41 protein-coding genes and 1 pseudogene (1 of these 42 running past the window's edge) are annotated in these 57,671 nt (G+C 60.3%); 23 read left to right on the top strand and 19 right to left on the bottom strand.

The genetic code is table 11. The features are described 5' to 3' along the window. The 7 genes from recB to AC09SL_RS27990 all read left to right on the top strand — a co-directional run. Positions 1–3,595, top strand: the 3' portion of a protein-coding gene (recB, locus tag AC09SL_RS28020; protein ID WP_058542091.1) for an exodeoxyribonuclease V subunit beta. The gene continues 95 nt to the left of window position 1, outside the view; the window shows 3,595 of its 3,690 coding nt (coding positions 96–3,690); its start codon lies off the left edge, out of view; its stop codon occupies positions 3,593–3,595. Next, complete coding sequence (gene recD, locus AC09SL_RS28015) at positions 3,592–5,688, top strand: exodeoxyribonuclease V subunit alpha (RefSeq protein WP_058542090.1); 2,097 nt, start codon at positions 3,592–3,594, stop codon at positions 5,686–5,688. Before recB ends, recD begins: the two co-directional genes overlap by 4 nt. 138 nt (positions 5,689–5,826) lie before the next feature. Next, entirely contained in the window at positions 5,827–6,402 is a 576-nt protein-coding gene (gene yfiR, locus AC09SL_RS28010) for a regulatory sequestration protein YfiR (protein WP_058542089.1), read from the top strand. Next, on the top strand, positions 6,399–7,667 hold the full coding sequence (gene dgcN, locus AC09SL_RS28005) for a diguanylate cyclase DgcN/YfiN (protein WP_058542088.1): 1,269 nt from the start codon (positions 6,399–6,401) through the stop codon (positions 7,665–7,667). The genes yfiR and dgcN overlap by 4 nt, the downstream gene beginning before the upstream one ends. A gap of 3 nt (positions 7,668–7,670) precedes the next feature. Beyond that, positions 7,671–8,174, top strand: coding sequence for an outer membrane lipoprotein YfiB (gene yfiB, locus AC09SL_RS28000; RefSeq protein WP_058542087.1), 504 nt, complete (start codon positions 7,671–7,673; stop codon positions 8,172–8,174). Positions 8,175–8,515: 341 nt separating this feature from the next. Further along, the gene (locus tag AC09SL_RS27995; RefSeq protein WP_081015331.1) at positions 8,516–8,671 is read left to right on the top strand and encodes a YegP family protein; all 156 of its coding nucleotides are present in this window, start codon (positions 8,516–8,518) and stop codon (positions 8,669–8,671) included. A gap of 754 nt (positions 8,672–9,425) precedes the next feature. Further along, a complete protein-coding gene (locus tag AC09SL_RS27990) occupies positions 9,426–10,361 on the top strand; it encodes an STM4504/CBY_0614 family protein (protein ID WP_058542085.1) in 936 nt (311 codons plus the stop codon). Between the two features lie 18 nt (positions 10,362–10,379). Here AC09SL_RS27990 and AC09SL_RS27985 read toward each other — a convergent pair whose 3' ends face one another. Both AC09SL_RS27985 and AC09SL_RS27980 read right to left on the bottom strand, forming a co-directional pair. Further along, positions 10,380–10,907, bottom strand: coding sequence for a hypothetical protein (locus AC09SL_RS27985; protein WP_231139262.1), 528 nt, complete (start codon positions 10,905–10,907; stop codon positions 10,380–10,382). Between the two features lie 350 nt (positions 10,908–11,257). After that, complete coding sequence (locus AC09SL_RS27980) at positions 11,258–12,205, bottom strand: LysR family transcriptional regulator (RefSeq protein WP_058542084.1); 948 nt, start codon at positions 12,203–12,205, stop codon at positions 11,258–11,260. A gap of 140 nt (positions 12,206–12,345) precedes the next feature. Here AC09SL_RS27980 and AC09SL_RS27975 point away from each other — a divergent pair, with 140 nt between their 5' ends. Both AC09SL_RS27975 and mmsB read left to right on the top strand, forming a co-directional pair. Beyond that, on the top strand, positions 12,346–13,872 hold the full coding sequence (locus AC09SL_RS27975; protein ID WP_058542083.1) for a CoA-acylating methylmalonate-semialdehyde dehydrogenase: 1,527 nt from the start codon (positions 12,346–12,348) through the stop codon (positions 13,870–13,872). Positions 13,873–13,882: 10 nt separating this feature from the next. Next, on the top strand, positions 13,883–14,770 hold the full coding sequence (gene mmsB / locus AC09SL_RS27970) for a 3-hydroxyisobutyrate dehydrogenase (RefSeq protein ID WP_058542082.1): 888 nt from the start codon (positions 13,883–13,885) through the stop codon (positions 14,768–14,770). A gap of 195 nt (positions 14,771–14,965) precedes the next feature. On the opposite strand, the gene AC09SL_RS27965 is transcribed toward mmsB, so the two are convergent. Both AC09SL_RS27965 and AC09SL_RS27960 read right to left on the bottom strand, forming a co-directional pair. Further along, the gene (locus tag AC09SL_RS27965; protein WP_003197542.1) at positions 14,966–15,310 is read right to left on the bottom strand and encodes a cupin domain-containing protein; all 345 of its coding nucleotides are present in this window, start codon (positions 15,308–15,310) and stop codon (positions 14,966–14,968) included. A gap of 97 nt (positions 15,311–15,407) precedes the next feature. After that, a complete protein-coding gene (locus AC09SL_RS27960) occupies positions 15,408–16,289 on the bottom strand; it encodes a LysR substrate-binding domain-containing protein (protein ID WP_058542081.1) in 882 nt (293 codons plus the stop codon). 144 nt (positions 16,290–16,433) lie between these two features. Between AC09SL_RS27960 and AC09SL_RS27955 the strand changes: the two genes are divergently transcribed. Continuing rightward, positions 16,434–17,198, top strand: a complete 765-nt coding sequence (locus AC09SL_RS27955) for a sulfite exporter TauE/SafE family protein (RefSeq protein ID WP_058542080.1) — start codon at positions 16,434–16,436, stop codon at positions 17,196–17,198. Here the strand turns inward: AC09SL_RS27955 and AC09SL_RS27950 are convergent. Continuing rightward, positions 17,188–17,502: a putative quinol monooxygenase gene (locus AC09SL_RS27950; protein WP_058542079.1), complete on the bottom strand. Its 315-nt coding sequence runs from the start codon at positions 17,500–17,502 to the stop codon at positions 17,188–17,190. The two genes, AC09SL_RS27955 and AC09SL_RS27950, sit on opposite strands and share 11 nt — an antisense overlap. A gap of 200 nt (positions 17,503–17,702) precedes the next feature. On the opposite strand from AC09SL_RS27950, the gene mdaB reads away from it, so the two are divergent. The 3 genes from mdaB to AC09SL_RS27935 all read left to right on the top strand — a co-directional run bounded on the left by mdaB (position 17,703) and on the right by AC09SL_RS27935 (position 20,314). Continuing rightward, positions 17,703–18,293, top strand: a complete 591-nt coding sequence (gene mdaB / locus AC09SL_RS27945) for an NADPH:quinone oxidoreductase MdaB (RefSeq protein ID WP_058542078.1) — start codon at positions 17,703–17,705, stop codon at positions 18,291–18,293. Positions 18,294–18,405: 112 nt separating this feature from the next. After that, a complete protein-coding gene (locus AC09SL_RS27940) occupies positions 18,406–19,317 on the top strand; it encodes a LysR family transcriptional regulator (RefSeq protein WP_058542077.1) in 912 nt (303 codons plus the stop codon). 103 nt (positions 19,318–19,420) lie between these two features. Continuing rightward, positions 19,421–20,314, top strand: a complete 894-nt coding sequence (locus AC09SL_RS27935) for an NAD-dependent epimerase/dehydratase family protein (protein WP_058542076.1) — start codon at positions 19,421–19,423, stop codon at positions 20,312–20,314. An 84-nt stretch (positions 20,315–20,398) separates the two neighbouring features. Here AC09SL_RS27935 and AC09SL_RS27930 read toward each other — a convergent pair whose 3' ends face one another. Continuing rightward, the gene (locus AC09SL_RS27930) at positions 20,399–21,844 is read right to left on the bottom strand and encodes a SulP family inorganic anion transporter (protein ID WP_058542075.1); all 1,446 of its coding nucleotides are present in this window, start codon (positions 21,842–21,844) and stop codon (positions 20,399–20,401) included. 301 nt (positions 21,845–22,145) lie between these two features. Between AC09SL_RS27930 and AC09SL_RS27925 the strand changes: the two genes are divergently transcribed. From AC09SL_RS27925 to AC09SL_RS27910, 4 genes are all read left to right on the top strand, one after another. Further along, positions 22,146–23,495, top strand: coding sequence for a GntT/GntP/DsdX family permease (locus AC09SL_RS27925; protein ID WP_058542074.1), 1,350 nt, complete (start codon positions 22,146–22,148; stop codon positions 23,493–23,495). A gap of 27 nt (positions 23,496–23,522) precedes the next feature. Further along, entirely contained in the window at positions 23,523–24,383 is an 861-nt protein-coding gene (locus AC09SL_RS27920) for a MurR/RpiR family transcriptional regulator (protein WP_018613046.1), read from the top strand. A 1-nt stretch (position 24,384) separates the two neighbouring features. Beyond that, positions 24,385–25,857, top strand: coding sequence for a D-aminoacylase (locus tag AC09SL_RS27915; RefSeq protein WP_058542073.1), 1,473 nt, complete (start codon positions 24,385–24,387; stop codon positions 25,855–25,857). Between the two features lie 134 nt (positions 25,858–25,991). Continuing rightward, entirely contained in the window at positions 25,992–26,360 is a 369-nt protein-coding gene (locus tag AC09SL_RS27910; protein WP_058542072.1) for a glyoxalase superfamily protein, read from the top strand. Here AC09SL_RS27910 and AC09SL_RS27905 read toward each other — a convergent pair. The 6 genes and pseudogenes from AC09SL_RS27905 to AC09SL_RS27880 form a co-directional block, all read right to left on the bottom strand. Continuing rightward, a complete protein-coding gene (locus AC09SL_RS27905; protein WP_058542071.1) occupies positions 26,338–29,148 on the bottom strand; it encodes an RHS repeat-associated core domain-containing protein in 2,811 nt (936 codons plus the stop codon). The genes AC09SL_RS27910 and AC09SL_RS27905 overlap by 23 nt on opposite strands. After that, positions 29,145–33,620: a SpvB/TcaC N-terminal domain-containing protein gene (locus AC09SL_RS27900; RefSeq protein ID WP_058542070.1), complete on the bottom strand. Its 4,476-nt coding sequence runs from the start codon at positions 33,618–33,620 to the stop codon at positions 29,145–29,147. The genes AC09SL_RS27905 and AC09SL_RS27900 overlap by 4 nt, the downstream gene beginning before the upstream one ends. Next, positions 33,617–38,161, bottom strand: a complete 4,545-nt coding sequence (locus AC09SL_RS27895; protein WP_058542069.1) for a Tc toxin subunit A-related protein — start codon at positions 38,159–38,161, stop codon at positions 33,617–33,619. Before AC09SL_RS27895 ends, AC09SL_RS27900 begins: the two co-directional genes overlap by 4 nt. A gap of 30 nt (positions 38,162–38,191) precedes the next feature. Next, on the bottom strand, positions 38,192–40,723 hold the full coding sequence (locus AC09SL_RS27890; RefSeq protein ID WP_064107067.1) for a Tc toxin subunit A: 2,532 nt from the start codon (positions 40,721–40,723) through the stop codon (positions 38,192–38,194). Between the two features lie 159 nt (positions 40,724–40,882). Continuing rightward, positions 40,883–41,587: a methyl-accepting chemotaxis protein gene (locus AC09SL_RS27885; RefSeq protein ID WP_419555163.1), complete on the bottom strand. Its 705-nt coding sequence runs from the start codon at positions 41,585–41,587 to the stop codon at positions 40,883–40,885. A 201-nt stretch (positions 41,588–41,788) separates the two neighbouring features. Beyond that, positions 41,789–42,667, bottom strand: a pseudogene (locus tag AC09SL_RS27880) (methyl-accepting chemotaxis protein); the annotation flags it as partial. Between the two features lie 455 nt (positions 42,668–43,122). On the opposite strand from AC09SL_RS27880, the gene pmrG reads away from it, so the two are divergent. Further along, entirely contained in the window at positions 43,123–43,794 is a 672-nt protein-coding gene (gene pmrG / locus AC09SL_RS27875; protein WP_058544348.1) for a lipopolysaccharide core heptose(II)-phosphate phosphatase PmrG, read from the top strand. A gap of 24 nt (positions 43,795–43,818) precedes the next feature. Next, on the top strand, positions 43,819–44,664 hold the full coding sequence (locus tag AC09SL_RS27870; protein ID WP_058544347.1) for a phosphatase PAP2 family protein: 846 nt from the start codon (positions 43,819–43,821) through the stop codon (positions 44,662–44,664). Between the two features lie 152 nt (positions 44,665–44,816). On the opposite strand, the gene katG is transcribed toward AC09SL_RS27870, so the two are convergent. Next, positions 44,817–47,081, bottom strand: a complete 2,265-nt coding sequence (katG, locus tag AC09SL_RS27865; RefSeq protein ID WP_064107065.1) for a catalase/peroxidase HPI — start codon at positions 47,079–47,081, stop codon at positions 44,817–44,819. Between the two features lie 370 nt (positions 47,082–47,451). On the opposite strand from katG, the gene AC09SL_RS27860 reads away from it, so the two are divergent. Then, on the top strand, positions 47,452–48,042 hold the full coding sequence (locus AC09SL_RS27860; RefSeq protein WP_058546491.1) for a hypothetical protein: 591 nt from the start codon (positions 47,452–47,454) through the stop codon (positions 48,040–48,042). Between the two features lie 50 nt (positions 48,043–48,092). Here AC09SL_RS27860 and AC09SL_RS27855 read toward each other — a convergent pair whose 3' ends face one another. Genes AC09SL_RS27855 through AC09SL_RS27830 form a run of 6 tightly spaced genes read right to left on the bottom strand, consistent with a single transcriptional unit; the run spans position 48,093 to position 54,279 of the window. After that, the gene (locus tag AC09SL_RS27855; RefSeq protein WP_058546492.1) at positions 48,093–49,607 is read right to left on the bottom strand and encodes an ABC transporter substrate-binding protein; all 1,515 of its coding nucleotides are present in this window, start codon (positions 49,605–49,607) and stop codon (positions 48,093–48,095) included. 28 nt (positions 49,608–49,635) lie between these two features. After that, complete coding sequence (locus AC09SL_RS27850) at positions 49,636–50,607, bottom strand: ABC transporter ATP-binding protein (protein ID WP_058546493.1); 972 nt, start codon at positions 50,605–50,607, stop codon at positions 49,636–49,638. Continuing rightward, positions 50,604–51,590, bottom strand: a complete 987-nt coding sequence (locus tag AC09SL_RS27845) for an ABC transporter ATP-binding protein (protein WP_058546494.1) — start codon at positions 51,588–51,590, stop codon at positions 50,604–50,606. The genes AC09SL_RS27850 and AC09SL_RS27845 overlap by 4 nt, the downstream gene beginning before the upstream one ends. Further along, on the bottom strand, positions 51,587–52,444 hold the full coding sequence (locus AC09SL_RS27840; protein WP_058546495.1) for an ABC transporter permease: 858 nt from the start codon (positions 52,442–52,444) through the stop codon (positions 51,587–51,589). The genes AC09SL_RS27845 and AC09SL_RS27840 overlap by 4 nt, the downstream gene beginning before the upstream one ends. Continuing rightward, entirely contained in the window at positions 52,441–53,388 is a 948-nt protein-coding gene (locus tag AC09SL_RS27835) for an ABC transporter permease (RefSeq protein ID WP_058546496.1), read from the bottom strand. Before AC09SL_RS27835 ends, AC09SL_RS27840 begins: the two co-directional genes overlap by 4 nt. Before the next feature lie 3 nt (positions 53,389–53,391). Beyond that, a complete protein-coding gene (locus AC09SL_RS27830) occupies positions 53,392–54,279 on the bottom strand; it encodes a proline iminopeptidase-family hydrolase (protein WP_058546497.1) in 888 nt (295 codons plus the stop codon). 164 nt (positions 54,280–54,443) lie between these two features. Between AC09SL_RS27830 and AC09SL_RS27825 the strand changes: the two genes are divergently transcribed. The 3 genes from AC09SL_RS27825 to AC09SL_RS27815 form a co-directional block, all read left to right on the top strand. After that, positions 54,444–55,205 carry a LuxR family transcriptional regulator gene (locus AC09SL_RS27825; RefSeq protein ID WP_058546498.1) on the top strand — a complete coding sequence of 254 codons (762 nt, stop codon included), beginning with the start codon at positions 54,444–54,446 and terminating at the stop codon, positions 55,203–55,205. 90 nt (positions 55,206–55,295) lie between these two features. Beyond that, entirely contained in the window at positions 55,296–56,195 is a 900-nt protein-coding gene (locus AC09SL_RS27820; protein WP_058546499.1) for a proline iminopeptidase-family hydrolase, read from the top strand. A gap of 186 nt (positions 56,196–56,381) precedes the next feature. Next, the coding region (locus tag AC09SL_RS27815) for a ShlB/FhaC/HecB family hemolysin secretion/activation protein (RefSeq protein WP_479571967.1) at positions 56,382–57,671 on the top strand (1,290 nt) is incomplete at its 3' end.

Raw genomic sequence — 57,671 nt, 5'->3', positions numbered from 1 at the left:
GGCGTTGTACCTGCGCCTGGTGCTGGGGCACGGCGGTTCGGCGTCCGGTTTTGGCCGCGAGTTGCTTCCACCGCAAATCCTGGTAGTGACCTTCACGGACGCTGCCACCAAAGAGCTGCGTGAACGGATTCGCACCCGTCTGGCCGAAGCGGCGCGTTTCTTCCGTGACGAAATTCCCGCCCCGGATTCGCTGATCGCTGCGTTGCGCGATGAGTTCAACGCTGACCAATGGCCTGGCTGCGCGAACCGGCTGGACATCGCCGCGCAGTGGATGGACGAAGCGGCCGTCTCGACCATCCACAGTTGGTGCCAGCGCATGTTGCGTGAGCATGCCTTCGACAGCGGTAGCCTGTTCACCCAGACCCTGGAAACCGACCACAGCGAATTGCTGGGCGAGGTACTGCGCGATTATTGGCGGTTGTTCTGCTATTCGATGCAAGGTGAGGCGCTGAACTGGGTGCGTACCCATTGGGGAGGGCCGGCAGCGCTGTTGCCGCGGGTGCGAGGTTTGTTTGCCAGCGAGCGTGGCGACGGTGACGGGCTTGAGCCTGCCGAACTCATCGCCGCGGCCTTGCAAGAGCGCAGCGCCGCCTTGCTCGATCTCAAGGCGCCGTGGCGGCAATGGGCGGTGGAACTGCTGGAGATCTGCCAGCAAGGCGTTGCCAGCAAGTCTGTCGACGGGCGCAAGATGCAGGCGCGTTACTTCGAACCGTGGTTTCAGAAAATCACTGCCTGGGTCGATGACGAAAGCCTTGAGCTGTTGGACATCGGCACCGGGTTCACGCGGCTGACGCCCGAGGGCATGGCCGAAGCCTGGAAAGGTGAAGTGCCCGACCATCCCGGGCTGGACGCCATGGCCGGTCTCAAGGCCAGCCTGGATGCCTTGCCCACCCCAGATGCCGCGGTGTTGCAGCATGCCGCGCAATGGGTCGGGGCGCGCTTCGAGGCAGAGAAACGTCGCCGCGCCGAGATGGGCTTCGACGACATGCTGCTGCGCCTTGATGCGGCCCTGCAGGCCGACGGGGGCGAGCGTCTGGCGAGCCTGATCCGCGAACAGTTTCCGGTGGCGCTGATCGATGAGTTCCAAGACACCGACCCGGTTCAATACCGGATCTTCGAAAGCATCTACCGCATCGAAGACAATGATCCTGAGACCGGGCTTTTCCTGATCGGCGACCCGAAGCAGGCGATCTACGCTTTTCGCGGTGCCGACATCTACACCTACCTGCGTGCTCGCGAAGCCACTGCTGGCAGGTTGCACACGCTGGGCACGAACTTCCGTTCCAGCCATGCCATGGTGGGCGCGGTCAATCAGGTTTTCCAGAATGCCGAGTCCCGCCCGAAGGGGCGTGGGGCCTTTCTGTTCCGTGAGCCTTCGGGCGAGAACCCGGTGCCGTTCCTGGCCGTTGAGTCCCAGGGGCGCAAGGAGTCCTTGCAGGTCGCTGGGCAGGCGGTCGCGGCGCTGAACATCTGGCACCTGTCGTCGGACCAGCCGCTTTCCGGTGCGGTGTATCGACAATCGATGGCGGCCGCTTGCGCCAGTGAGATCACGGCGTTGCTCAACGGCGGCCAGTCGGGACGCGACGGCTTCACGGTCGATGGCGGAACGTTGCGCGGGTTGCGCCCGGCGGATATCGCCATCCTGGTGCGCGACGGTAAAGAAGCGCAGGCGGTGCGAGACGCGTTGTCCGCGCGGGGCGTGCGCAGCGTCTATCTCTCCGACAAGGATTCGGTCTTTGCTTCGCAGGAAGCGCGGGATTTGCTGATCTGGCTCCGGGCCTGTGCCGAGCCGGATGCCGAGCGACCGCTACGGGCAGCCCTGGCCAGCATCACGTTGAACCTGTCGCTGACGGAACTGGAGCGTCTCAATCAGGATGAGCTGGCCTGGGAGGCCCGGGTCATGCAGTTCCGTGGTTATCGTACGGTCTGGCGCAGCCAGGGCGTGCTGCCGATGTTGCGGCGCCTGCTGCATGATTTCGAACTGCCCCAGGCCCTGATGGCGCGCAGCGATGGCGAGCGGGTGCTGACCAACTTGTTGCACCTTTGCGAATTGTTGCAGCAGGCCGCCGGTGAGCTGGATGGCGAACAAGCCTTGATCCGGCATTTGTCCGAGCACCTGGCCTTGTCCGGGCAAGCGGGAGAAGAGCAGATCCTGCGCCTGGAAAGCGATGAGCAACTGGTCAAGGTGGTCACGATCCACAAGTCCAAGGGGCTGGAATATCCGTTGGTCTTTTTGCCCTTCATCTGTTCGACGAAACCGGTGGACGGCAGTCGATTGCCGTTGCACTACCACGATGAGGCCGGCAAGGCGCAGATCAGCCTCAAGCCCACTGCCGAATTGATCGCCAAGGCCGATGACGAGCGCCTGGCCGAGGACCTACGGCTTCTCTACGTGGCACTGACCCGTGCACAACATGCCTGCTGGCTAGGTGTCGCGGATCTCAAGCGGGGCAGCAACAACCGCTCGATCCTCCATGTGTCCGCGCTGGGGTATCTATTGGGCGGTGGTGCACCGTTGGCCGAGTCGGTGGAACTGGGGCGTTGGTTGCAAGACCTGCAGCAAGACAGTGACGCAGTGAGCTGCCAGCCAATGCCCGAAGCCACCGACGAGCACTACCGGCCCCCGCGCAACGAAGCCGTGTTGCTTGAACCCTTGGTGCCCCTGCGAAAAGCCAGCGAGAACTGGTGGATCGCGTCCTACAGTGCCTTGCGCATCAGCGAAAACCTGAGCGAAGGCAGCGATACCGCGCCAGAGAATCCGCAGGCCCAGAAACTGTTCGACGATGAGCGGCTGGACCCGGACGCTCCCAGGGAGACCCTCGCTGTCGGTGGTGACATCCACCGCTTTCCCCGTGGCCCCAACCCCGGCACTTTTCTGCATGGCCTGCTGGAGTGGGCCGCAGGGGAGGGCTTTTCATCTGCGCCAGCGGATATCGAGGATGCCATTGCCCGACGCTGCAATCGCCGAGGTTGGAAAGGCTGGATCGGCACACTGAGCGATTGGCTGCAGCACCTGATCAAGATGCCCATGCACGTCGGCAATGACCAGGCGCCAGTGGTGCTCGAACAACTGACCCGGTTCCAGGTGGAGATGGAGTTCTGGTTCGCCAGCCACAAGGTCGATGTGCAAAAGCTTGACCAACTGGTCTGCCAGTTCACCCATGGCGGTGTCGCTCGCGTCGCGGCGGAACCGGTGCAGCTGAACGGCATGTTCAAGGGTTTCATCGATTTCACGTTCGAGCACGACGGTCGATACTACGTGGCCGATTACAAATCCAACTGGCTGGGTGTCGACGACATGGCCTACACCGTACCGGCCATGGAACAGTCGATCCTGGACCACCGCTACGACCTGCAATACGTGCTGTACCTGTTGGCCCTGCATCGCCAGCTCAAGGCACGACTCCCCGATTACGACTACGACCGGCATGTCGGCGGTGCGCTGTACCTGTTCCTTCGCGGAACCCGCTCAGCCAGTCAGGGCGTGTATTTCACCAAGCCGCCACGGGCATTGATCGAACAACTGGATCGCCTGTTCCAGGGGGCGCCCGAACCCAAGGCTGAGCCGGCATGGGTTCAGGGAGAATTGCTATGAGTCGTTCCTTTGCCGACCTGCTGCCCAAATCGTCCGACGACGAAAGCCTGGTTGACCTGGCGCCCTTGAGCCGTGCGCAGGACCTGCTGTTGTTACTGACGCGCTGGGTCGAGCGCGGCTGGTTGCGCGCCCTGGACAAGGCATTCGTGGCGTTCCTCCATGAGCTGGCACCTGACGATGATCCTTTGGTCCTGCTCGCCGCTGCGCTGACCAGCCATCAACTGGGTCACGGGCATGTTTGCCTGGATGTGTTCGAGACGCTCAAGGAACCTGATTTTGCGCTGTCGCTGCCTCCCGAGGGTGACCTGCAGACTGGCGTGATGCTGTTGCCGTCGCAAATATTGGCGACACTGGACGGCGTCCATTGGTGCAAGGCCCTGGCGTCCAGTCGTCTGGTGGCCCTGGCCGTGGATGGGAGCGAAGAGGCGCAGCAACGTCCGATGGTGCTGTCTGGCAAGCGTCTTTATCTGCGCCGCTACTGGGGTTATGAACGGCGGATCGATGAGGCGTTGCGCCAACGGCTTATCGAGCATGAAGCGGCGCCCGGCGACTTGCGCGAGCGTTTGGACGGGCTGTTCGGGCCGGCCAATGCCAGCGGCCCGATCGATTGGCAGAAACTGGCCTGCGCGCTGGCGACTCGAGGGGCCTTCAGCATCGTGACGGGCGGCCCGGGCACTGGCAAGACCACCACCGTCGTGCGCCTGCTGGCCCTGCTCCAGGCACCGGCCGTCGAGGCCGGGAAGCCACTGCGGATTCGCCTGGCCGCGCCCACTGGCAAGGCGGCGGCGCGCCTGACCGAGTCCATCAGTCAGCAGGTCCGGACCCTGGATGTGGACGACGCGGTGCGCGAACGGATTCCCTGCGACGTCACGACAGTCCATCGTTTGTTGGGCAGCCGCCCCGGCACCCGGCATTTTCGCCACCATGCAGGCAATCGCTTGCCACTGGATGTGCTGGTGGTCGATGAAGCGTCGATGATCGACCTGGAGATGATGGCCAATCTGCTGGATGCACTACCGACCCATGCACGGTTGGTGTTGCTGGGGGACAAGGACCAATTGGCCTCTGTAGAAGCCGGTGCGGTGCTGGGGGATTTGTGTCGAGACGCCGAGGAGGGCTGGTACAGCCCCCGGACCCGAGCCTGGCTTGAGTCGGTCAGTGGTGAAAACCTGGCGGCCAGTGACCTGCAACAGGACCTCGACGGCACTCATCCCCTGGCACAGCAAGTGGTCATGCTCCGGCATTCCCGGCGTTTCGGCGAAGGCAGCGGGATCGGTCAACTGGCGCGCTGGGTCAACCAGCAGCAGCCTGAAAAAGCCCGTCAGTTGCTGGAGCAAGGGCAGTATGCCGATCTGTCTTCCTTGAAATTAACGAGTGAGCACGATACGCAGCTGGAAAAACTGTTGCTCGACGGCAAGCCCGAAGGGCCCCAGGGTTATCGGCATTACCTGAGCTTGCTACGGCAGCGACGCCCGGCCATTTCTCGTCCGCTGGAGGACCTTTGCTGGGCTGATTGGGCTCGGGAAGTCCTGGCGGCCTTTGACGAATTCCAATTGCTCTGCGCGGTGCGCAAAGGTCCATGGGGTGTCGAAGGGCTGAACCTGCGAGTCACCACCGCATTGCTCAAGGCCCGCCTCATCGATAGCGATCACCAGTGGTACGAAGGGCGTCCGGTGCTGATGACCCGTAACGACTATGGGCTGGGGCTGATGAACGGCGATATCGGAATTGCCCTCAAGTTGCCCGAGCGAGACGGGCCCGATGCCGGCAAACAGGTCCTGCGGGTCGCTTTCCCGCGCAACGATGGCCAGGGCGGTGTGCGTTTCGTCCTGCCCAGCCGCCTGAATGATGTGGAAACCGTGTATGCCATGACGGTGCACAAATCCCAGGGCTCGGAATTCACCCATACCGCGTTGATCCTCCCGGATGCGCTGAACCCGGTATTGACCAAGGAGTTGGTATACACCGCCATTACCCGGGGCAAGCAATGGTTCAGCCTGATAGAGCCGCGAGCGGGGGTGTTCGAGGAAGCGGTGCGGCGCAAGGTCAAGCGCTTGAGCGGGCTGATGCTGGAGTTGGAGCGTGATGACTGAGTGATCAGCTTTCGTGACTCGATGCCGGGGTCACGATTTTGACTGTTTTCTGTCAGATATGTCCGTAGGACGCCGGCTCGCTGGCTTTTGGGCACTGTGCTATCGTTCCGACATTTATCGTATACCAAGAGATTTTCCATGAAAGTGGCGGTTCGGGAGGCGGTGCGCAGCAAGGACTGGGGGCATTATCTGCTTGCCGGTCTTCTGTGGTTGCTGTCGTCTGTGGTGGTTGCCGAAGAGCCGCCATCCACGAGCCGGGCTGAACAGCGGGCCGAGTCGGTCACTCAAGTCGTCTTGGGCATTCTCAGCTACGCTCGCTGGCCAGTGGAGCCTGCGCAGTTGCAACTGTGCATCGTCGGCCCGACCCAATACACCGACGACCTGGTCAAAGGCACCACCCAGGCCACCGGTCGACCGGTGACCGTGCAGCGATTGCTGGCCGATCACCCTGGCATCGCCACGGATTGCAACGCTGTCTACATCGGCAGGCTGACCAGCGACGAACGCACCCGCCTGTTTGACTCTCTGATCGGCAAGCCCGTGTTGAGCATCAGCGAAGGCGGTGACCAGTGCACCGTGGGTAGCCTGTTCTGTCTGCGGGTCGGTGACGAGCAGGTATCGTTCGAGGTCAACCTCGACTCGGTAGCGCGCAGTGGCGTGCGTATTCATCCGAGCGTTTTGCAGCTTTCCCGTCGCAGGCCGGCAGTCCCATGAGTCTGTCCAAATCGCGGATCCGTCCCACCCTGGGTGCGGTCATCGGGCGCGGCCACCTGATTGTCGCGTTGGTGGCAATCACCATGGCCAGCGTTTCCCTGACGTTGCTGGGTGTGCTTGCGTTGCGGGTCTACGCCGATCACAACCTGCACCTGATCGCTCGCTCGATCAACTACACCGTGGAAGCGGCCGTGGTATTCGATGACGCGGCGGCGGCCACCGAGGCGCTGGCTTTGATTGCCTCCACCGAGGAGGTCGCCGATGCCCAAGTGTTCAATGAGCACGGCCGCCTGTTGGCGCGCTGGCAACGTCCGGATACCGGTTTATTGTCGGAACTGGAAATGCACATTGCCAAGGCGTTTTTGGAAAAGCCCATCAGCCTGCCGATCGTTCATCAAGGGCGCAACATCGGCAGCATTCTATTGGCGGGGCATGGCGGCAGCCTGTTGCGCTTTTTGCTCAGTGGTCTGGCAGGGATCATTTTGTGCACGGCGGTGAGTGCCTGGGTGGCGTTGTACCTGGCGCGCCGCCAGTTGCGGGCAATCACCGGACCATTGCGCAGCCTGGCCGAAGTGGCCCACGCCGCACGCAGCGAGCGGGCCCTGGACCGGCGTGTGCCGCCGGCCGCCATCGCCGAACTGGATAACCTGGGCAATGACTTCAATGCACTGCTCGACGAACTGGAATCGTGGCAGACCCACCTGCAAAGCGAAAACGAAACCCTGGCACACCAGGCCAGTCACGACAGCTTGACCGGCTTGCCGAACCGGGCGTTTTTCGAGGGCCGGTTGATCCGCGCCTTGCGCAATGCCAGCAAGCTCAACGAGCAAGTGGCCGTGTTGTACCTGGACAGCGACCGGTTCAAGGGTATCAACGACAATTTTGGTCATGCCGCCGGTGACGCGGTGCTGACGGCGGTGGCGACCCGGGTCCGGGCACAGTTGCGTGAAGACGACTTGGTCGCACGCCTGGGGGGCGATGAATTCGCCGTACTGCTGGCCCCCCTGCACAAGGCCGAGGACGCCGAGCGGATCGCTGAAAAAATCATCGCCAGCATGGAAATGCCGATTCAATTGCCCGGTAATGCTTCGGTGCTGACGTCCCTCAGTATCGGCATTGCCGTTTACCCCGATCATGGTGCCACGCCGGGCACCTTACTCCACGCCGCCGATGCGGCAATGTACCAAGCCAAACGCCTCGCTCGAGGCGGTCAACATACGACGGGGTCGGATCACCCCGTCGCTGATCTTCATACCAGGAGCTGACTCGTGCGTTCATATCTTCCATTTTCCCTGCGCTGGTTCGCGGCGTTTTTGTTGCTGGCCGTCCTGGCCATGACCGGTTGCCAGACGGCACCGCAGAAGGGCCTGACCCCGGCGCAAATCGCCGTACTCAAGCAACAAGGCTTCGAGCTGACTGACGATGGCTGGGCGTTCGGTCTGTCGGGCAAAGTCCTGTTCGGCAGTGACGTGGAAAACCTCAACCCGGCCAGTACCGAAATCGTCGAGCGCATCGGCAAGGCACTGTTGGGGGCGGGAATCCAGCGGGTACGCGTCGATGGTCATACCGACGCATCGGGCTCCCAGGCCTATAACGAACAACTGTCGATGCGCCGCGCCGTCAGCGTGAGCAAGGTGCTGACAAGCGTTGGCATGCGCGAAGAGAACGTCCAATTGCGCGGCCTGGGCAGCAGCAAACCGGTCGCCTCCAACGACACCGCCAGCGGCCGCACCGAAAATCGCCGTGTCGCCATCGTGGTCATCGCCGACTAGTCGGCGAACACCATCTCCCGGCTGTCGCCCATCAGCAGTGGCTGGTTCTGTTCGGTCTCTGGAGTTTTCGGCTTGATCTTTAATGCCTTTCAAGGACGCTGAGCCGACCTTGGGCATTTGTCTGCGGCCTATATGGCCTTGCGAGGGAGGCAGAACGGATGACTTATAAGTTGAACAGTAACCAGACGAGTGGTAGTGAAGTAGTGGCAGATCGCCCTTGAAAAAGACCGGTTTGGATCCCATCTTGTGGATTCGTAGCGAGCTCTTCGCTGCGGGTCATGATGTCTCTCCTATGTGAAGAAGTTGGCGCTTACTAACCATCTCTGAAAGGTAGTCGTTTTATGGATAAGTGGGACATCTACAAAGATAACAGCGGCGAATGGCGTTGGAATCGCACTGCTCCAAATGGTCGTATTGTTGGAGCTTCGTCGCAAGGCTATGTGAATCGGACTGATTGCGTTGCGAATGCTCAGCGTAATGGTTACACCGGGTCATAAATGATCCGGGAGGGATGGCTTGTCATAGCATCCCTTTCAAGGGCATTTAGCTGGATATCCTCGAGAGGGCAACCGAGCGAGGCCGCTATTTATAGCAGGTAGCTTCAGGTGGCTACGTGTATCCACCGACGAGTTCTATGGGCGGATTTTTAGGCGTACCTGATGACAAAAAATGACCCGAGAATCATTGATGTATGGCGTCAGAATGAGATCCCTGTTGTCATGAAACGGGAAAAGCTTCCGCTTCTTATCAAGATGCCCTATGCCTTGGATAATTTTTCTTGGCTTCGAAACTCCAACCGAAACAAGCCCGAGTGGAGCACGCAGTTCAAAGCTTGGCAGGTCCCCACCGCTTGGTTCGAGGACTCTGTGAGGCGTCTGATAAGTCGGTTCAAAAAAGTCTATGTGATCCAAGTCCATCGGGAGCATCAAGTATGTGCCCCAGCCTGCTGGAATGCCCAAGGATTGCATTGCGAGTGTTCTTGCATGGGGGCCCATCATGGATCAGGCCATCCTGCCGGTAGATGGTATGAAGTGTCTGAGACTTTCGCCGCTCAATGGGGACCGAAGAAGTATGCCTGTCGCTTGATGGTCTCCGTTGTTTGAATTTTCTAGATTTGGATCTCTGCGCCCATTATTGGAGGTTTCTATTCTGTTTTTGTGAATGGGCTAGTCTGCGTTCTACTTGGGCTGTGCTGGGTGATCGTGCTGAGGCTATGATTGTCACTTTGGTCAGAACCGATTTGGGTGAATTATGGCAGTAATCGATTTGTATTCTAAACGTCAAAGGCGGTTACGTGGTGAGGTGAGTGATGTCTACACGTATGACAGCTTTCCCAGCACCTTTCGAGTTCAGCTGACTTATATCATTCAAGAACTTTTGGGTGATATGGACGACTACCATCGGAGCTACCGACCACGAGAGGTATACGAGGATATCGTGAAGGTCCTGAGGAGGGAGTACGGTCAGCGAAGTTTGTGTAAGATTTATCATCAAGACTATTTCTCAGAGCTGCATGATTTTCTGCTTCAAGAGCCAGATGTCGAAAAATGCCTTGATGCCATCGAATTATCTTGTGTGCTGGGGGATAGCATGGCGAGATCTCCAGACTATATGGGGCTTCATAACTCCGATGAGCGTGTCGATGAGTGTTTAGCTGAGTTGAACGAAAGATTTAAAGAAGCAGCATTAGGGTATGAGTTAATCGACGGAAAAATCCTTCGTGTAGACGCACAGCTTCTTCACTCAGAAGTCGTGAAGCCTGCCATTGGATTCCTTAATGCTGAGGAGTTCGAAGGTGCCCGCGATGAGTTTCTTGGGGCATATGAGCACTACCGCCATGGCAACCACGAAGAGGCATTGGTCGATGCGCTCAAGGCCTTTGAAAGCACCATGAAGGTCATACTGACCGCCAACGGAAAACCCTATGGTGCTGGCGATACCGCTTCGAAGTTGATCTTGGCGTGTAGGGATGCTGAACTTATGCCCGCGTACAACGAAGCCCAACTCCAAGCCTTGGTCAACGTACTCACCAGCGGCATACCTACGTTGCGGAACAAGAATGGGGGGCATGGACAAGGGGAGGCGGTTAGGACTGTCGCGCCAGAGATTGTCGCCTATGGGTTGCACTTAACGGCTGCCGCAGTAGTCATGCTGGCGGGGCTTGAATCAAAACGTAGAGTGGCTTGACCGGTGCGTTGAGAAGTGTCAAAGGTCGCCGCGATACGCTATTGGAGTGTCATTTATTCCAATATCCGCACGGACGACATTGAGCATCACAAGGGCTTTTTCACGGATTTTGACCCACTCATATTCAGCCTTTCCATTAGTAATTTTTAGCAGGCGGTCGATGAGGTCATCTTGAGCGTCCATAAAAGATTGTGGCGCAAGTATGGCGAGATACCCATAAACCCTTATCCGTTGCTCGTTAAACTCATCGTAGCGAGCCCCAGCTTCGGCAGTTGCCAATCTTCCGCTTTCATGGGGGTCAAGTGCTGCGAGGAGCCGCGCCACTGTTTCGATAACTGTACGGTAAATTAGTATCTTGTCGTTCTGAAAGCGGAGCGTGGTCTCTTTGATAACGTCGAGGTCTCGTTTGGTCGCTTCAAGCGCCGTAGCGAGTCGGTGCTTTTCGTTCTCCAGTATTCGATTCGCCCAAATTTTCCCTAACCACGACGACAGGCCCGCAAAAAGAATCCCAGCTGTTCCGACTGATGTAACTGCGGCAGTGACCAACCTGAATACGTCATCCCAGCTTACGATTAGAACCCTCAGCGACAAAAGCCTGAGTATGGTCGAAATTATGCAGGGCGTCGGGGGAGCCTTTAAGAATCTGGCAGAAAAAATCTGAATGACCACCTCACACTACGCATACGTGCGCAGACTTCCCTGTAGGCCCTCGCACCTGAGCCTTATAGTTTGTCCGCGTGGGTCTTTATCGCACCCGCGCAGGCCTCTGAAAGTTGGTCCGTTTTGGTGTCTGTGAGTGCCGCTCGATGTTACAAGTTGTGTACCAGCCGCTGATACAAACCATGACAAAGGCCTGACCTCGTTACGATGCCGCGGCCTGGTTCCTTGAAAATCGGTTAGTCGGCGAACACCATCTCCCGGCTATCGCCCATCAGCAGTGGCTGGTTCTGTTCAGTCACCTCGCGAATGTAATCCCACAACAAGGTAATCCGCTTCAGCTTCCTCAAGTCCTCCCGGCAGTACATCCAGAACTGCCGGGTGACGGTGATTTCTTCCGGCAGTACCGGCAGCAGCCGTGGGTCCTGGGCGGCGAGGAAGCAGGGCAGGATTGCCAGCGAGCGGCCTTGCTGCGCTGCCACGAATTGCGCGATCACGCTGGTGCTGCGCAGGTGGGCGTTGGCGCCGGGCAGGACGTTGGCCAGGTAGAGCAATTCGGAACTGAACGCCAGGTCATCCACGTAGCTGATGAATGAGTGCTGGCCCAGGTCCGCCGGGCGCTGGATGGGCGGGTGGTTGTCCAGGTAGGACTGGGTGGCATAGAGCTGCAACCGGTAGTCGCACAATTTGCAGCATACATACGGGCCATGTTCGGGGCGTTCAAGGGCGATGACGATGTCGGCTTCGCGCTTGGAGAGGCTGATGAAGTGCGGCAGCGGCAGGATGTCTACCGAAATGGCTGGGTAGGCGTCGACGAAGTGGCTCAGTTGCGGGGTGATGAAGAAGCTGCCGAAGCCTTCGGTGCAGCCCATGCGCACGTGGCCGGACAGCGCGACGCCGGAGCCTGAGACCTGCTCGCAGGCCATGTGCAGGGTGCTTTCGATCGATTCGGCATAACCCAGCAGGCGCTGGCCTTCGGCCGTCAGGACAAAACCGTTGGTCCGGGATTTCTCGAACAGCAGCGTGCCCAACGAGGCTTCCAGCGAGCTGATGCGTCGCGACACCGTGGTGTAGTCGACGGCCAGGCGCTTGGCGGCCGTGCTGGCCTTGCGGGTGCGGGCCACTTCGAGGAAAAACTTGAGGTCGTCCCAATTCAGCGACCCCAGGGAGGTGATGTTTTTTTGCATGTTGGACCGGTTTTTATGTGCGTTCTTATTAGAAGTTTGCACATCTATACTCCAAAAACAGTCTCATCACCAAGCGTGTCCCATTCGCCTTGGTTTTTGCTGAATCAGCGCTCTCTATAAGAACAATCCCGGAGGCCAGCATGAACGTTTCCCTTACGCCCAGCGATACCACCCTGCAAACCGTCAGACTACTGATCGATGGCGAGTGGGTTGAATCCCAGTCCAGCGAGTGGCACGACATCATCAACCCGGCCACCCAGCAGGTGTTGGCGAAGGTTCCGTTCGCCACGGCCACGGAAGTCGATGCCGCCATCGCCGCTGCCCAGCGTGCTTTCCAGACCTGGAAACTGACACCCATCGGCGCGCGGATGCGCATCATGCTCAAGCTCCAGGCATTGATCCGCGAGCATTCCAAGCGCATCGCCGCCGTGCTCAGCGCCGAACAGGGCAAGACCATCGCTGACGCCGAGGGCGATATTTTCCGTGGCCTGGAAGTGGTCGAGCACGCCTGTTCCATCGGCACCCTGCAGATGGGCGAGTTCGCCGAGAACGTCGCCGGTGGTGTTGATACCTACACGCTGCGCCAGCCGATCGGGGTGTGCGCGGGCATTACTCCGTTCAACTTCCCGGCGATGATTCCGCTGTGGATGTTCCCGATGGCCATCGCCTGTGGCAATACCTTTGTGCTCAAGCCATCGGAACAGGATCCGCTGTCGACCATGCTCCTGGTGGAGCTGGCCATCGAGGCCGGCGTGCCGGCGGGCGTGCTCAATGTGGTGCATGGCGGCAAGGATGTGGTGGACGCGCTCTGCACCCACAAGGACATCAAGGCGGTTTCGTTCGTCGGCTCGACGGCGGTCGGCACCCACGTGTATGACCTGGCGGGTCGCCACGGCAAGCGCGTGCAGTCGATGATGGGCGCCAAGAACCACGCGGTGGTGTTGCCCGATGCCAATCGTGAACAGACCCTCAACGCCTTGGTCGGTGCCGGCTTCGGCGCGGCGGGCCAGCGTTGCATGGCCACTTCCGTGGTGGTGCTGGTGGGCGCGGCCAAGCAGTGGTTGCCGGACCTCAAGGCCCTGGCACAGAAGCTCAAGGTCAATGCCGGCAGCGAGCCGGGCACTGACGTCGGCCCGGTGATTTCCAAGCGGGCCAAGGCGCGGATCCTCGAATTGATCGAGAGTGGCGTGCAGCAAGGGGCCAAGCTGGAGCTCGATGGTCGTGGCATCAGCGTGCCGGGTTTCGAGCAGGGCAACTTCGTCGGCCCGACCCTGTTCTCCGGCGTGACCACCGACATGCGCATCTACACCGAAGAAATCTTCGGCCCGGTGCTGGTGGTGCTGGAAGTCGACACCCTGGATCAGGCAATTGCCCTGGTCAACGCCAACCCATTCGGCAACGGCACCGGCCTGTTCACCCAGAGCGGTGCGGCGGCGCGCAAATTCCAGAGCGAAATCGACGTCGGCCAGGTAGGCATCAATATCCCGATCCCGGTGCCCGTGCCGTTCTTCAGCTTCACCGGTTCCCGCGGTTCGAAACTCGGCGACCTCGGTCCGTACGGCAAACAAGTGGTGCAGTTCTACACTCAGACCAAGACCGTGACCGCGCGCTGGTTCGATGACGACAGCGTCAATGACGGTGTGAACACCACCATCAATTTGCGTTAAGGAGCCGGACATGAACATCGCATTTATCGGCCTGGGCAACATGGGCGCCCCCATGGCGCGCAACCTGCTCAAGGCTGGCCATTCGCTGAACCTGTTCGACCTGAACCAGACGGTGCTGGCTGAACTGGCGGCGTTGGGCGGCACGATCAGCGCCTCGCCTCGCGACGCGGCCCAGGGCGCTGCGCTGGTGATCACCATGCTGCCGGCCGCCGCCCATGTGCGCAGTGTCTGGCTGGGTGAAGACGGCGTGCTGGCCGGCATCGCCGCCGGCACACCGGCGGTGGATTGCAGCACCATCGACCCACAAACCGCCCGCGACGTGGCGGCTGCCGCGGCGAAACAAGGGGTGGCGATGGCCGATGCACCGGTCTCGGGCGGCACCGGCGGTGCGGCGGCCGGCACGTTGACCTTCATGGTCGGCGCCACGGCTGAATTGTTCGCCACCTTGCAACCGGTGCTGGCGCAAATGGGCCGTAACATCGTGCATTGTGGAGAAGTCGGCACCGGGCAGATCGCCAAGATCTGCAACAACCTGCTGCTGGGGATTTCCATGGTGGGCGTCAGCGAAGCCATGGCGTTGGGCGATGCCTTGGGGATCGACACCCAGGTGCTGGCCGGCATCATCAACAGTTCAACGGGCCGTTGCTGGAGTTCGGACACCTACAACCCGTGGCCAGGCGTGATCGAAACGGCGCCGGCGTCCCGTGGCTACACGGGGGGCTTTGGCGCCGACCTGATGCTCAAGGACCTGGGCCTGGCGACCGAAGCCGCGCGGCAGGTCCATCAGCCAGTGGTGCTGGGGGCGGTGGCGCAGCAGTTGTATCAGGCGATGAGCCAGCGGGGCGAGGGCGGAAAGGACTTTTCGGCGATTGTGAACAGTTATCGCAAGCCGCAATAGGACCAGTGATATCGAGGGGCTTCTGTGGGAGCAAGGCTTGCCCGCGATTACAGGCGATGCGGTCTCTGAGAGAACGAGGTGCCTGCATCGCGGGCAAGCCTTGCCCCCACAGATTGCTCCGTCGCCACAGAGGCGGTGCAATCTACAAAGTTGTTTTCCGAGAGACCACGTCGGGTGGTCCCTCGGTTTTTTGTTTCAGGCAAAGACGAAATATTTGCGCACGGTCTCGACCACTTCCCAAGTGCCTTTCATGCCGGGCTCGACGACGAAGATGTCACCGGCGCGCAGATGGATCGGCGCCATGCCGTCCGGGGTGATGATGCAGTAGCCTTCCTGGAAATGGCAGTACTCCCACTTCACGTAATCCACGCGCCATTTGCCAGGTGTGCAGATCCAGGTGCCCATGATCTTGCTGCCGTCTTCGCTGGTGTAGGCGTTGAGGTTGACGGTGTGCGGGTCGCCTTCGAGTTTTTCCCATTTGCAGGCGTCGAGTACGGGCAGCGGATGGGTGTCGCGCAGGACGGTGATGGGGGCGGTCATGTGAACTCCGAAAGGGGCAGAAGAGAACAGGCACCCTAACGTGCGGCATGAGCGGGTAGATGTCTGTGGTCGACACCGGGCTATCCAGAAGCGCGCATCAGTCGGCCAGATGCCGAGCCAGGGCCATGGCGTAGGCAGGCAAACCGTCGAAGTGGCGGGCGCACAGCAGCAACGCCCGGTGCGCCCAGGCTTCTTGCAGCGGGACACATTGATACGAAGGCTCGGGTGGGCGCCGGTCGATGGCAGCCTTCGGCACGATGGCAATGCCTGCGCCATGGGCCACCATGCGAATCATCCCATCGAAACCCTCGGCGCGAATGCGCACTTGCATGCGTGAGCCGATGTGCAGGGCCTGCTCTTCCAGGTGAATCGCCAAGGCACTGGAAGCGTTCAGGCCGACATAATCGTGGCTGAGGGTCTCGCTGAAACGTACGGCGCGACCGTCAGCCAGGGGGTGTCCGGTCGGTAGGATCAATACCAGTGGGTCGTCGCGAAAAGGCCAGGCCTGAAGGCCATCGGTGTCGACTGCGTCGGAAACGATCCCCAGGTCCGCCGCGCCTTGGCGCAGTGCATGGGTGATCCGTGAGCTGGGCAGTTCCTGCAGGTCAATGTCGAGGTTGGGATGGGCCCGGAGAAAACCGGCCAGCAGTTCGGGCAGGTACTCGGTCATGGCGCTGGTGTTGCACAGCAACCGCACCCGGCCTTTGACGCCCTTGGCGTATTCGGCCAGGTCCTGTCGCAGGCGTTCGGCCTGTTGCAGCAGGACCCGGGCGTGCTCGGCCAGGGCCTTGCCCGCCGGCGTGGGGGTTACGCCGCGCCGGCCGCGCTCAAGCAGATCGGTGCCCAGGGAGGCTTCCATGGCGCGCACTCGTGCACTGGCCGCGGCCAGGGACAAATGGCTGCGAGCCGCACCGGCGGTGATGTTGCCGGTGTCGAGGATGTTCAGGTAGAGGCGCAGGTCGGTGAGGTCGAAGTGCATGGGCGGGGATCCTGTCTCAAGTGCTGCGGCGCCTGGTTTATCGTCATCGCGAGCATCAGCGAATTCATAGCCTCTTGCCGCAAGAGAGGCACCCTCAGTATATGGCAGATTTTCAAGCCAAGGCCCGGGGCGCACGATACCCCCATGGACGCACTCATCGCTTTCTATCAGAACCTCGGCTTGGCCCTTTCCCTGCTGGTCATCGGCACCTTCCTGCTGGCCGGCACCCTCAAGGGCGTCATCGGCCTCGGCCTGCCGACCATCTCCATGGGCTTGCTCGGGCTGGCTATGGCCCCAGCGCAGGCTGCGGCGCTGCTCATCATCCCGGCCACTCTGACCAACCTCTGGCAGTTGGCTTTCGGCGGTCATCTGCAAGCGCTGCTCCGGCGCCTGTGGCCGCTGTTGCTGGCGATTTTCATTGGCACCGGGCTCGGTACGTTGTGGCTCGACATGATGGGCGGGGCCTGGGTGGTGCGGGCCTTGGGCGCGGCGCTGGTGCTGTATGCGTTGAGCGGGCTGTTGCTGCCAACGCTGCGGGTCGGCGCCGATGTCGAGCCGTGGATCGCTCCGCTCTGCGGGCTGCTCACCGGCCTCATCACGTCCGCCACCGGCGTATTCGTCATTCCGGCGGTGCCCTATCTGCAAGCGCTGGGCTTGAGCAAGGACGAACTGGTTCAGGCCTTGGGCCTGTCATTCACCGTTTCTACCCTGGCCCTGGCCGCCGGCCTGTTGTGGCGCGGCGCACTGGGCGGGAGCGAGTTGAGCGCTTCGTTGCTGGCGCTGGCACCGGCGCTGCTGGGGATGAGGCTGGGGCAATGGTTGCGCCAGCGGATCAGCGCCGTGTTGTTCAAGCGGGTATTTTTCATCGGCCTCGGCGTGCTCGGCGGTCATCTGTTGATCAGCGGCTAGCCGAGGACGGGCTGAGCATGTCGACGCGGCGAATTTCGAAGTCGCGCTCCAGATAATCCATGCGTTGCTCGAAGAATTGCTTCATGTGCGGCAGGTTTGAGTGCACCTCCAGATGCGCCTGGGAGGCCCAGATCTCATAGAAGATGAACAGCGTCGGATCCTGCTGGTCCCGCAGCATGTGATATTCGATGCAGCCGGGCTCGGCACGGCTTGGCTCGACGTAGGCACGGAACAGCGCTTCGAAGGCTTCGGCTTTTTCCGGACGGGTCTTGGCGTGCAGGATGAAACCGTGCAGTTCGCTCATCGAGGGGGCTCCTGAGATAAAAGAGGTCTCGAATTCTAAAGCAATAATCAGCCGTCCATTCGTGCGTATAGGTCAAATCAGTTTTGCCGTTGCGGCGCTTATTCCACGGAAGGTTCATCGTTATTGTGCCGCCATCATTTTCAACCTTTCCATGCGGCGGCCTTTGACGGCCCATGCTGTGGAACCCGATGAGGCTCCCCATGAAAAAAGTCCTGTTGCTCAATGGCGGCAAACAATTCGCTCACTCCGACGGTCGCTACAACGCCACGCTCCACGATACGGCTGCCAGCGTGTTGGACCGTGGCGGTTTTGATGTGCAAACCACCTTCATCGACGGCGGCTACGACATCAAGGAAGAAGTCGCCAAATTCCTTTGGGCCGACGTGATCATTTACCAGATGCCGGGTTGGTGGATGGGCGCACCGTGGACCGTGAAGAAATACATCGACGAAGTCTTCACCGAAGGCCACGGCAGCCTCTACGCCAGTGACGGCCGGACCCGTTCCGATGCCTCGCAGAAATACGGCAGCGGTGGCCTGATCCAAGGCAAGCAGTACATGTTGTCCCTGACCTGGAACGCCCCGCAGCAAGCCTTCGACGACCCGACCGACTTCTTCGAGGCCAAGGGCGTGGACGCGGTGTACTTTCCGTTCCACAAAGCCAACCAGTTCCTCGGCATGACCGGCCTGCCGACCTTCCTGTGCGTGGACGTGATGAAGCGCCCGAACATCGAAGAAGATGTGGCGCGGTATGAGCAGCATTTGCGCGAGGTGTTCGGCCTGAAGGCGTGACCTTTCTTTTGCTGCGTATCCCGATACTATCCTGTGGCGGGTGGGTGAACCTGCTCCCACATAGCGAGGATAAATCCCCTCGCCACAAGAGATCAGTCGACAGGGGGGATACGTGAAAGCCAGATCCGACGAATTGCAGATTTTCGTCTGCGTGATTGAATGCGGATCCATCTCCGCCGCCGCCGAGCAGGTCGGGCAGACGCCGTCGGCGGTCAGCCGCACGTTGTCGCGGCTGGAGGCCAAGCTCGACACCACGCTGATCAACCGCACCACGCGGCGCATGGACTTGACCGAGGAGGGCAAGTATTTCTTCGAGCAGGCCAAAGGTATCCTCGACCAGATGGATGAGCTGGAAGAGCGCCTGTCATCCCGCCAGAAGAACCCTGCAGGCCGCTTGCGGATCAACGCGGCCTCGCCGTTCATGCTGCACGCCATCGTCCCGCACATCGAAGAGTTCCGCAGGCTCTACCCGGACATCCAGCTCGAACTCAACAGCAACGACCTGATCATCGACCTGCTGGAGCAAAGCACCGACATCGCCATCCGCATCGGCACCCTCACCGACTCGACGCTCCATGCCCGTGCCCTGGGCTGCAGCCCGTTGCACATCCTGGCCAGCCCCGCTTATCTGAAACAGCACGGCACGCCGTCAAGCGTTGCCGAGCTGGCAGGCCATGCGCTGCTGGGGTTTGCCCAGAACGAGGGCCTCAACCAGTGGCCGCTGCGCCACGTACACGGCGATCGTTGGCCGATCCAGCCCGCCATCAGCGCGTCCAGCGGCGAAACCGTGCGCCACCTGGCGCTGCAAGGGCAGGGCATTGCCTGTTTGTCGGACTTCATGACCCGCGAAGACATCCGTGCCGGGCGGTTGAAGGTGCTGCTGGCCGATGCCAACAGCGGATATCGCCAGCCGATCAATGCCGTGTACTACCGCAACTCGCAACTGGCCCTGCGGATCCAGTGTTTCCTGGACTTCATCCAGGGCAAGCTCGCCGGCTACGCCGCTCGGGAATTCAAGGGCTGATTCGTGACTTCAAGGCAAGAGTGATTTGGGCAATGTGGACTGTTTCGTCAGGGAAGGGTCCTCGATACTCGCGCCATCACTGATCTGGCCAAGGAGTTTGTCCATGAACGTATTCGTCACCGGCGCTGCCGGTTTTATTGGCGGTTCCATCGCCACCGGCCTGGTACGCGCCGGGCACCGAGTCACTGGTCTGGTGCGTAGCGCCGACCAGGCGAGCGAACTGACGGCGCTGGGCATCGAGCCGGTTATCGGCACCCTCGAAGACAGCGCGCTGCTGACCGAGCAGGCCCGTGCCGTCGATGCGGTGATCAATGCCGCCAGCAGCGACCACCGCGGTGCGGTCCAAGCCTTGATCGAAGGGCTCAAGGGCTCGAACAAAGTGCTGCTGCACACCAGCGGTTCGAGCATCGTCGGCGACGCGTCGGGCGGTCGTTTCAGCGATGCCATCTACTACGAAAATGACCTGCCGGCACCCACCGCCGACAAGGCTGCCCGTGTCGCCATCGACAATCTGGTCCTGGATGCAGCGAAGCAAGGCGTGAACTCGGCGGTGATCTGCAACACCTTGATCTACGGCCACAGCCTGGGCGTCAAGCGTGACAGCGTGCAACTGCCGCGCCTGCTCAAGCAGGCAGCTAAAAGTGGCGTGGTGCGGCATGTCGGGCCGGGACAGAACATCTGGTCCAATGTGCACATCGAGGACGTGGTCCAGTTGTACAAACTGGCCCTGACCCGCAACCAGCCGGGTACCTTCTACTTCGTCGAAAGCGGCGAAGCCTCGTTCATCGACATCACCACCGCCATGGCCCGGGCGTTGAACCTTGGCGAACCGCAGGACTGGCCATTGGCCGATGCCGAAGCGGAGTGGGGCTACGAAATGGCCAACTACGGCCTGGGCTCCAACAGCCGTGTACGGGGCAAGAACGCCCGTGAGCTGCTGGGTTGGACGCCGAAGCGAACGTCGGTGGTGGAGTGGGTTCTTAATGAGATGGTGTGAGAATCATCAGTAGAACATAGGACCTGTGGGAGCGGGCTTGGTGGGAGCAAAGCTCGCTCCCACAGGGTTTGTGTTGGCATGTCCTCAGTCGTGATGCACGCCCGCGCGCTTGAGCATCTGCTTGCAGCGCTCGGACAGGTGGAACACCCGCAGGTGCTTGCCGGCTCTGCTGTAGCGTTCGCGCAGGGTCTTGAGTGCGGCGATGGCCGAGTAGTCGACGAAGCTCAGATGCCGGCAGTCCAGGGTGACCTGGGCCGGGTCGTTGGCCGGGTCGAACTGGTTGAGGAACGGCGTCGTCGAGGCGAAGAACAGCGTGCCGTGCAGGCGATAGAGTTTGCTGCCGTCGGCTTCCTGGTGCGTGTCGGCGTAAAGCTCCCGGGCCTGTTGCCAGGCGAAGTTGAGCGCTGCGATGACGATGCCGCAGAGCACGGCCACCGCCAGGTCGGTGAACACCGTAATGACGGTCACCGCGATGATCACCAACACATCATTCTTCGGCACCTTGTTGATCACCCGCAGCGAAGCCCAGGCGAAGGTCTGCTGCGCAACCACGAACATCACGCCCACCAGCGCCGCCAGCGGGATGCGCTCGATCAACGGTGACAGGAACAACACGAACAGCAACACCATCACCCCGGCCACCACGCCCGATAACCGTCCGCGCCCACCCGAGCTGAGGTTGATGACCGTCTGGCCGATCATGGCGCAACCACCCATGCCGCCGAACAACCCCGACGCCATGTTCGCCGCGCCCAACGCCACGCATTCACGGTCCGGATAACCGCGGCTCTGGGTGATTTCATCGGTCAGGTTCAGGGTCAGCAGGGTTTCCAGCAAACCAACCATCGCCATGATCACCGCGTAGGGCGCGACGATCTGCAGGGTCTCCAGGTTCCAGGGAAGCTCGGGCCAGGCGAAGGCGGGCAAGCCGCCGGCGATGTGGGCCATGTCGCCCAGCGTTCGGGTGGGCAGGCCGAGCAGGTAGACCGCCAGGCCGACGCCGAGGATCGCCACCAGGGCCGGCGGCACGCTGCGGGTCAGGCGTGGCAGCAGGTAGACGACGGCCATGGTCAGGGCTACCAGACCGGCCATCAGGTACAGCGGGCTGCCGCTGAGCCAGGTTTCACCCTGCTTGAAATGCTCCAATTGGGCCAGCGCAATGACAATCGCCAGGCCGTTGACGAAGCCGAGCATCACCGGGTGCGGGACCATGCGCACCAGCTTGCCCAACCGCAACAGCCCGAAGGCCATCATGATCAGTCCACTCAGCAGCACGGTGGCCAACAGGTATTGCACGCCGTGCTGCACCACCAGCGCGATGATGACCACGGCCATCGACCCTGCCGCCCCCGACACCATGCCTGGCCGGCCGCCGAACAGGGCGGTCAGCGTACAGATGATAAAGGCGCCATACAGCCCCATCAGCGGATTGAGGTGGGCCACCAGGGCGAAGGCGATGCATTCGGGGAGCAAGGCGAAAGAGGTGGTGAGGCCGGCGAGGGCGTCGGCGCGAAGACGTGCTGGTTTCATGGTTTACCTGACTGGGCGCCGGTGGAGAGTCGGCTGCCGGAGAGTGGTGCAAAAACAGGTGCGAATGGTACGGAATTGAACGCGGTGCGGCCAGCCGTCTGTGTCGAGCGGATCAATCCCCTGGCCACAAGGGGCGATGAAAGTCTTGCGCTGAATTTTCATCAGCGCCGTGTCGCGATGTCCGTCAGCGACAAATTTTATCTGTGCGCGAAAATTACTTTCAGTGGGTTTGAAGATTCTCCGTCGAAATGATTTATGAGTTTCACAACACATCGACGTGACCCCATTCGAGGAGTAACGCATGGCCCCTGCTTTCGGTTATTGGCTACTGGTCTACGCGGCCATCGCGATCATTGCGCTGATCGTTCTGATCGCTCGTTATCGGCTTAATCCGTTCATTGTGATTACCCTGGTGTCCATTGGCCTGGCGCTGCTGGCCGGGATGCCGCCCTCGGGCGTGGTGGGGGCGTACGAGGCGGGTGTCGGCAAGACGCTGGGGCACATTGCGCTGGTGGTGGCCTTGGGCACGATGCTCGGCAAAATGATGGCCGAGTCTGGCGGGGCCGAGCGCATGGCGCAGACGTTGATCGAGCGCTTCGGCGAGCGCAACGCTCATTGGGCAATGGTGTGCATCGCGTTTCTGGTCGGGCTGCCGTTGTTCTTCGAAGTCGGTTTTGTGCTGCTGGTGCCCATCGCCTTTACCATCGCCCGGCGTGTGGGCGTGTCGATCCTGATGGTGGGGCTGCCGATGGTCGCCGGGCTTTCGGTGGTGCATGCGCTGGTGCCGCCGCATCCGGCGGCGATGCTGGCGGTGCAGGCATTCCAGGCTTCGGTGGGGCAGACCTTGCTGTACGCGATCCTGATCGGCATTCCCACCGCGATCATCGCCGGCCCCCTTTACGCCAAATTCATCGTGCCGCGCATCCAGCTACCGGCCGAGAACCCGCTGGAGCGACAATTCCTCGACCGTGAGCCGCGCGCCAACCTGCCGGGTTTCGGCGTGACCCTGGGGACCATTCTCCTGCCGGTGATCCTGATGCTGATCGGCGGCTGGGCCAACCTGATCTCCACGCCGGGCAGCGGTTTCAACCAGTTCCTGCTGTTCATCGGCAACTCGGTGATTGCCCTGCTGCTGGCGACCATCCTCAGTTTCTGGACCCTCGGCCTGGCCCAGGGCTTCAACCGTGAGTCGATCCTCAAGTTCACCAACGAATGCCTGGCACCGACCGCCAGCATCACTTTGCTGGTAGGGGCAGGCGGCGGCTTGAACCGGATCCTGGTGGACGCCGGGGTCACGCAACAGATCGTCGGCCTGGCCCAGGAATTCCAGCTGTCACCGCTGGTCATGGGCTGGCTGTTCGCCGCACTGATGCGCGTCGCCACAGGGTCAGCCACCGTGGCAATGAGCACGGCCTCGGGCATCGTCGCGCCCGTGGCGATTGGCCTGGGTTATCCCCATCCCGAACTGTTGGTGCTGGCGACCGGCGCCGGGTCGGTTATCTTTTCCCACGTCAACGACGGCGGCTTCTGGCTGATCAAGGAATACTTCAATATGACCGTCACGCAAACCTTCAAGACCTGGACCGTGCTCGAAACGCTGATCTCCGTGGTCGCGTTCGCCTTGACCCTAGGGCTTTCACGCTTGCTTTGAGCGCAACGCCACCCAACAGGAGCCGCCATGGACATCCTCTACCAGATCCGCTCCCGTCAGGATTCCTTCAGCGCCGGCGAAGGCAGAATCGCCCGGCTGATGCTCGACGACGTAGGCTTTGCCGCTTCTGCCAGCCTCGATGAACTGGCCCAGCGGGCGGAAGTCAGCAGCGCCACCCTGTCGCGCTTCGCCCGTACCGTCGGCTGTCGTGACCTGCGGGACTTGCGCCTGCAACTGGCCCAGGCCAGCGGTGTCGGCAGCCGCTTCCTCGACCCGGCGGGCGCGCCGGAGCAATCGGCGTTTTATGGACAGATCGTCGGCGATATCGAAGCGACCCTGCGCCAGCATTTGTCGGCGTTCGAAGAGTCGCGGTTCGGCGATGCGGTGCGGATGATCGGCAAGGCGCGGATGATCCATGCGTTCGGCCTCGGTGGCTGGTCGGCGCTGTGCGGTGAGGAATTGCAGGTGCGCCTGGTGCGGTTCGGCTATCCGATTGCCGCCTGCCGCGACCCGGTGATGATGCGCATCACCGCCACCTCGTTGAGCGACCAACATCTGGTCATCGCCTGTTCACTGACCGGTATCACGCCGGAGCTGTTGAGCGCGGTGGAACTGGCCCGCAGCTACGGCGCGGCGATCCTGGCCATCACCCGCGCCGACTCGCCACTGGCTCAATTGGCCGACTGCGTGTTGCCCCTGCAAGGCGCCGAAACCTCGTTCATCTATAAACCCACGGCGGCACGCTACGGCATGCTGCTGGCCATCGACGTGCTCGCCACCGAGCTGGCGCTGGCCCACCCCGAAGACAATCAAGAGCGCCTGCGGCGAGTCAAACTCGCCCTGGACGATTACCGCGGTGGCGACGATCACTTGCCGCTGGGAGACTGACATGCTGTACGACACGCTTATCCGCAATGCGCTGGTCATCGATGGCAGCGACACGCCTGGTTACCGCGCCGACATCGCCATTCGCGCCGGTCGCATCGAACGCATCGGCGACTTGCACGATGCCCGGGCAGTGGAAGACATCGACGCCGCCGGCCGCGTGCTCGCGCCAGGCTTCATCGATGTCCACACCCACGACGACACGGTGGTCATCCGCCAACCGCAGATGCTGCCCAAGCTCAGCCAGGGCGTGACCACGGTCATCGTCGGCAACTGCGGCATCAGCGCTTCGCCAGTGAGCCTGCGTGGCGATCCGCCGGACCCGATGAACCTGCTCGGCACGGCCCGAGCGTTCGCTTACCCACGCTTCGCTGATTATCGGACGGCGGTGGAGGCCGTCACGCCAGCGGTCAACGTCGCGGCATTGGTGGGCCACACGGCGCTGCGCAGCAATCACATGGACGATTTGTTGCGCACCGCCTCGGTGGGAGAAATCGCCGCCATGCGTCGGCAATTGCGCGAAAGCCTGGAGGCCGGAGCGCTGGGTTTGTCCACCGGCCTGGCCTACGCCAACGCGTTTTCGGCGTCCACCGACGAAGTCATGCAACTGAGCGAAGAGTTGGTCGCGTTCGGTGCGGTCTACACCACCCACCTGCGCAGCGAATTCGAACCGGTGCTCGAAGCCATGGACGAGGCCTTCCAGATTGGCCGACACGCCCAAAGCCCAGTGATTATTTCCCATCTCAAATGCGCGGGTGCCGGTAATTGGGGACGCAGTCCGCAGGTGCTCGCGGCGCTGGAAAACGCGGCAAAAACCCACCCGGTCGGCTGTGATTGCTACCCCTATGCGGCCAGCTCTTCGACCCTGGATCTCAAGCAGGTGACCGATGCCCATCGCATCACCATCACCTGGTCGACACCGCATCCGCACATGGGCGGTCGCGACCTGGCCGACATCGCCAACGAATGGGACGTGTCGCTGCTGGACGCGGCGCAGCGCCTGCAACCGGCCGGTGCGGTGTACTACGGCATGGATGAAGGCGATGTACGACGGATCCTCGCCCATCCGTTGTCCATGGTCGGCTCCGACGGTTTGCCTGAAGACCCGTTTCCCCATCCGCGCTTGTGGGGGGCTTTCCCACGGGTACTGGGACATTTCAGTCGTGATGTCGGGCTTTTTCCGTTGCACACCGCCGTGCACAAAATGACCGGTCTTTCAGCGGCGCGCTTTGGCCTCAAGCAACGGGGTGAAATTCGTGAAGGCCATTGGGCGGACCTGGTGTTGTTCAATCCACAGACGATTCGCGACGTGGCGGATTTCAACGCGCCGCAACGGGCCGCCGAGGGCATCGATGGGGTGTGGGTCAACGGTGTCTTGAGTTATGACGAGGGCCAGGCGAATGGACGCAGGGAAGGGCGGTTCCTGGCGCGCGAAGGCGATCTGAGCCGGGGATTCAGTCCACCGGATAGTATTTGATGGCGTGCAAGCAGCTGTAATCGGGTTAATTGACGTCACAATAATGGCACTGCGACATTAAAGAAGCGGAACCCAAGGCCGAAGCATTAGGTTCAACCCAGCTAAACTGGGTCTTTTCAGCCAGGGAGCAACCCATGAGCTTCGGTAAAACCACTCCGATCCTGAGGATCTTCGATGAAGCCAAGGCGTTGGCGTTTTATGTCGACTTCCTGGGCTTTACCGTCGACTGGCAACATCGCTTCGGTGACGACTTCCCGCTGTACCTGCAAGTCTCCCGCGGCGACTGTGTGCTGCACCTGTCCGAGCACCATGGCGATTGCACACCGGGTTCGGCGCTGCGGATCGAGACCGATGAATTGGAAGCGTTCCAGCAGCAATTGCTGGCCAAGCAATACCGCTACGCCCGTCCACAGATCCAGGCCATGCCCTGGGGTAGCCAGGACATGGCGGTGGTCGATCCGTTTGGCAACCGGTTGGTGTTTACCAACGCTGAGCTTTATTGATCTGCGCTACGTGAAAATTGTACAAACGCTGATTCCTAAGCTGGCGGCCCGTTGAGATGCTGACGTTTTGAGGAATGATGGCGCTGCAGTTGAAACAGGCGATAAATGGCTGCGGTTGCGTCTGGCTACCCGTCAACTTTTCGGTGAACAGCGTCGTATCTGAAAGCACTCTTTCAGCTTGTCCGGGATAGAGCGCAACAACCGAGTTCAGTACACCGACCTCCCCATGAGCCCCTGGTCCTCCAGCTCGTATGGGAATGATCCCATCGCAAGCTTCGATATGCTTGGCGATGAAACTTCGGGTTGGATCCTGGAGCTCATACAGGTCGTCGATTGTTCTGCTTAGCGTTGGGTCGAACTTCAGCGCATCAGCATCTACTTGAAACTGATAGATTGGGTCGTTTTTCCTGTCGCGGTAATTATCGGCCAAGTTCTCCAGGTAATCAGCAGTCTGGCTGATCCTGTAGCTTCCGAAGTTCAGGTAGAACCTTTCGCTGGTAGCGGAGCCATCATAATTCGGGTCTACCCCGCGATATCCCGTTGGGCCGGATTTTGGCGCAGCAAGATTGAAATGCTCCATGATGGCCGTGTCGTTGTCGCCCGTGCGGTCCTTGATAACGCCATAGGAGTGAACGACAAGCTCCTTGCGTTTTGTCTTGCTAAAGCTGGGGCTGGCATCGGGATCTTTTTCGGGGGCTTGCTTGCCCTTCTTCGGTTTTGGAGGGGGCGGCGCCATCATTTTTTTCGAACGTGCCCCCCCATCCTGTTTCGTCCATTCGACAGGGTCGATCTCCACGCCTTGGGCATCGGAGATTATCAACCCTTGGTGATCGACATACCTCATCGGGTTATTCCCCACCATGCAATACAGGTTCAACCCATCGACCGCTCCCGCCGGATCGGGGCTGATCCAGCGCTGCAGCCACGGCGCGTAGTAGCGCTGCCCGTAGTAATACAAGCCACTGGCGTCGCGCTCCTTGCCGGAGTAGCGAAGGGTCCGGTAGTCGGCTTCGACGGCCGAGCGGGACGCGGCCCAAGCGGTTGCGCCATAAGGCAGATAACTTTCCTGGCTGACCAGGTTGCCCTGATCGTCCAGTTCCAGTGAGCTTGAGCCCAGATGTTCGCCAAAGCTGTAGCGCAGTGGGTTGGCGGCGAGGGCGGATGGTCGGCCCTCGGACCAAAGCAGATATCGCATGCTGCAGCGACCCGCTTGCAGGGTAATGACTTCCAGGCGTTCGTTAGGCCGAGTGCGAATTTCAAGGCCTGGCAGATAACGGACTTCCCGGGTGTGGACCCTCGTCGCGCCCTGGGTTACCTGGATCTTGCGTACGCGTTGACCGCCGCTGTCGTAGCAATAGCGCTCGATGTCATCGGAGGCATTTTCACGCCGGACCAACACCACGCTGTCGAGCTGATTACGCAGGTTCCAGGTCAGCGCCTGGCCCGGAGAAAGCGCCTGTTGGTTGCCGTTGGCATCGAAGTCCAGCGCCACCTCGGACGCTGAGTGGCCTTTGTTCCAGGAACGCAGGCGATTGCTCGCGGCGGCCACGTTCAAGGTTCGGGTGTAGTGATTGCCGTCGCGACGATGGCGCAGTTCAGTCAAGTTGCCGCCAGCGTCGTACGCGTAGTGTTCGGTGAAGTTGAACAGTTGCCCGGAGTCGATGGGTATGTGACCGAGGGCGGGAAGGTCCGGCGGGCTGATCAGACCAGCGGCCTCGCGCCCCGTCGCGCTGATCAATTGATAAAGGCTGTCGTAAGTGAATGCGCTGCTGGCTTCGACCCGCTGGTTATTGCCGAACTGCACCGGTTGGGCCTTGTCCACGATGTGCGTCACGTTACCCACAGGGTCATAGGTGTAGCGCAGGTCCTGCAAGGTGCTGGCAGCCAGCGATGTGCGCAGGGCGGTCAATCTTCCGTTGGCTGGATCGAACACGGCACGGCTGATGACACCGTTGCCGGTCGTCTGGGATTCGATCTGACCGCACGCGTTGTAGGCGATATGGTTCACGATGAGCTTTTCGGTGGTCGCGTTTCTTGTTTGCAGCCCCACAGACTTGAGCTGGCCTGCGACATTGAACGAATAGCGCTGCTGGTGCCGGGCGGCATCGGTCTGCTGAATAATCTCGGTGAGCGCGTTGTAGCGCCACCTCGTCGTGTAGCCGTCGCCTTCTTCAAGCAGGCGATCACGGTCTTTCTCATCCGCTGGCCAGTCCGGTCGTTCGGCCTCGGCCAGCAAGTGCCTGGTCTGGCTGAGGGGCTTGGCGCAGAGCGCATACTCATGGATCAACAGGGTGCCGGCGCTGTCGTCGTGACGGATCAGCGCACCGCACCGGTTATGCAGCGCGGATGCCGGTGAGCTGTCGCCGTAGTGCAGGCATTCGACCCGGCGCGGCATCTCGCCTGCCGCTTGCTCATGGATGGCAGTCATGCGCAGTTGCGTGTCGTAGGTGGTTCGCCGATAGGTGCCCCGCTGATCCCAGCAATGCGATATCTGCCCGGCATCGCCAGGCAAGTACAGGCGCCACCCGGCATCGATGTTGTCGAGCAACAGCGTCTTGCCGGACATACTGTAGACAGTCTGCAGGTTCACCCCTTCCGTAGCCTTGGCAAACAGCCGAGGGTCGCGCTGCGCAACCTGTCGTCCCGCCGCGTCGAAGATTTGCTGGGCAATGCGCGCCTGGGAGGGTTCCTGAACGTCGCGCCGGTAGTATGCGATTTGCCGCACGGGCAGGCCACGGCTGTCGATGGCGTTGAGGGTGGGCGTCTTGTGATGAAGGCGTGCGTTCATGCATCACCTCCGTTCGTGGCGAGGTGTTCGGACATGACTTCTTGCAGCGTGTCATTTTCGTCCTCGTCCACGGTGTACCAAGGGTGGCGGGTGTGTCGGCGCATGTAGGAGAGGCCGGCATGCCTGGCCAGGTACGTGAGGGTGGGGCGACCGAGGGCGTCGTAGAACTGCTGGTCGCAATGACCGAATTGACGCAGGGACACATCGTTGAGGTAGCGATGTTGATCGGCGAAGTAAGGGCGGTAGATGCGCACCGCCAAGCCCTTGCTGTTGTATTCCACCCGTTCGCTGACACGCCAGCGCTTTTCTGCGATCTGCTCCTTGGGCGTTCCATTCGTCAGCGTCAGGTCGCCTTTGGCGTCGACGACGTAGGCTTGGCCCGGTTCGACGAGTTGCTTGCTTTGCAATGTTCGTCCGAAGCCATCGAAGCAGGTGACGGCGATGCGGATCTGTTTCTGATCGTCATCGGGGTAGCGGTCGGCGACCAGTGTGGCGATGTGCACGGGTTCACGTGTCGAGGCGTCGAGTTGTTTTTTCAACTTGAGTTCGTCGGCAGAGAGAGCCTGAAGCTGCGACAACCGGACGCGAGCCGACGCGCAGATATGCCCGGCCGGGAGCAGGTCGCCGTTGCTTACGCAACGCGCCAGCCAGTCGGCGTCCGCCAGGGCTGGCGTCGAGACGCAACCCATCCAACTGAAGGGCGCGTGATAGAGGGCCGTGGCGGCGTCCTGCAGAGCTGCCTTGCTTTGGTTGATGGCTTCTGTCGGGCTGCTGAACGATGGCTGTTTGAATTGAGCAAGCGGTTTGAAACCCCTGGGCGTGTGCTGCTCGTTACCATAAAAAGAGGTGGCCAATACTTGGCCAAACGCATCGATCAGGCCTTCCTGGACGTTGCCGTTGGGGTCGGTGATGCGTCGGGGCTGGAGTGAGCGGTAATCATGGGTCGTCTCGGTGGCACAGCCATCCGGTTGTTGGACGCGGGTGATCACACAGTGGTGGCGGTCGTGGCTGATTTCGATCACGCCATGGCTTTCGCTCGGCTGGAAGGTTCGGATTTTGTAGAAACCTTCCCGTTGGGCATAGGTCGCGAAGCCGCTCTTGACTGACCAGAGTCGTATGGGGGAGCTGCTCACAGGAAGAAAATCGGCCATGCGGTGATAGTGATTCCGTTCGAGCATGCGTCCCTTGGGGCGTGTTTCCTGGGGCAACAGACGGAAAGCCCTGAGGGCGGTTTCGTCCAGTTCGGCCGTTTCCAGATGGTCGGGCAGGGCCTGGAAGTCTGCGGTGCCATCCGCCAGGGTGGCTGCGCTCGAAGCGTTTTTGTAACGTTGCACGGTCAGGCCGGTCAGCACGCCCTGCTCCGTCCAGCTTGTTTGCTTCACGCGTTTGCCGAGGGTCTCGAACGTGATGTCCTGCGGCGCCAGCCCACCCGTCTCGGGGGCCTTGGGACATTGCAGCGCCTGGGTGCGCTGGCGATAAGGCAGGCCCAGCCGCCACGCTTGGGGTGTTTGCAGGTGAATGAATTCGGCGCGGGTTTCGCTCAGGTAGTAGGACTGTTGTGCCGGGTCATGAGCGTCTCGCCACCATTGTTGTTGATCCGCGTCGCTGAAGGGCGGGGTATCGCTGGCGGTTTTGCGTCGAGCGTAATGGACGCTCACGCTGTGAGTCAGTGCGCCATAGCGGTCATGCTGCAAGTTGAGGGTGTGCTGGCACTGCGGGTCGTCGCTCAGGCCGTCGTACTGGAAGTTGATGGACTCAAGCAGCAATGGCAGCAGGCGCGCATAACGGCGATCACCGTCGGGAGCTTGTAGCAAACGTACCTGGTAACGTTTTTCCTGGACCGAATACAACGTCCGGCGTTTACCCCTTGCGTAGGTCTCGCTGCGCAATAAACGACCACTCAGGGCGCGGCACATTTCAAGCGTGGTCGCGGCGTCTGGCGGATCAATCAGTACGTCGCTATTGCTGTCGGCATCGTATTGGCACAGTAACGCCTTGCCCAGTGCCACGGCTTCCCGGTCAGCGTCGTGATATCCGGTTCGGGCCATGTCCATCGACTGTCCGGTATGAAACCAGCTTTTTTTCAGGCAGGGTGCTGTGAAGCCTGGTGTGTCAGCATCGTCGGGATGGGCTTCGTTGTCGGTTTGCAGCAGCAAGCCGAAGCCGCGAAATTCTCGTTCGATGCCATCGTAATAACCCCGGCGATAGGAGAATCTCAGCGTCAGGCAATTACCGGTGACCTCATCCACCTGGGTCTGGCGCGACACCAGGTACAGGGGCAACGGCAGATGACAGGCAAGAGGGGCGCCAGCTTTTACTCTTGCGGCCTTTTCGTCCAACCATTCCTGGGCCGAGCTGCGGTAGGTGATGCTATGGGCGGCGCCCATGTTGTTGTTGGTGTCGGTCAGCAGATACGGTTTTTCACCCACAAAGTCGTAGCGCCAATGTTGCGCTGGGGTCAGGTACGGCACGCTCAGTATCAGGCTGGAGCAGCCGAGCCCTTGCAGGTCGGCGATGTTCACCTGGCATAAGGGGTCGTAGCGCAGGCCTTGCGGCCAGGGCAGCGCAACCGCAGGCGCAAAGCCGTTGCCGCAGCGGTTCATGAAGATCAGCGCCTGATCCGCCTGCAGGTAGATCAGGTCGGTGGCGCCGGAGCCGTCCAGGTCCGCAAGGCGGATACGCGAGGCGTCGAAGGCCTGGTGGGCAAGGCCCGGAAAATCCAACACGATGCCTTTGCCGAAATGTCCGCGTCCCAGGTTCGGCCAACACTTCACTTCGTTGTGACGAATGCGCACCAGATGCTGCTGGCCGCTGCCGAGCAGATCACTGAACGCCACCAGCTCGGAGGGTGACGCGGTGAATACCGGCAAGTCATCGTCATCGTGAGGGACTTCTTCAGCCTGCGCAAACCCGCGTTCGCGTTGATGGGCATACAGGCGAATGCTGCGTGGGCCTATCAAGGCCAGGTCGCTGAGGCCTTCGCCCATCAGGTCGGCCAGTTGCCCTTGTGGATGGAAAAATTCTGCAGGGAACGCGTGAAACGTCGCGAAGTCCGACCAGCTTCGATCAGCACCGAGGGAAAAAAAACCGTTGAGCCCCGGTTGGGCTATGACCCAGTCCAGCCGACCATCGCCGGTGAGGTCGCTCAAGGCCTGGTGCAGCGGTTTTGTCGTATCGCAGACGGGGATCTGGGGCAGCGCTTGCCACTGGTCGTAAGTCACTTCATTCGTCTTGGCTTTGGCCCGAATGGGTTCGCGGTAATACCAGCCTGTGTCGCTCTGATAAAGCACACCGGGCAAGCCTTCACCGTACAAATCCACCAGTTGAAACCCCTGGACACCGCTGAGCCCCGGCATGTCCTGGAAACGTTGCCAGGTGCGGCTGTCTGGGGAGTGGTTGAACGGGCTGTAGCTGAATTCAACGGGGGGGCGGTTCTGCGCAGTTGCCCGGGCGTCGTATGCCTGGTCATGGGCCGCGCTCAGGAGGTGATAGCCCAGGGATGTCTGGCGGTAATCAAGCAGCAGGCGTCGCACGAGAACGGGGGCGGAGCCCAGTTCCTCGGGAAAACAATGGAACATCAATACCTGGCGGCACAGGCGCTCGGTGCGTAGTTCAAACCCGTAGACGAAGGTGGAAAACGCATCGCTACGGGGTTGCCATCGTTGACCTTCATAGTGCGGTTGCTGGTCGTACCCGGTACTTCGTTCGCCATAGTCGAACACCAATTCGAAGTGCCATTGCACCGGTGTGGGCTGACTCGTTTTAAATAGGTAGAGGTCGGCATCGGCCTTGAAATTGCCATAGCGCACGTGGCTCAAATAGCGTTGGGCCGTTGTATCCCCCGTGTACTGATAAAGAATGTGCTCGCCGTGAGCATTCAGGCTTTCTTCCAGTAGCCATTCACCTACGTGGCTTGCTTGCTGGGGATCGGCCCGTCGCGATTGGGGATTTTTTCCGAACAGATGGAGGCTGCCATCGGCGCCGTGCACGAGCCAGAAACCTGGTTTGTCGTTGTTCGACGACCAATGTTCAATTCGGTCGAAGCTGCTTTCGATTCTTGGAAAGTGGCGCGTCACTGTGTAGGTCGTGCCCAGCACCAGCGTGTTGTAGCGATCGATGAGGGTTGAATGAATAGCGCCGTTTGCGTCGCGCTCGGGTAACCAGACCACACCGTTGGGGCCGACGATCTCGTCGTCCTCGGCATAGGCCGGTACGCCCTTGCTAGTGCGTCGTGCCACGCTGGGTAACGACAGCCCCCAACCGATACCGAACACGCTGTTGCCGGCGCAGCTGTCGTAACTTAACGACAAGGACGGAGCAAAGCCGCGTCCTGGCGAAATCGGCAAGGCAATTTCATAGGACGCGGTGCCGTGGGCGCCGACGTTTCCCCACCGTTTGCCGATGCTCTGGATGGCCCCGCCACCCTTGGGCAGGGCCGGCGCGGTAATGGGTAATGCGGATTGCTCGTTCATCGCGCACCTCCGGCGGCCCTGGCCGTATAGCTCACGTGCACGATGACGTCGGTCAACGATTCCAACAGGTCTTTTTGTGCTCGAGGATTGGGGAAAGTCAGTTGCCACGTGGAGACAGCGCCGGTGTATTCGAACGGCAGGTAGCGTTCATCGTTGAAGTTCAGGGTGAACAGGCCGTTGTCGTCGACACCCGTGGAAAGGGCGATCTGTTGGTTGGCGCGCCGACCCTCCATGACCCGGACCGGGTTATCAGGGGGCATGAACACTTTGCTGGAGGTCTGAGTCAGCGTGGCCCGGATGTTTTCATAAGGACCGACGATGGCCGGTAAGGAAACGCTGATGGTTCTGATCCGCCGCAAGCAGTGGTTCTGATCCTTGTAATCCTCCTCGAACAGTTCGTGGGGCAGCTCGAACTCGCATTGGCCATTCCTCAGGTCGGCATGCATGTCCGGCCATGGTTTGTTGATCGTCGAGGTTGGGGTCTGGTCCTTCAATTGACGCAGAGAAATCGTCTTGCGGATCTCCAGCTCTCGCTCGCTACGACGCCGATATTCGGCCTGCATGTTCAACAGGCTGAGTTTCAATTGCTCGCCTGCTCCAAGCCCTCGATAGGTGGTATTCCATGCGCCGGGCTGAATGAATCGCCTGTCAAAGTCGGCAATTTCGTATTGCCAGCAAGTCTCGGCGGCTAGGCACAGGGCGAGCGTCGTGTCGTAGGCCTGGCGGTAGAACTGCGCGAACCGGCTGTTGAGCCATTGATACAGTTGCGTCTTTGTGAAACGCGTGCTGAGAAAGTCGTAGTGGGTCTTGGCTTGGCTCAGGGCGGCTTCCGCCAGGCGCAATTGCAGGCGCGTGGCGGTTTGCTGCTCGTTGAAGTGCGCCAGCTGGGCGTCGATCTGCGCCAGTTCGAGTTGTGCTTGGCCACGCATCAGGGTCCATTCCTCCCTGCGACGATTGAACTGAGCCGTGCGGTCGAGATGGGCCGCCACCGTGCGATCGTCGATAGCGGTGCCTTGGGCGAGTGCGCTGGCAGCATGCGTGGCACCTTCCCAGCGAGCGCCACCGCTGCTGAAACCAAAGACGTTCGGAATCATCATCAGGCTGCCAGCCATGACCTGGGAGGCCGATGCCGATAGCTCGGCGGCGCCGCTGCTCAAGTACAGCTGGCAGGCCTGCGCCTCGGCGTCACTGATGCCCTTGTCCAGTAATTGCTGGTAGTGGTTGATCCGGTCCTGGACGATCGCCTTGCTGGCCAGCAGCGCCTGGAGGTTCTGACGGTCAACGTTCAAGATCTGGCGTTGCAGGTCGATCGAGATTTTCGCCAGGTCCCATGCTTGTTGTTGCTGCAGCTCCTGTAACTGGGTCTGTTCCTTGCGTTCGATCAGCGACAACAGCGAGGCACCAAACTGGCTGAGGCTTTCCACTGCACTCAGCGCCTGGCTGTGCGTGAGCGAGAACCGAAAGTGCGGGATCGCTGCGTTCGGCAACCCTCGAGCTGTATTGTCTGAAGTATTCAGTACAGGGGTACTGAGCAACGCGCGAGGGTCCAGCGGTGTTGCAAATACCGGCAGGTGCAGCGGCTTGCCGGCGATGTCGAGGTTGTGCCGCAAGTTGTACAGGCGGCTTTGGGCAATGTCCCAGCACTGGAGCAACTGCGGGTGGAATGGCAGACGCAAATGCGGGCTGTCGATGGTTGGCAAGGAGGCATGCAAAGAGCCTTCACGAACGGGCAGTGAGGGCAGGGAGCGGGCGAGTGATCGTTCAAAGGTACGTAAGTCCTCACTGGTGGTTTCACTCAGCGTTTGCAGGCTGAGGCTTATCCAATGATCGACCGATTGAACGGTCGGGCGTGGTCCCAATAGGTCCAGCACCCGCACATACCACAGCTTTGCCTCGCTGAAGCCGTCAGGGGTCAGTGTGCGGTAAGCAGCGTCGCCTCGATTGACCAGGATGTCGAGGTACAGGAAGTACAGCGCCTTGCGAAAGTGCACCGGATGGCTGAGCGCGATCTGATGAGGGTCGTGGGGCGCCTGGTCGGCATACGAAGGCGTGGGGCTATCGAGTAAAGGAACGGCCCTCCAGCAGGTTTCCTGGCCGCGATCTGGGTCAAAGAGACGGCGCAACCAGCGTTCGGCTTCCTCGTAGCGCTGTTCGGCGTTCAAGCGATGGGCGACCAGCCATGGCACGAAGAGGAATAGTTCGGTGAAGTAACGACCGTAAGGACCGTGGAAGTCCATTGTGTTGTGGGTAGCGTTTGGTAGGGCGGGCTCTGGCAGGTTTTGTGTCGTCCAGTCGAACAGCTCATCCAGCCCGTTCTCCGTACGACGAATCAGTTCTGCGGCGAAGGTGGTGTTCAACCTGATCGGTTGGCGCAGTTGGCCCGCTGAATCGCTGTCGCTGATGGCGCTATGGGTAAAATCGACAAATTGGCTGGTACCCAGGCCAGTGGTCGATGAGTGGGTAATGCTTGGGGCTTGAACGTGCGTAGCAATACAGTCCAGCTTGATGGCTTTAAGGGCGGAGTAGCGTTTCTTTTCCGGTTCACTGGGGTAGACAAAGGCAACCCCACAAAAAAATGTATCACCGTCTTGGCTGAGTTCCTTGCTGTGCCAAGTGAACTCGAAGAACTCCGTCAGCCTGGGCGCGGGGCTGGACTGCGCTACCACCGTCAGGTTTTCATACGACAGTGGTTGAGTTGCCGAGGTGGTTGGCTGACGAAAGATCACATATTGAACATTGAGCGGTTCATCAGTATTGACGACTGCCTGACCAAGGTCGAGCGCTGCGGCGTTGCCGGCTTGTATCGTCAGATTTTTTAGCGTTCCGGCAATTGAGCTGTCATTTCCGCGTCTACTTTCGTTAATCAGGTAGCGTACTGCTTCTGTGGAAAACATCTTTCCCTGAAGGTCTTTGTTTGTCTGCAGTGTGATACCGGGCGAATGTTCAGAGTCTTTGAGTACATCGACCATGCGGTCGATCGATATTGTGTGGGGTAGGTTAGAAGATAACGAGGTGTGACTGGTTAATGTAAGGCTGGAGCCCGCCTCCAGTGCCACGTAGGGCGCCCCTGGCAGGCTGCGGGCAGGAAGTACCAAAGTGAGTTGAAGTCTTGGGAGTCGATTGGGACTGGTTGCAAGTCTCAACCTGATGTTTTCAGCCCTTGTATATAATTCCATCCCTTTGAAATCGACGGCTGCGGTCATGCGTAGCGTCAGCGTGGAGGCGGTCCGGCCATTGTTCGATCTGATGCTTATTCGATCCTGCTGGCTTTCAAAATCCGACATGACAGTGCTCATGCCCGTCGGGAGGGAAGCTTCAGTGATTCGGATTTCGGAACTTCTTCTGGTTTGAATGCGTTGGTTGACAACGTCTATGAGCCCTTTCCCGGTGATGGCTGGGCGAGTAGTGGCAAGATTACTGTCGATACAAATCGTTCTGATGAACGCAAAGTCGTTACCGACCCCAGGGGGGGATTCGGTTTTGGGGCCTCGTGCAGACAGGGCGATAAACAGTGCATCGTTGCGTTGTTCAGCTGCAGTACCTATTGAAGCTTTAATGGCGTCCAGGTCCTGGCCACAGAGCGTTTTGTCCTCGCAGTAACCTTGCAGGCCGATTCGCGGCGTGCTCCATTTCCCATCCGGCTTTTTGAAGCAAAAGCTCAAGCGCAAAAGTGGATGGCTGGTGCCTGTTCGCCCGGCGGAGGCAGGAGCGGAATCCATGCTGAAGGCCTTTGGATCCTGTTGTATGCATTCTGCCCAGGTCACGAACAGGCGATTGTTGAACCAGACAGGACGAATCGAGTGTTCGACCGCGCTTTCGGGGATCGGAACATCGGCTTTTTTCCAGTCCGACCAGGCAAACGGATCCGGCTGGTCTCGTTTGGTGGCGATGGCCGGGGGCCGTGGTGGCGGACCGTCCAGCGGGCGTTGTGCCATGTCCAGCGAGCGCCAGAAATAAGTATTCTCGGACCGTGATTTGGCAATGAAATAGTAGGTGCTGTTGGCAAAGTCCTCGCCGTCGATGTAGCCATTGAGAACATTCAGATTGGCGACTTCTTCGAATCGGGTCAGGTAGGCCATGACCGCCGACTGAACCGCATCGGGCTGGATCCGGCTCTGGTTGAGGTCGTTTTCCAACTGCTGAAAATTGTCGCTTTTGTTATTTCTCAGGACGGGGTCCAGGTAACTTGCGGGGAAATAAAGCAGCTTTTGATGAGCTGCCCAAAGGGGATACTGGTGCATCTCGTTGCGCCACGTTTGCATGGACTCGGGCGTGATGCTTGCCCGATCAAAGCCGGGCTCCATGTTCATCAGGATGCGATTGATGTATTGCTGAAGGCTGGCAATGGCGCAGGCCACAGGCGTGGTGGGCACGTCCTGGCTGACCAGCACGTCCAGTAGCCAGTATTCGTAAAGGTCCTGGGCCGTCTTGAGCCGCACCGTCCCGGTCGGACTCTTATCGGACACAGCCTTGTTCAGGTAGAGCGCCAACTGCGCATCGCGCAGGCTTTCATCCAGCTGCTTTTTTATGGCAACGGTCATATTCAATCCTTGAATAAAAAAAAGTACGCCTCAATGGCACGCAGCGATCAGCCCTTCACCGACGATCTTCCAGTCCTGCCTCAGGCTGTTGTTATTGAGTGCGGCGGCCTTGAGCAGCAGGCTTGCCGACAGGCCTGTACTCACGCAATACGCCTGGCAACGCATGACCCAATCCACCGCTTGCATCGTGGTGGCGCGTTTTGACGTCAGCTGCGCTGTCAGGCAAGTCACTTGCTCGATGTTCCAACCCAGCAGGTGGGCCAACAGGCCGTTGGCTGTCTGCGTGGAATGTTGCGACCGGTCTTGATTGGCGAGCTGCAAGTAGTGCAACAGGTTTTCTTCTGGCTGTGCCTGATGTCGCGCGCAATGACTGAACCGTTCGAGTAAATACAGCGTTTGAGGTGTAAGCGTTCCTGAACTGTTCGAGGCTAACCACGTGGGATGGTCCATCAGCACCTGTAGCGTGCTGCTGCTCAGATGCAATTTCTGGCAGGCTTGCGCGGCGCGAAGCACGCGCGCCAGCAATGGAGGTGTTTTGCCGACAGGTGCGATGATGGCCTCGACCATTTCCGTGGCGTTGGTGCCGGCCATTTTCATCACGCTGGGAAGGTATTCGGCGGACAAGTCAGCCGTATCGTGCAGCAGTGTTTCGACCAGGCGTTGATGGTCGCTGGTGGATCTGGCGTGTTCTCGAAGTGTGGCCAATCTTTTTTCCAGGTTCGGGTTCAACGGTAAGTCATGCCTGGCATCTTCGAACAGGCGACACCACTGCAACACGTCGAGATTGTTTTGCTTGAGCCAGTCCACTGCCCAATCCATCGCCATCAGTACGTCGAGAATGTCGGGGCGAGTACTGGTCACAGCCCCTGTCACCAACGCCCGACAGAACGTATCGCCTCCCATTAGCCGGGCCAGTTCCGTGCATTCCAGAGGCGACAGGCCAAACATCCGTGCGATACGGGCCTGGCGGTAGAGTGAGGAGACAGTAGGCAAATCCTGTTTTAGCGCCAGGTACTTCCCGGTCTGTTCCACAAGCAGTAACAACGCGTCTTCGGTGAGGGCAAGGCCCAGGCCCGCACCGAGATAGCTGAGGGTTTTGAGATCCGCGATATCGAGGTCCGTCGCCTGCTTCCACGCAGGGCGTTCGAGCAAGCGGGTGCGATTGAATACCTGGTCAAGCAACGGAACCCGTTCTACGCAAGCGCCGGTCGGCATTTCGTGCACCAGCGAAGCAAATTCTTCAGGTGTAATGCCGTGGCACCGCTTCATGTATTGATAGACCCCAAGCGCGCGCAAGGTATTGGCGCTGAACGTCATTGCAGTGTTGCCTTCCGAACGCAGGATATTGACGAGCAGCGCATCCAGTTCGGCAAAGGGGATACCGGTCCATTGGTGCAGTCGGACCATCCGCTGAATGCGATCGAAACGTTCGTAGGACTTGTTACCGAACCCTGGCGGGTTGGTGTTGGTTTCAAGTGTCAGGGCAGCTGAAGCATTGGGTCCGTTGATGTAAGCGGCGCCCTGGTGAACACGTGTCGAGGGTGGGTTATGGGTCGAGATACAAGGGCTGTATCTGCCATGCGCCAGTAGCTGCTCAACCTGTTCCGTCGTCAGCCCGGTACGCTCCTTGAAGAATGTGAAATCACCCAGGCGCCCGATATCTTCAGTGCCATAGGCTTTTTCCAATACCTTGAAATCGAACTCCGAAGCGAGCGGTGCGAGCAAGAGTGCCTGCTGCGCCGGACTGAGCCCTGAAAGCAGTTTTTGCGCTTCGATAGGCGATTGCGAAACGTGTCCATACGTTGAGCCGTCCTGGCAAAACGGCAGTTTCAGGCTGATCCGGTAATTGACTTCACCCAGGGCGGGTTTACCCTCGCCCAACCCAAGCAGGCATTGATGGTGGTGAAGATCATAGGGCAGTGAAAAGGGATAGTGTGCGCTGGCCAAGGCCTGATGGAGGGTGGTGCCGTCATCGAGACTGGTCTCGATATTACTGCGCAACGTGTTGTTGATGATGTCGAGCATCGGTCGTGTCGCGAAGGTACTGTGTGGGTCGAGCACCAGTGTTTTGAGGTCAGGTCGACGCTTCTCCAAGAGGCGCTTGCCGGGATGCGTGGAGCTGTTCTCCAACTGCCTGGCAAACAGATACAGCGCACGCAAGTAGGCCACGGGCGAGTCGATCGCGGCGATGTCACCGTCCTGGCAAAATCGATTCCAGTTTTCCTGGAACAGCGCTTGATAGCTGATCGGCCCTGGGGTTGAACTTGAGTCCAGGCTGCGTCGCACACGGGGTTTGGTGTCGCTGCAGGACAGTTGATGTTCCAGGTACAAGCGGCTGATCTGTCGAGCGTGGCTTGCCGCATTGTCGTAGGCCTGCCCGGCATCTGCGTCGCAGTGCCTGGCCAGTTCCTGGGTGAACTGTGCCTTGCCCAGGCGCATGATGTCGAATACCGATGTCAGCCCCAGTTGCTGCATGGCGGTTTTGAAATCGGTTGTTGCAGCGCCTTCGCCAATTGGCGGGGCAACGAGCTGGTGCAACAGAGAGCCGTTGTCTGCGTCCATGTAAGTGCCTGTCCTGTTCGAACGGAATGTTCTTGTCAGGAGAAAACCGTACAGGAGTACGCAAAAAAAGGCGGTAGGACGTGGGCCGGAGGTGTGTACGAAAGGGCGATGCGCATGAGGTACCTGTGAGGCCTCATACGCATGCGGGAGGTTGGAAGCTTAAACGCGGAAGTGACTGACCAGCATCTGCAACTGATTACCCAACCGTGCCAGTTCCACACTGGAGGCGGCGGTTTCGTCGCTGGCGGCGGCGGTCTGTTCGGACACGTCGCGCACGTTGATGATGCTGCGGCTGATCTCCTCGGCGACGGCGCTTTGCTGTTCGGCGGCCGCGGCGATCTGCTGGTTCATCGACTGGATGTTCGACACCGTGCGGGTGATGTTTTCCAGTGACGCGCCGGCCTTGCGGGTCAGTGCCACGCTGCTGTCGGTGAGGCTGCGGCTGTTGTTCATCACGGCGGCCACTTGTTGGGTGCCGTTCTGCAGGCCGGCCACCAGGCCTTCGATTTCTTCGGTGGATTTCTGCGTGCGCTGGGCCAGGCCACGGACCTCATCGGCCACCACCGCAAAACCACGCCCGGCTTCACCGGCGCGGGCTGCTTCGATCGCTGCGTTGAGGGCCAGCAGGTTGGTCTGTTCGGCCACGGCCTTGATCACGTCCATGACGCTGCCGATCTTGTCGCTTTCCTGTTGCAGCACGGTCATGGCGTCGGTGGAACGCACCACCTCGCTGGCCAGGCGTTCGATCTGGGCGATGGCTTCGCTGACCACCTGGTCGCCGGCACGGGCTTCGCCGTCGGCAGCGGCCGCGGCCTGGGAGGCCTCTTCGGCGTTGCGGGCCACTTCCTGGACCGTGGCGGTCATTTCGTGCATGGCGGTCGCGACCTGGTCGGTCTCGACTTTCTGGCTGTTGACCCCGGCGCTGGTCTGCTCGGTCACGGCGGACAGTTCTTCGGCAGCACTGGCGATCTGGGTCACGCCATCGCGGATGCCGCTGATCAGGTCACGCAGGGTCACGCCCATGCGCGCGATGCCTTGTTGCAGCACGCCCAGCTCATCGCGGCGGGTGACGATGACGTTCTGCGACAGATCGCCGCCGGCAATGCGTTCGACCACGGCCAGGGTATCGCGCAGCGGGCCGGTGATCTGGCGAGTGATGATCACGGCCGCAATGACGCCAACCAGCAACGCCAACAGGGTGCTGACCAGTTGCAGGGTGCGGGCCTGGGCACTTTCGGCGTCGCGGCGGTCGAGTTGGATCTGGTACAGCTGCTCGCTCAACGTCACGATTGACGCGCCCTGTTCAGTCATTTCCTTGCGTGCCTGTACCGCGTCGGCGATGGCCACCTTGAAGGCCTGCACGGCGCTGCGGTATTGGGTCAGGGCGTTTTCCAGCTGGCGCAGTTCAGCCTGGCGGGTGCTGGAAAAATGCTCGTTGAGCGGCGTGAGCGAAGCGATGGCAGCGTCCAGTTGGGCGACGGCCTTGCGTTCGGTGTCGGCGTTGCTATTGGCGGTGTAGCCGCGCACTTCATAGCGGGCCAGCATGAAGGCCTGCTTGGCCTGGGTGATGGCCTGGAACTGAGAGAAACGATCGTCTCCGGGGGCCATTTTCAGCACGTCGGAATCCAGGGTTTCGATCAGCTTGTAGGCGATCTCGGCGTTCGCACCCATGGCATCGCGGGCGGTGTTGCCGGTGCGGTAGGCGCTGCGCATTTTGTTCAGGGACACCTGGTAGGCGCTGATGACTGCGCTCTGCTCCTTGAGCCGCTTGACGTTTTCCGGGCTCTTGAAGCTGCTGAGCAAGGCATTTTGTTGCGCCACGAAACCATCGAGGGTGGTCTGCACGTTTTGGGCGGCGGTCTCGTCACCATTGGTCAGCATGTATTGCAGGCGCGTGACCCGAAGCTTGGTCAGGCCGGCGTTGAGCTGGGTGATGTCGCTCATCCAGTTGCTGCGGTCGATCAGCCCGCCCAGGCTGGTCCAACTGGTCAGGGCCAGCAGGCAGGTCAGTACCAGCACCAGGCCGAAGCCCAGGCCCAATTTCATGTTGACGCTAATGTTGCCAAACCAGCTGTTCATCAAATTCCTCCAGGAACGTTGTGCTGCTTGATCGTCGGTACGCTGGAAGATTGTTGTTGTTAAGAGCCAGCAGAGCATGTAACTGGGCTGTATCGGCGGCGGGTTCAATATCTGTAAGTTTTTTTCCGGGTATCTGTGTGAGCAAGGCTGCCCGCGATGAAGGCGATGCGGTCTTCCAGGGAATCGGGGTGCCTGTTTCGCGGGCAAGCTTTGCTCCCACACCAAGCATTTTTTCACATCTGTTTCACCGCCTGCCTACGTCGGCCTCTCTACTGTCGCGCCATCGAATGACTGGGTGGATGCCGTTGGGGCGGCTTGATGTGGAACTGAGACTGAGTCTTTTCGGCCTGAGGCGCTCGATCGCTACGCGCCGGTTTGCCCGTTACCGAAACACAATGGTCGTACTGGCTTCGGCGCTGCTGGTCATCCCGTTGACCCTCTGGTTGCTCAGACCGGCGGCGGTGCCGGACCTGGCCCATGGCAACATCGCCGGCGCCCGGGCCTTGGCCGATGGCTGGGCCAAGGGCGAGATGATCGTGCTGGTGCGCCATGTCGAGCGCTGCGATCACTCCAAGGCCGCGTGCCTGAATGATCGCGAAGGCATCACTGACCGGGCCCGTGCCGTTGCGGTGGGCCTGGGGGCGCGATTCGAGCAGTTGGGCCTGGGCAACGCCGACCTCTACAACAGCCCTCTGGTCCGTGCAGCCCAGACGGCGAGCTACATGTTCAACAAGGTCGGCACCGGTGACGATTGGCTGTTCAATTGCCGGCATGACCTGCTGCGCAATGCGCTGGCCCACAAAGTCGCCGGGCGCAATCTGATCCTGGTCACCCACAGCGAATGCATGCAGGCATTGGAAACCACGCTCCAGCGGCCTACCTCGACGTTTGGCTACGGTGCTTCGCTGTTCGTCTCCACCGCCCAGCCACAAGCGCCGCAGTTGCTCGGTTTTATCGAAGCATCTGACTGGCGCTCGGTGGCGTTTCAGTAATTTTTCCCACGATTAGGACCGCCCATGCTGACGTCTGCTCGCGCCCGTTTCTACGGGCTCAATCTTGGAATTCCCCTGCTCTGTGCCACGGTGGTGTTCTTGCTGTTCGACATGACTCGCGTCGACATCGCCTTCAGCAATTTATTCTACGACCCGCTGCACCAGGTCTTTCCGTTGGAGCACGTGCGGCTGTTCGAGAAGATCACCCATAAGTGGGCCAGGATCATCCCGAACTGGACCGGCGAGGCGGCGATTATCGGGGCGCTGTTGTCGTTTGTCTGGCCGATCTTCAAGCCGGAAAAACGCCCGGGGTTGCTGCGCCTGTTGGAGAAAACCCGGTTGGCCGCGCCGTTGCGTTTTGCCCACCAGCATCGGCGCGATTTTCTCTACGTAGTCGTCGCCTTTTCCCTCAGCACCGGGGTGATCCATTACCTCAAGAGCCACACCAGCGTGTACTGCCCAGTGGAAACCACCCAATACGCCGGCAAGATCGAGCACAAGGAATGGTTCCAGAATTTCGATCTGCTGAAAGCCGCCGGTGACGGTCGCTGCTGGCCCGGCGGTCATGCGTCCGGCGGCTTCACGATGCTGGCGCTGTATTTCGTCGCCCGCCGCTACCGCTGGCGTCATTCGAAAGCCTTGATGCATGGGGCATTGGTCCTGGGGTTTGTCTACGGCACGACGCGGGTCCTGCAGGGCTGGCATTACATGTCCCACACGTTCTGGGCGGGGATATTCGTCTGGTTGAGTTGTTGGCTGATGGCGTTGCTGTTTTATGGGCGCGCGGCCTTGGAGCAGCCTGTGTTGAAACCACAGCGAGCGACGACGGCTGTCTTGCCTGCGTCGGGCAACGCACGTTCGTCAGCCTGAATGCCAGGCAAAAAAAAGCCCGCCGGGAGAGCGGGCTAAAACCTTAGTTTCTTGAATGAGCGAGGCGACTTTACCCAATCACGCGGGGGCGTGGGGTGAAGAAAAGTTCATGAGGTCGCCTCCTTGCCAGACCTCATGCCCTCGGATTCTTCTCACCTGAGATCAAACCGATCCAGGTTCATCACCTTGACCCACGCCGCGATGAAGTCGTTGACGAACTGCTCCTGCGCATCCGGGCTGGCATAGACTTCGGCCAACGCCCGTAGCTGCGCGTTGGAGCCGAAGACCAGGTCGACACGGGTGCCGGTCCATTTGACCTGGCCGGTCTGGCGGTCGCGGGCCTCGAAGGTTTCCTGGGTGTCGGAAAGCGGTTTCCATTCCACGCCCATGTCGAGCAGGTTGACGAAAAAGTCGTTGGTCAGTGCTTCGGGCCGTTGGGTGAAAACCCCGTGGGACGTCTGGCCGACATTGGTATTCAACACGCGCAGGCCGCCGATCAATGCCGTCATTTGCGGGGCGCTGAGGGTCAGCAGTTGTGCCTTGTCGATCAGCAACGCCTCGGCGGACACGCGGTACCGGCCCTTGAGGTAGTTGCGAAAGCCATCGGCGATGGGTTCGAGAAAGCCGAACGACTCGACGTCCGTCTGCTCCTGGCTCGCGTCCATGCGTCCTGGCACGAACGGTACCGTCACGCTGAGCCCGGCATTTTTCGCGGCCTGTTCAATACCGGCGCTGCCGGCCAGCACGATCAGATCCGCCAGGGAAATTTTCTTGCCGTCGGATTGGGCGGCGTTGAACTCATCCCGGACCTTTTCCAAGGTCGCCAGCACCTGAGCCAGTTGTTCGGGCTGGTTGGCAGGCCAATCTTTCTGCGGGGCCAGGCGCAGGCGCCCGCCGTTGGCGCCGCCGCGTTTGTCGGAGCCACGGAAGGTGGATGCCGCGGCCCACGCCGTAGACACAAGCTGTGAAACCGTCAGGCCCGAGGCCTGCAACTTGCCTTTGAGGGCGGCAATGTCGCTGTCGTTGACCAGCGGATGGTCGACCGCCGGGATAGGGTCTTGCCACAGCAGTTCTTCGTTGGGCAGTTCCGGGCCGAGGTAGCGTGAGAGCGGGCCCATGTCGCGGTGGATCAGCTTGAACCAGGCGCGGGCGAAGGCATCGGACAACTGGTCCGGGTTGGCCAGGAAGCGCCGGGAGATTTTTTCGTAGATCGGGTCGAAGCGCAGCGCCAGGTCGGTGGTCAGCATCGTGGGGTTACGCCGTTTGGACGGGTCGTGGGCATCGGGGATGATGCCCGCGCCTGCACCGTTTTTTGGCGTCCATTGGTGCGCGCCGGCCGGGCTCTTGGTCAGCTCCCACTCGAAGCCGAAGAGGTTCTCCAGGTAGTTGTTGCTCCAGCGGGTGGGCGTGGTGGTCCAGGTGACTTCCAGGCCACTGGTGATGGTGTCGGGCCCCTTGCCGGTGCCGAAGGTGCTCTTCCAGCCCAGGCCTTGCAGCTCCAGGCCAGCGGCTTCGGGTTCGGCGCCGACATTGTCCGCAGGGCCTGCGCCGTGGGTTTTGCCGAAGGCGTGGCCGCCGGCAATCAATGCGACGGTTTCTTCGTCGTTCATGGCCATGCGGGCGAAGGTTTCGCGGATGTCCACCCCGGCGGCGACCGGGTCCGGCTGGCCCTCGGGGCCTTCCGGGTTGACGTAGATCAGCCCCATCTGCACGGCGGCCAGCGGGTTCTCCAGGTTACGTCCCTCGTCAGTGCGGCTTTCTTCGTTGCCAGGCTCGGCCACCAATTGGCCTTCGCCGGGGTCTTGCATGGCGGCTTTGTCGGGTTTGCCGTAGCGAACATCGCCCCCCAGCCATTTGTTTTCGGACCCCCAGTAGACGTCTTCATCCGGCTCCCAGACATCGGCGCGGCCACCGGAAAAACCGAAGGTCTTGAAGCCCATGGACTCCAGCGCGACGTTGCCGGTGAGGACGATCAGGTCGGCCCAGGAGATATTGCGGCCATACTTCTGCTTGATCGGCCACAGCAGCCGACGTGCCTTGTCGAGGCTGACGTTGTCTGGCCAGCTGTTGAGCGGTGCAAACCGCTGCTGGCCGGAACCCGCCCCACCGCGCCCGTCACCAGTGCGGTAGGTGCCTGCACTGTGCCAGGCCATGCGGACAAAGAGTGGCCCGTAGTGACCGAAGTCCGCCGGCCACCAGTCTTGCGAGTCGGTCATCAGTGCATTGAGGTCTTGTTTCAGGGCCTGGAAGTCCAGGCGCTTGAACGCCTCGGCATAGTTGAAATCCTCGCCCATGGGGTCGGACAGCGAGGAGTGCTGGTGCAGGATCTTCAGATTCAGTTGGTTCGGCCACCAGTCGCGGTTCGTCGTACCACCGCCTGCGGCGTGATTGAACGGGCATTTCGATTCGTTTGCCATGAGAAGCTACCTTTGGTCGTATTCATCCAGCTATCCAGCCCGGCGGGGCTTCGAATAGCGACAGGCGAAATAAATGACACAGGGCGCAGGGCTCACAGTTTGCTCAACTGATCGTGTGCAGCCACACGGCAGCGCACGAGAGGTCTAGTTACCCATTCGGTGGCCCACGGCAAGCCCAGTACGTTTCTGAACGCTTCGTATCTCTTTGTCAGGTTTCACGGGCCGGATTGCACCAGCCTGAGTTCAGGCTAGTCCCCCTTTGCCAGATAGCTAATAGGCGCAGTATTAACGCTCGATAGGGATAATCTTTTATCGGAGCCCTGCGGTGAGGCAGATGATATGAATGGCGCCTGCCGTGACGGACCCAATAATGAACAAATGCCCGCGCAGCACGGCCTTCCACGAAGCGGGTCACGCCCTGGCCTTTTGGTGGAACGGCCAACCGATAAAACGCATCACCGTGCGTACCAAGGTCGAAGCCCGCGCGGGGCCTCTGTTCGACCTGCGCGGCTACCCTCGATACGCAGAGGGGTTGGTCGAAGCTGACTACTTTGTCTCGCGCCCGGCCTTCGACGGCCCGGGGATCGCTGAATACCTGCCCTCGATGGTCGATGCCATCGAGCGGGACCTGCTCCATTGCTTCGCGGGGCCGGTGGCCGAAGCGGTCTACCGGCACCGCCGGTCCGACCGGTTGATCAGGGGCAGCGGCCGGGGTGACCTGGACCGGGGGCACGAATTGATCAGCCTGCTGCCACCGCGCAAGCTGCTCGATGCCCAATCCCAGGCCATCGCTCGTTGCAGTTGCCTGGTACACCGTTACTGGCCGGCGGTCAGCGCCGTGGCGGGCTTTCTGCAAGAGCACGGCACGGTTGAGGGGAACGCCGTCACAGCGCTGCTGTGCGAGATGACCGGGGAGCGGCCGATGTTGTTTGGCCATCAAGTGGCAAGCCTCGACTCGTGATCGAGGCATTGCCACTGGCCCTATCCGACTCGGATGGAAGCCACTACGCGTTAGCGCTTCACCGTTTCCTCAAGAGAGAAGCGTCCCAGTGGGTTTTGTTGGAAGTGCTCGATGTTCTTGCGCGAGATATTGATGTACGGGCTGTAGTAGAGGTCGATCCAGTTGACGTCCTGCTTGGCGATCGCCTGAAGGTCGGTATACATCTGCTTGCGCTTGGTCGGGTCCACTTCTACCCGCGCGGCCGCGACCAGATCCTTGACCTTGTCGTTCTTGTAGCGGGTCATGTAATTCATGTTGGTGTCGTGTCCCAGCACGAAGGTGGTCTTCTGGTCCGGGTCGAGGATGTCGTTGGTCCAGTACATCACGGACAGATCGTAATCGCCGTCGATCAGCATTTGCCAACTCTGAGTAGGGTCGACTTTCTGCAAGGTGGCTGTCACGCCGACCGCTGCAAGCTGTTGCTGGACCAGCACGGCGATCTGCTCGTCGGCTTCATTGCCCGCATTGACCACGTAGTTGAGCTTCAGGCCTGAGGCGCCTGCATCTGCCAGCATTTTCCTGGCTTTTTCCGGGTCGTACGGGCGCTGCAGATTATCGGCATTGTGATAAAGCGCACCCTTAGGAATGTAGGAATAAGCCACCTGGCCATGGCCGAACGTCACGGTATCGACCAGGGATTTTTTGTTGATCGCAAGGTCCAGGGCCTGACGTACTTCAGGCTTGCCCAGCAGTCCGTGCTCATGGTTGATCAGCAGATGATCCTCACGGGTGGAGGGATCCATGTGTACGACCAGGTTGGGATCTTTCTTCAGGGTTTCGACGCGCGAGAAGGGCACGAAGATCGCTGAATCCAGTTCACCGGCCTGTACCTTCAACATCCGCGTGTTGTCATCCGGGATGGAGATCCATTCCACGCCATCCAGGCTCACCTTGTCGGCCTGCCAGAAGTTGGGGTTCTTTTCCAGCACCACGCGATCACCGCGTAGCCACTCCTTGACGATGAAGGCGCCAGAGGCAACGGGGTCCTGGGCATAGGCTTCCTCACCCATTTTTTCCATGGCCTTTTGCGACAGGATGGAGACGTTGGGCAACGCCAGCTGCGCGAGGAAGGGCACGGAAGGACCTGTGAGTGTCACCACCAGTGTCTGCGGGTCGGGTGCTTGGGCCTTGTCGATAATCTTGTAGGAGTCGCTCCACAGCGACCCTTTGTTGTCGCGAATGCGCAACAGACTGAACGCTGCGTCGCTGGCGGTAATCGGCGAGCCGTCGGAGAACTTGGCCGGGCGTAGTTTGAAGGTGTAAGTCAGACCATCGTCGGAAACCTGCCAGCTTTCGGCCAGCCCCGGTACCAACTGGGTGCCGGTGTTGTCGACGCGCACCAATACGTCGTAAACATTGGAGAACACCCAGTTATCACGGTTCTGCGCGCTTTTGATCGGGTCGAACGTCGTACTTTCTTCACGGCAACCGATGGTCAGCACGCCTGCTGCCTGGGCGACACCGGCCGCCAGTGTGCAAACGGTCAACGTCGCGGCGGTCAGCAATTTCAGATGTTTCGATCGCATGGTCAAACTCCCTATTGATGAATGTTTTTTAGAGCAATGGCTCTCCGAGCACACAGCTATAACGATGTCCATTGATGTCATGGATGGGGGGCGGCGTTCTCGCGCAGATGGGTTGTGCATACCGGCAGCGCGGGTGAAAAGCGCAGCCGGATGGAAGGTTCAGGGGGCTGGGTGGCTCGCCGGGCAGGGGGGCGCCCAGCAACGGTCGCGTCGGGTCGATGTGTGGAATGGACTGGATCAGCGCGACGGTATAGGGATGCCGCGGGCTGCTGAACACGGCCTCCGTGGGGCCTTGCTCGACGATCTTGCCGAGGTACATCACGGCGACCCGATCACATAGCCGCCGAATGATCGCCAGGTCGTGGGCAATGAACAGAATCGTCAGGTTCATGCGCTGCCGCAGCTCCAGCAACAGGTTGATGATCTGTCCCTGGATGGAAACGTCCAGCGCGGCCACGCATTCATCGGCGATGATCAACCGTGGCTCGATGGCCAGTGCCCGTGCGATCCCCACACGTTGGCATTGACCGCCACTCAACGAACCCGGCTTGCGGTTGGCCAGCTCCGGCCGCAGGCCGACCAAGGTCAGCAATTCATCGACCCGATGGCGAATCATCGGGGCAGGGATCGCGCATCGCACTCGCAGCACTTCAGCCAGGGTGTCGCCAATGCTCATTCGCGGATTGAGGGCGGTATAAGGATCCTGGAAAATCATCGCGGTTTCGTGGCGCAGTCGCTCGATGTCGATCCGCTTGCCCTGAGTCATATCCACGCCATCGAACAGGATTTGTCCGGCGCTGACCTCTGTGAGGCGCAAGATGGCCCGACCCAGGGTGCTCTTGCCGCTGCCCGACTCACCCACCAGCCCAAGCACCTCCCCGGTGGCCAGGCTCAGCGACACACCGTTGACGGCTTTCACCCATTGCCGGTTGATCCCGAACGGACCGCTGCCAGGGGCGGCGAAGCGCACCTGTAGATCCTTCACGTGCAACAGGGTCATGACGAAGCTCCCGCAGGCAGCGGGTAATGGCAGGCCACTCGGTGTGCCTCTGCCGCGACTTGCATCTGTGGCAACAGCCGCGTGCACTGGCTGCCCTGCTGAAGGCAGCGTGGATTGAAGCGGCAACCGGTGGGCAGCGCATCCAGCAGAGGAGGCTGGCCAGCGATGGTTTTGAGCATGGCATGACCGGCGCTGGTAGCCGGTTGGCAGTCGATCAGGGCCGCCGTATAGGGATGTCGTGGGTGAGCCAGCAGATCAAGCTTGTTGCCATGTTCGCAGAGCCGACCGGCGTACATCACCGCAATGGAATCACAGGTCTGGGCGACGACCCCCAGGTCGTGGGTGATCATGATGATTGACAGCCCACGTTGGTCGCGCAAATCCAGGAGCAGGCGCAGGATCTGTGCCTGTACGGTGACATCCAGGGCGGTGGTCGGCTCATCGGCGATCAGCACCTGGGGGTTGCAACCCAGTGCCACGGCGATCATGGCGCGTTGACGCATGCCACCGGAAAACTCATGGGGATAACTGTCGACCCGCCTTGACGGATCGGGAATGCCCACCTGGCGTAACACATCAATGGCCTTCGCCCGTGCTTCTCGCTTGGACGCCCCCTGATGCAGGCGTATGCCCTCGCCGATCTGTTCGCCGATACGCATCAACGGGTCAAGATGACTGCCGGGATTCTGGAAAATCATCCCCAGTCGCCGACCCCGTATGCCCCGCATGCCGGCTTCATCCAGTGACAGCAGGTCCTCACCAGCGAGGCGCACGGCCTTGCCCTGGACCCGGAGGTTTGAAGAGGGTAGCAAGCGCATCAAGGCCCGGCAGGCCATCGTCTTGCCAGAGCCGCTCTCACCCACCAGACCGAGGATTTCGCCTTCGGCCAAGTCAAATGACACACGATCCACCAGCGTAACCTCGGATTCACCATGGCCGGCGATCACGCTGAGGTCCTCGACGTGCAACACTGGTGTGCTCATGGACGCTCTCCGAGGTGCTCGGCGACACCGTCGGCCAGCAGGCTGAAGCCCATGGCCAGGGTGACGATCGCCAGTCCCGGGAAGGTGCAGATCCACCAGGCATTGGTGATAAAACTCTGGCCCTCGGCGACCATCGTGCCCCACTCGGCGGTGGGTGGCTGCACCCCCAGGCCGAGGTAGCTGACCGCCGCCCCATTGAGCAGTACCAGCACCGCGTCGGACATGGAAAACACGATCGAACCGAACATGGCATTGGGCAACAGGTGCCGAAACAGAATGCGGCCATGACCGAAGCCCAGGCTTTTCGCCGCCAAGGCGAAATCGCTTTCCTTGAGCACCAGAATCTGCGAACGGATCAGCCGTGCATAGGACACCCAACCCACCAAAGCCATCGCAATATAAAAGCTGCCCAGGCCGGGGCCGAGGATGGCCATGATTGCCAACATCAGCACCAGGAAGGGGAAGGCCAGAATAATATCGATCAGGCGCATGCAGATCGTGTCGAACCGGCCACCGATATAGCCGGCCAAGGCGCCGACGCAAGTGCCGATCAAGAACGGGAAAACCACCCCGATCACGCAAATCTGCAAGTCGATGCGCGCGCCCCAGATCACTCGGGAAAGAACGTCGCGGCCGAAATTATCCGTGCCGAACGGATGGGCCAGGCTCGGCCCCAGCAGGCGGATATCGGTGTTCTGGGCAATCGGATCGAAGGGCGCGACCCAGGGGGCGAAGAGTGCGAGCAACAGCCAGCCAAACAGAATCGCCAGGCCTAGCACGGTGGCCAGGCGACGGTTGCGCAAGCCCAAACGCAGGGCAAGACGCCAGGCGGGGCTGATGGCCTGGCTGCTCATCGCATGTTCACCCGCGGATCAATCATCACGGTCAGCACATCGGCGAGGAAATTGACCATGACGGTGGCGAGGGCCAGCACCATGGCCACGCCTTGGACCACCATGTAGTCGCGGGTAAAGATGCCGCGTACCAACAATTGGCCGATGCCGGGAATGGCAAACAGACTTTCGATGACCACCGTGCCGCTGATCAACCAGCCGATGTTCACCGCCAGCAGGTTGACCGCCGGTACCAGGGAGTTGGGCAGCACATGCCGACGAAATATCGCCCGCTCGGACAAGCCCCGGGCTCGTGCGGCGGTGGCATGATCGGCGTGTAGCTCCATGAGCATGCTGGCGCGCAGATTGCGCACCAGAACGGCGGAGAGTGCCAAGGCAATGGTCAGGCACGGCAAAACCATGTGATGCAGTTTGTCCCACCCTGTACGTCCATAGCCTGAGACCGGGAATAGCCCCAACTGCACACTGAGCAGCAGGATCAACATGATGCCTAGCCAAAACGCCGGCATGCCCAGCCCTGCCGTGGTGAACAGGCGAATCAGGTGATCCTGCCAGCCGCCCTTGTTGCGCGCGGCCACCGTTGCCAGCGGCACGGCAATCAGCAGCGCCAGCAGTACGCTGCCGAGCACCAGGAACAGGGTTGGCTCAATGCGGGTACTGATCAGCTTCAAGGCATCGACTTTGTAGAGCAGCGATTGGCCGAGATCGCCTTTGAACAGGTTCTTGAGAAAGTAGAAGTACTGCATCCACAACGGCTGGTCGAGACCGTACTGGGCACGAATCCGGATCAGCGCCTCCGGCGTGCTGCGCGAGCCCAGCAGTGCCCGGGCGGGGTCCCCGGGGATTGAGCGCACGAGCACAAAAGTGATCAGGCTGATGCCAAACAGCACCGGCAATAGCTGTAGCGGACGCGACAGGATGAAACGATAGCGCGCCAGGTTCATGGGCTAGTTCCGATGGCGTTGCAGAAAATCCAGCAGCACTGGGAAATAGGCTTGGGGCTCTTCGTAGAATGGCATGTGGCTGCTGTTGGGGAACACATTCAGTTGTACATCCTTGAGCGCCATTTTCATGCGCATTGCACAGGCTGGCGTCAGTTCATCATGTTGACCGGTGGTGATCAGCACAGGCATTTCGAAGTCGGCCATCTGTTCGATGCGATTCCAATCCTTCAGATTGCCGGTATAGAGAAATTCATTGGGGCCCTGCATGGTCATGTAGGGCCCCATGTTCCAGTCACCCAGGGAACGTGTCACCGGTGCTGGCCACTCGTCCAGACGGCAGACATGGCGATAGTTGAGCAGGGTGATGGCCGCCTGGTATTGCGGATGATCCAGGGTGCCCAAGGCTTCATGGCGCTGCATCATCGCGACGGTCTCACTGCCCAGGGCAGCCCGCAGACGCTCCAGCTCCAGGGACAGGTGAGGGATATCGCCGGCGGTATTTTCCAGGATCAGGGTTTTCAGCGATTGGGGGTGATGAATGGCGTACTCGATCGCCAGCCAGCCACCCCAGGAGTGCCCCAGCAGGTGCACTTTGCCCAAGTCGAGGGCTTGGCGGACGGTCTCTACCTCCGCCACATAACGGGTGATGTCCCACAGGGATTCGTCAGTAGGCCTGGCCGAGGCGCCAGTACCCAACTGATCGAAAGCGATGACCCGCAAGCCCTTTTCCTTGAGCCAGCCATGGCTGTCACGCAGATAGTCGCAAGGCAATCCCGGACCGCCATTGAGGCACAACAGCACTTCATCGCCGTCGCCAAAGCCATAGGCCACCAGGTGATGACCATCGACCTCCACGTCGTACCGCTGGTCTGGCTCGATTTCACGCCACATCGTTGCTCTCCTGCTCAGGTGCCGCCCGTTGGCTAAACCTTACCGAGGAAGCTACGCGCCCATAAGCTAGCAATTCTTATAGGTTTGACCTGGCATTCCCTCGCTCAGGCGTGGCATTCTACTTGCACGATTTCAGGATTGAAATTAATAAGGGAGCTGAATGGATGCAGGCCAAGCTGTCTGACTTCAATACCCGTCTTTTGTCTGGCAGGAGCCTGGACGAACAGATGGATAACACCTTGGGGATGGTCCAGGCGTTAGGCTTTGAGGCCTTGGTGTACGACTACAGTCCGGTGCCGCTGGATCATGATGGGGCACTGATCACCCCGACTGTGCTGAAATTGCGCAATACCCCCCGTGACTGGCACTCGCTCTGGTGTGAAGAAGGTTATTACCAGATCGACCCCGTCCAGCATCTGGCAATCAATGCCATTTCTCCTTTTGTCTGGTCCTATCGGCCGGAGGCCGACACGGTGCTGCAACCGTTCATCGGCCAGAGTCATGCACCGGTCGTGAGCTATCTGCAGGATTCGCGCATGACCTGCGGCGTGACGGTGCCGATGCATTTGCCCAAAGGCGGCTTTGCGACATTGACCGGGCTGCGCGCCGATACGAAGGGGAGCACCCTGCAGGATGTCCGGCAAACGCTGGGCGACTTCAGCCTGATTTCCCATGCCCTGCAAGAGGCGGCTTTTCCGCTGCTCGGCAAGGAATCCCGCGCATGCCCGGTTCGCCTGACCAAACGCGAGCGTGAGTGCTTGAGATTGGCCGCCGAAGGGTTGACGGCGGCGGACATTGCCAGGCAACTGAATCGTTCGTTGGCCACCATCACCCTCCACCTGACTTCCGCAATGCACAAGCTCGGCGCCAGGAATCGGGTCCAGGCCGTGGTCAGGGCGGTGCATTATCGGTTGCTCGATAGCTGAAAACGGGCAAAAACCTATCTGTTTGTCTAGTTATACCGCCGGCCACTCCCCGGTATCGTATGCCGCAGGCTTTCTAGGGAGCGGCACGAAATGGATCTTTCCGTAATGCACGAAGGCTTTGCGCCTTTTGGTCCGTATCAGACCTGGTATCGCATCACTGGCGATTTCAGTAGTGGCCGTACGCCGCTGCTGATCCTGCATGGCGGCCCGGGCTGTACACACGATTATGTCGATGCCTTCAAGGATATTGCCAACAGTGGCTATCCGGTGATTCATTACGACCAACTGGGCAATGGGCGTTCCACCCATCTTCCGGAAAAAGACCCCTCGTTCTGGAACGTGGCGCTCTTTCTCGATGAGTTGGACAATCTGCTGGATCATCTGGGCATTCGCGACAATTACGCACTGTTGGGGCAATCCTGGGGCGGCATGTTGGCCAGCGAACATGCGGTGCTCCAGCCCGCGGGCTTGCGCGCGTTGATTATCGCCAACTCCCCGGCGGACATGTCCACCTGGCTCCTTGAAGTCAATCGCTTGCGCCAGCTTCTACCCATTGAGGTGCAGCAAACACTGCTCGAGCACGAACGGGCTGGAACCTTGACGTCGCCCGAATATTTTGAGGCCGCTCGGGTTTTCTACGACCGTCATGTCTGCCGTGTCACGCCCTGGCCTGATGAAGTCGCCCGTACCTTTGCCCAGATCGATGCCGACCCTACCGTCTATCACGCCATGAATGGTCCCACCGAATTCCATGTGATCGGCAGCATGAAGGACTGGTCCATCACCGATCGCTTACCTCGGATCAAGGTGCCGACGCTGCTGATTTCAGGCCGATACGATGAAGCGACGCCGTTGGTGGTCAAACCCTATGTGGATCATGTTCCTGACATTCGCTGGGCGTTGTTCGAACACTCCAGCCATATGCCCCATATCGAGGAGCGGATGGCTTGCATGGGAACTGTGGTGAGTTTCCTGGATGAGTGTTTGTAGGCGTCTGTCCAATCCGAGCAGTTGTTTTTGTTGTGTTTTTCGACGCGTCCTGTGAGACGCGTCTCTTTTTTGCGTAGAAAATCTACGTTCTCTTGAACCGAAGGCGATATGCCGGGTCTGGTGTGCGCGCATTGCCATGCACGCCTGCTCGCATGCTGCCGTCATTTCTGTATCGAGGGAACGAACATGTCCGTATTTGCCTTAGGGACGAGGCTAGCCGTTGCGTCGCTGTATTTTCTAGCGATGAACGTTGCCGTCGCCGCGCCAACCCCCGGTGACACGGACCTGATCCGCGAACGTCAGGATCGCTTGCTCGAAGAGCAGCGCCGACGTCTTGAGGAACTCAAGGACCTGCCCGGCAAGGAGGCGAAGCCGGCCCAGCCCACCGCACCTGCCGATACCCGTTGCTTCCCGATCAAGACCATCGAGCTCAAGGGCGCCGATGCTTTGTCCGAGGCGGAGCGCGAACGCCTGCTCAAGCCCTACATCGGCCAATGCCTGGGCGTGCCGCAGCTCAACGAGCTGCTCAAAGTCATTACCGACCATTATCTCGACAAAGGCCTGGTCACCAGCCGTGCCTATTTGCCGCAACAGGACCTGTCCAGCGGTCACCTGCAAGTGCTGGTCGTCGAGGGTCGCCTGGAAGGCCTCAAAGGTGCCGAGAACAGCCAGCTGTCGGATCGCGAGTTGGCGATGGCGTTTCCCGGCAAAACCGGCGAACTGCTCAACCTGCGGGAGATGGAGCAGATGGTCGATCAACTGAACCGGTTGCCGTCCAACCGTGCGCAAATGGAACTGACACCGGGGCAGAACATCGGTGGCAGCCAGGTGCTGGTCAATAACACTGCGCAAAAACCTTGGCGCGCCGGCCTGTCACGGCATAACGATGGGCAGAAAAGCACGGGCGAGCAGCAATGGGGCGCTTCCCTGGACTGGGACAGCCCCTTGGGCCTGGCTGACCAACTGGCCTTGCGCGGCGGCCACGATGCCGTCAGCGATCACCAGAAAACCTCGCGCAACGCCATGTTCTATTACAACTTGCCGTTTGGCTGGTGGAACCTGAGCTACACCTACAGCCAGAGCGAGTACCGCGCCGTGGCCCAGGCCAACGGCTTCAATTTCAAGCAAAGCGGCGACAGCCAGAACCATCAGGTGCGCCTGGAACGGGTGATCCATCGCGACGCGGTAAGCAAGACCTCCCTCAATACGGGCCTTTCGTACCTGCGCACCAACAACTTCGTCGCGGACAGCAAGATTGCCGGCAGCAGCAATCGCATCAGCGAGGCGCAGTTCGGCATCAACCATGGCCGGCGAGTGGGCAATGCCTTCGTCAACCTCGACCTGGGCCTGCAACAAGGTATCGGTGCCCTCGATGCCCAGGGCGGTCATGAGCCGGGCCCTGGAGTGCCAGATGCGCGCTACCGCAAATACACCGCCACCCTCAGCTACCTGCAACCCTTTGTACTGGGCGGCGAA

The organism is Pseudomonas sp. PF05 (assembly GCF_056521845.1).
Note: the sequence above shows the minus strand (reverse complement) of the source record. Positions and strands in the feature narration are given on the sequence as shown.

Coding starts and splice junctions, on each gene's coding strand:
- AC09SL_RS27835 (WP_058546496.1), bottom strand. CDS start 53,388: ATGAACCTGGCGCGCTATCGTTTCATCCTGTCGCGTCCGCTACAGCTA.
- mmsB (WP_058542082.1), top strand. CDS start 13,883: ATGAACATCGCATTTATCGGCCTGGGCAACATGGGCGCCCCCATGGCG.
- AC09SL_RS27960 (WP_058542081.1), bottom strand. CDS start 16,289: ATGCACTTCGACCTCACCGACCTGCGCCTCTACCTGAACATCCTCGAC.
- AC09SL_RS27935 (WP_058542076.1), top strand. CDS start 19,421: ATGAACGTATTCGTCACCGGCGCTGCCGGTTTTATTGGCGGTTCCATC.
- mdaB (WP_058542078.1), top strand. CDS start 17,703: ATGAAAAAAGTCCTGTTGCTCAATGGCGGCAAACAATTCGCTCACTCC.
- AC09SL_RS27980 (WP_058542084.1), bottom strand. CDS start 12,205: ATGCAAAAAAACATCACCTCCCTGGGGTCGCTGAATTGGGACGACCTC.
- AC09SL_RS27890 (WP_064107067.1), bottom strand. CDS start 40,723: ATGGACGCAGACAACGGCTCTCTGTTGCACCAGCTCGTTGCCCCGCCA.
- AC09SL_RS27920 (WP_018613046.1), top strand. CDS start 23,523: ATGGACATCCTCTACCAGATCCGCTCCCGTCAGGATTCCTTCAGCGCC.
- AC09SL_RS27965 (WP_003197542.1), bottom strand. CDS start 15,310: ATGACCGCCCCCATCACCGTCCTGCGCGACACCCATCCGCTGCCCGTA.
- AC09SL_RS27845 (WP_058546494.1), bottom strand. CDS start 51,590: ATGAGCACACCAGTGTTGCACGTCGAGGACCTCAGCGTGATCGCCGGC.
- AC09SL_RS27990 (WP_058542085.1), top strand. CDS start 9,426: ATGGCAGTAATCGATTTGTATTCTAAACGTCAAAGGCGGTTACGTGGT.
- AC09SL_RS27900 (WP_058542070.1), bottom strand. CDS start 33,620: ATGAACGAGCAATCCGCATTACCCATTACCGCGCCGGCCCTGCCCAAG.
- AC09SL_RS27840 (WP_058546495.1), bottom strand. CDS start 52,444: ATGAGCAGCCAGGCCATCAGCCCCGCCTGGCGTCTTGCCCTGCGTTTG.
- AC09SL_RS27950 (WP_058542079.1), bottom strand. CDS start 17,502: ATGAGCGAACTGCACGGTTTCATCCTGCACGCCAAGACCCGTCCGGAA.
- AC09SL_RS27855 (WP_058546492.1), bottom strand. CDS start 49,607: ATGCGATCGAAACATCTGAAATTGCTGACCGCCGCGACGTTGACCGTT.
- AC09SL_RS27860 (WP_058546491.1), top strand. CDS start 47,452: ATGAACAAATGCCCGCGCAGCACGGCCTTCCACGAAGCGGGTCACGCC.
- AC09SL_RS27825 (WP_058546498.1), top strand. CDS start 54,444: ATGCAGGCCAAGCTGTCTGACTTCAATACCCGTCTTTTGTCTGGCAGG.
- dgcN (WP_058542088.1), top strand. CDS start 6,399: ATGAGTCTGTCCAAATCGCGGATCCGTCCCACCCTGGGTGCGGTCATC.
- AC09SL_RS27870 (WP_058544347.1), top strand. CDS start 43,819: ATGCTGACGTCTGCTCGCGCCCGTTTCTACGGGCTCAATCTTGGAATT.
- AC09SL_RS27995 (WP_081015331.1), top strand. CDS start 8,516: ATGGATAAGTGGGACATCTACAAAGATAACAGCGGCGAATGGCGTTGG.
- AC09SL_RS27895 (WP_058542069.1), bottom strand. CDS start 38,161: ATGACCGTTGCCATAAAAAAGCAGCTGGATGAAAGCCTGCGCGATGCG.
- AC09SL_RS27820 (WP_058546499.1), top strand. CDS start 55,296: ATGGATCTTTCCGTAATGCACGAAGGCTTTGCGCCTTTTGGTCCGTAT.
- AC09SL_RS27830 (WP_058546497.1), bottom strand. CDS start 54,279: ATGTGGCGTGAAATCGAGCCAGACCAGCGGTACGACGTGGAGGTCGAT.
- AC09SL_RS27910 (WP_058542072.1), top strand. CDS start 25,992: ATGAGCTTCGGTAAAACCACTCCGATCCTGAGGATCTTCGATGAAGCC.
- AC09SL_RS27885 (WP_419555163.1), bottom strand. CDS start 41,587: ATGACCGCCACGGTCCAGGAAGTGGCCCGCAACGCCGAAGAGGCCTCC.
- yfiR (WP_058542089.1), top strand. CDS start 5,827: ATGAAAGTGGCGGTTCGGGAGGCGGTGCGCAGCAAGGACTGGGGGCAT.
- recD (WP_058542090.1), top strand. CDS start 3,592: ATGAGTCGTTCCTTTGCCGACCTGCTGCCCAAATCGTCCGACGACGAA.
- AC09SL_RS27905 (WP_058542071.1), bottom strand. CDS start 29,148: ATGAACGCACGCCTTCATCACAAGACGCCCACCCTCAACGCCATCGAC.
- AC09SL_RS27915 (WP_058542073.1), top strand. CDS start 24,385: ATGCTGTACGACACGCTTATCCGCAATGCGCTGGTCATCGATGGCAGC.
- AC09SL_RS27925 (WP_058542074.1), top strand. CDS start 22,146: ATGGCCCCTGCTTTCGGTTATTGGCTACTGGTCTACGCGGCCATCGCG.
- AC09SL_RS27850 (WP_058546493.1), bottom strand. CDS start 50,607: ATGACCCTGTTGCACGTGAAGGATCTACAGGTGCGCTTCGCCGCCCCT.
- AC09SL_RS27975 (WP_058542083.1), top strand. CDS start 12,346: ATGAACGTTTCCCTTACGCCCAGCGATACCACCCTGCAAACCGTCAGA.
- katG (WP_064107065.1), bottom strand. CDS start 47,081: ATGGCAAACGAATCGAAATGCCCGTTCAATCACGCCGCAGGCGGTGGT.
- AC09SL_RS27955 (WP_058542080.1), top strand. CDS start 16,434: ATGGACGCACTCATCGCTTTCTATCAGAACCTCGGCTTGGCCCTTTCC.
- AC09SL_RS27930 (WP_058542075.1), bottom strand. CDS start 21,844: ATGAAACCAGCACGTCTTCGCGCCGACGCCCTCGCCGGCCTCACCACC.